The 56,832-nt window shown below is 69.1% G+C and carries 53 protein-coding genes and 1 pseudogene; 40 read left to right on the top strand and 14 right to left on the bottom strand.

The window, feature by feature from the left end; genetic code table 11:
• Positions 1-106 precede the first annotated feature (106 nt).
• Positions 107-916: a 1-acyl-sn-glycerol-3-phosphate acyltransferase gene (locus tag E3T37_RS05820; RefSeq protein ID WP_134365868.1), complete on the top strand. Its 810-nt coding sequence runs from the start codon at positions 107-109 to the stop codon at positions 914-916.
• On the opposite strand, the gene E3T37_RS05815 is transcribed toward E3T37_RS05820, so the two are convergent.
• On the bottom strand, positions 913-1,494 hold the full coding sequence (locus E3T37_RS05815) for a flavin reductase family protein (protein ID WP_134365867.1): 582 nt from the start codon (positions 1,492-1,494) through the stop codon (positions 913-915). The genes E3T37_RS05820 and E3T37_RS05815 overlap by 4 nt on opposite strands.
• Positions 1,495-1,566: 72 nt before the next feature.
• On the opposite strand from E3T37_RS05815, the gene hisD reads away from it, so the two are divergent.
• Genes hisD through E3T37_RS05800 form a run of 3 tightly spaced genes read left to right on the top strand, consistent with a single transcriptional unit; the run spans position 1,567 to position 4,464 of the window.
• Positions 1,567-2,892 (top strand): histidinol dehydrogenase, encoded by a 1,326-nt coding sequence (hisD, locus tag E3T37_RS05810; protein ID WP_134365866.1) that lies wholly within the window; start codon positions 1,567-1,569, stop codon positions 2,890-2,892.
• A gap of 12 nt (positions 2,893-2,904) precedes the next feature.
• Positions 2,905-3,399, top strand: a complete 495-nt coding sequence (nrdR, locus tag E3T37_RS05805; RefSeq protein ID WP_134365865.1) for a transcriptional regulator NrdR — start codon at positions 2,905-2,907, stop codon at positions 3,397-3,399.
• Positions 3,400-3,432: 33 nt separating this feature from the next.
• Positions 3,433-4,464, top strand: coding sequence for a quinone-dependent dihydroorotate dehydrogenase (locus tag E3T37_RS05800; protein ID WP_134365864.1), 1,032 nt, complete (start codon positions 3,433-3,435; stop codon positions 4,462-4,464).
• Between the two features lie 41 nt (positions 4,465-4,505).
• On the opposite strand, the gene E3T37_RS05795 is transcribed toward E3T37_RS05800, so the two are convergent.
• Positions 4,506-5,558, bottom strand: coding sequence for an App1 family protein (locus E3T37_RS05795; protein WP_134365872.1), 1,053 nt, complete (start codon positions 5,556-5,558; stop codon positions 4,506-4,508).
• 233 nt (positions 5,559-5,791) lie between these two features.
• On the opposite strand from E3T37_RS05795, the gene E3T37_RS05790 reads away from it, so the two are divergent.
• Genes E3T37_RS05790 through E3T37_RS05770 form a run of 5 tightly spaced genes read left to right on the top strand, consistent with a single transcriptional unit; the run spans position 5,792 to position 9,691 of the window.
• On the top strand, positions 5,792-6,445 hold the full coding sequence (locus E3T37_RS05790; protein ID WP_134365863.1) for a TetR/AcrR family transcriptional regulator: 654 nt from the start codon (positions 5,792-5,794) through the stop codon (positions 6,443-6,445).
• A gap of 12 nt (positions 6,446-6,457) precedes the next feature.
• Positions 6,458-7,345, top strand: a complete 888-nt coding sequence (locus tag E3T37_RS05785) for an ABC transporter ATP-binding protein (protein WP_134365862.1) — start codon at positions 6,458-6,460, stop codon at positions 7,343-7,345.
• Positions 7,342-8,028: an ABC transporter permease gene (locus tag E3T37_RS05780; protein WP_134365861.1), complete on the top strand. Its 687-nt coding sequence runs from the start codon at positions 7,342-7,344 to the stop codon at positions 8,026-8,028. The genes E3T37_RS05785 and E3T37_RS05780 overlap by 4 nt, the downstream gene beginning before the upstream one ends.
• On the top strand, positions 8,025-8,765 hold the full coding sequence (locus tag E3T37_RS05775; RefSeq protein WP_134365860.1) for an ABC transporter permease: 741 nt from the start codon (positions 8,025-8,027) through the stop codon (positions 8,763-8,765). Before E3T37_RS05780 ends, E3T37_RS05775 begins: the two co-directional genes overlap by 4 nt.
• Positions 8,765-9,691: an ABC transporter substrate-binding protein gene (locus E3T37_RS05770; protein WP_134365859.1), complete on the top strand. Its 927-nt coding sequence runs from the start codon at positions 8,765-8,767 to the stop codon at positions 9,689-9,691. The genes E3T37_RS05775 and E3T37_RS05770 overlap by 1 nt, the downstream gene beginning before the upstream one ends.
• Before the next feature lie 131 nt (positions 9,692-9,822).
• On the opposite strand, the gene E3T37_RS05765 is transcribed toward E3T37_RS05770, so the two are convergent.
• Complete coding sequence (locus tag E3T37_RS05765) at positions 9,823-10,761, bottom strand: M56 family metallopeptidase (RefSeq protein ID WP_134365858.1); 939 nt, start codon at positions 10,759-10,761, stop codon at positions 9,823-9,825.
• 118 nt (positions 10,762-10,879) lie between these two features.
• Positions 10,880-11,242: pseudogene (locus E3T37_RS05760) on the bottom strand (BlaI/MecI/CopY family transcriptional regulator); the annotation flags it as partial.
• Between the two features lie 97 nt (positions 11,243-11,339).
• On the opposite strand from E3T37_RS05760, the gene E3T37_RS05755 reads away from it, so the two are divergent.
• Genes E3T37_RS05755 through cydC form a run of 4 tightly spaced genes read left to right on the top strand, consistent with a single transcriptional unit; the run spans position 11,340 to position 17,396 of the window.
• Complete coding sequence (locus E3T37_RS05755; protein ID WP_134365856.1) at positions 11,340-12,752, top strand: cytochrome ubiquinol oxidase subunit I; 1,413 nt, start codon at positions 11,340-11,342, stop codon at positions 12,750-12,752.
• 9 nt (positions 12,753-12,761) lie between these two features.
• A complete protein-coding gene (gene cydB, locus E3T37_RS05750; RefSeq protein WP_134365855.1) occupies positions 12,762-13,778 on the top strand; it encodes a cytochrome d ubiquinol oxidase subunit II in 1,017 nt (338 codons plus the stop codon).
• Between the two features lie 53 nt (positions 13,779-13,831).
• Entirely contained in the window at positions 13,832-15,493 is a 1,662-nt protein-coding gene (gene cydD, locus E3T37_RS05745; protein ID WP_134365854.1) for a thiol reductant ABC exporter subunit CydD, read from the top strand.
• Positions 15,486-17,396: a thiol reductant ABC exporter subunit CydC gene (cydC, locus tag E3T37_RS05740; protein ID WP_134365853.1), complete on the top strand. Its 1,911-nt coding sequence runs from the start codon at positions 15,486-15,488 to the stop codon at positions 17,394-17,396. The genes cydD and cydC overlap by 8 nt, the downstream gene beginning before the upstream one ends.
• A gap of 40 nt (positions 17,397-17,436) precedes the next feature.
• On the opposite strand, the gene E3T37_RS05735 is transcribed toward cydC, so the two are convergent.
• A complete protein-coding gene (locus tag E3T37_RS05735) occupies positions 17,437-18,105 on the bottom strand; it encodes a DedA family protein (protein WP_134365852.1) in 669 nt (222 codons plus the stop codon).
• A 98-nt stretch (positions 18,106-18,203) separates the two neighbouring features.
• Here E3T37_RS05735 and E3T37_RS05730 point away from each other — a divergent pair, with 98 nt between their 5' ends.
• The 7 genes from E3T37_RS05730 (at position 18,204) to E3T37_RS05700 (ending at position 27,951) form a co-directional block, all read left to right on the top strand.
• Positions 18,204-19,667, top strand: a complete 1,464-nt coding sequence (locus E3T37_RS05730) for an anthranilate synthase component I family protein (RefSeq protein ID WP_134365851.1) — start codon at positions 18,204-18,206, stop codon at positions 19,665-19,667.
• A gap of 77 nt (positions 19,668-19,744) precedes the next feature.
• On the top strand, positions 19,745-22,327 hold the full coding sequence (leuS, locus tag E3T37_RS05725) for a leucine--tRNA ligase (RefSeq protein ID WP_134365850.1): 2,583 nt from the start codon (positions 19,745-19,747) through the stop codon (positions 22,325-22,327).
• Positions 22,328-22,419: 92 nt separating this feature from the next.
• Positions 22,420-23,190 carry a helix-hairpin-helix domain-containing protein gene (locus E3T37_RS05720; RefSeq protein WP_134365849.1) on the top strand — a complete coding sequence of 257 codons (771 nt, stop codon included), beginning with the start codon at positions 22,420-22,422 and terminating at the stop codon, positions 23,188-23,190.
• Positions 23,191-23,505: 315 nt separating this feature from the next.
• Positions 23,506-23,862, top strand: a complete 357-nt coding sequence (locus E3T37_RS05715) for a VOC family protein (RefSeq protein WP_134365848.1) — start codon at positions 23,506-23,508, stop codon at positions 23,860-23,862.
• Positions 23,863-24,045: 183 nt separating this feature from the next.
• Positions 24,046-26,412, top strand: coding sequence for an excinuclease ABC subunit UvrA (locus tag E3T37_RS05710; protein WP_134365847.1), 2,367 nt, complete (start codon positions 24,046-24,048; stop codon positions 26,410-26,412).
• Positions 26,413-26,470: 58 nt separating this feature from the next.
• The gene (locus tag E3T37_RS05705; RefSeq protein WP_134365846.1) at positions 26,471-27,349 is read left to right on the top strand and encodes an endonuclease/exonuclease/phosphatase family protein; all 879 of its coding nucleotides are present in this window, start codon (positions 26,471-26,473) and stop codon (positions 27,347-27,349) included.
• Positions 27,346-27,951 (top strand): hypothetical protein, encoded by a 606-nt coding sequence (locus E3T37_RS05700; RefSeq protein WP_134365845.1) that lies wholly within the window; start codon positions 27,346-27,348, stop codon positions 27,949-27,951. The genes E3T37_RS05705 and E3T37_RS05700 overlap by 4 nt, the downstream gene beginning before the upstream one ends.
• Before the next feature lie 10 nt (positions 27,952-27,961).
• Here the strand turns inward: E3T37_RS05700 and E3T37_RS05695 are convergent, their stop codons facing one another.
• The gene (locus tag E3T37_RS05695; RefSeq protein WP_134365844.1) at positions 27,962-28,531 is read right to left on the bottom strand and encodes a hypothetical protein; all 570 of its coding nucleotides are present in this window, start codon (positions 28,529-28,531) and stop codon (positions 27,962-27,964) included.
• A 249-nt stretch (positions 28,532-28,780) separates the two neighbouring features.
• Between E3T37_RS05695 and E3T37_RS05690 the strand changes: the two genes are divergently transcribed.
• Both E3T37_RS05690 and holA read left to right on the top strand, forming a co-directional pair.
• Positions 28,781-31,168, top strand: a complete 2,388-nt coding sequence (locus tag E3T37_RS05690; protein WP_134365843.1) for a ComEC/Rec2 family competence protein — start codon at positions 28,781-28,783, stop codon at positions 31,166-31,168.
• A gap of 94 nt (positions 31,169-31,262) precedes the next feature.
• Complete coding sequence (gene holA / locus E3T37_RS05685; protein WP_134365842.1) at positions 31,263-32,318, top strand: DNA polymerase III subunit delta; 1,056 nt, start codon at positions 31,263-31,265, stop codon at positions 32,316-32,318.
• A 155-nt stretch (positions 32,319-32,473) separates the two neighbouring features.
• Here holA and rpsT read toward each other — a convergent pair whose 3' ends face one another.
• From rpsT to E3T37_RS05670, 3 genes are all read right to left on the bottom strand, one after another.
• On the bottom strand, positions 32,474-32,737 hold the full coding sequence (gene rpsT, locus E3T37_RS05680; protein WP_134365841.1) for a 30S ribosomal protein S20: 264 nt from the start codon (positions 32,735-32,737) through the stop codon (positions 32,474-32,476).
• Positions 32,738-32,855: 118 nt separating this feature from the next.
• Positions 32,856-33,602: an alpha/beta fold hydrolase gene (locus E3T37_RS05675; RefSeq protein WP_134365840.1), complete on the bottom strand. Its 747-nt coding sequence runs from the start codon at positions 33,600-33,602 to the stop codon at positions 32,856-32,858.
• An 86-nt stretch (positions 33,603-33,688) separates the two neighbouring features.
• The gene (locus E3T37_RS05670; RefSeq protein WP_134365839.1) at positions 33,689-34,960 is read right to left on the bottom strand and encodes an HNH endonuclease signature motif containing protein; all 1,272 of its coding nucleotides are present in this window, start codon (positions 34,958-34,960) and stop codon (positions 33,689-33,691) included.
• A gap of 215 nt (positions 34,961-35,175) precedes the next feature.
• On the opposite strand from E3T37_RS05670, the gene lepA reads away from it, so the two are divergent.
• From lepA to hemW, 3 genes are read left to right on the top strand one after another with little or no spacing between them, the layout of a single operon-like run.
• Positions 35,176-37,029, top strand: a complete 1,854-nt coding sequence (gene lepA / locus E3T37_RS05665) for a translation elongation factor 4 (protein WP_134365838.1) — start codon at positions 35,176-35,178, stop codon at positions 37,027-37,029.
• 4 nt (positions 37,030-37,033) lie between these two features.
• The gene (locus E3T37_RS05660; RefSeq protein WP_134365837.1) at positions 37,034-37,681 is read left to right on the top strand and encodes a DUF1990 family protein; all 648 of its coding nucleotides are present in this window, start codon (positions 37,034-37,036) and stop codon (positions 37,679-37,681) included.
• Between the two features lie 4 nt (positions 37,682-37,685).
• Positions 37,686-38,912 (top strand): radical SAM family heme chaperone HemW, encoded by a 1,227-nt coding sequence (gene hemW / locus E3T37_RS05655; RefSeq protein WP_134365836.1) that lies wholly within the window; start codon positions 37,686-37,688, stop codon positions 38,910-38,912.
• Positions 38,913-39,087: 175 nt separating this feature from the next.
• On the opposite strand, the gene E3T37_RS05650 is transcribed toward hemW, so the two are convergent.
• Genes E3T37_RS05650 through E3T37_RS05640 form a run of 3 tightly spaced genes read right to left on the bottom strand, consistent with a single transcriptional unit; the run spans position 39,088 to position 40,071 of the window.
• The gene (locus E3T37_RS05650) at positions 39,088-39,468 is read right to left on the bottom strand and encodes a DUF4870 domain-containing protein (RefSeq protein WP_241975864.1); all 381 of its coding nucleotides are present in this window, start codon (positions 39,466-39,468) and stop codon (positions 39,088-39,090) included.
• A gap of 35 nt (positions 39,469-39,503) precedes the next feature.
• The gene (locus E3T37_RS17800) at positions 39,504-39,605 is read right to left on the bottom strand and encodes a pentapeptide repeat-containing protein (protein ID WP_370292322.1); all 102 of its coding nucleotides are present in this window, start codon (positions 39,603-39,605) and stop codon (positions 39,504-39,506) included.
• A gap of 19 nt (positions 39,606-39,624) precedes the next feature.
• Positions 39,625-40,071: a DUF4870 domain-containing protein gene (locus E3T37_RS05640; RefSeq protein ID WP_134365834.1), complete on the bottom strand. Its 447-nt coding sequence runs from the start codon at positions 40,069-40,071 to the stop codon at positions 39,625-39,627.
• Between the two features lie 166 nt (positions 40,072-40,237).
• On the opposite strand from E3T37_RS05640, the gene hrcA reads away from it, so the two are divergent.
• The 13 genes from hrcA to leuA all read left to right on the top strand — a co-directional run bounded on the left by hrcA (position 40,238) and on the right by leuA (position 53,422).
• Positions 40,238-41,260, top strand: coding sequence for a heat-inducible transcriptional repressor HrcA (gene hrcA / locus E3T37_RS05635; RefSeq protein WP_134365833.1), 1,023 nt, complete (start codon positions 40,238-40,240; stop codon positions 41,258-41,260).
• Positions 41,261-41,325: 65 nt separating this feature from the next.
• Complete coding sequence (gene dnaJ / locus E3T37_RS05630) at positions 41,326-42,447, top strand: molecular chaperone DnaJ (protein ID WP_134365832.1); 1,122 nt, start codon at positions 41,326-41,328, stop codon at positions 42,445-42,447.
• 6 nt (positions 42,448-42,453) lie between these two features.
• A complete protein-coding gene (locus tag E3T37_RS05625) occupies positions 42,454-43,194 on the top strand; it encodes a 16S rRNA (uracil(1498)-N(3))-methyltransferase (protein WP_134365831.1) in 741 nt (246 codons plus the stop codon).
• A 22-nt stretch (positions 43,195-43,216) separates the two neighbouring features.
• Positions 43,217-43,594 carry an HIT domain-containing protein gene (locus E3T37_RS05620; RefSeq protein WP_134365830.1) on the top strand — a complete coding sequence of 126 codons (378 nt, stop codon included), beginning with the start codon at positions 43,217-43,219 and terminating at the stop codon, positions 43,592-43,594.
• 52 nt (positions 43,595-43,646) lie between these two features.
• Positions 43,647-44,663, top strand: a complete 1,017-nt coding sequence (locus tag E3T37_RS05615) for a PhoH family protein (RefSeq protein WP_134365870.1) — start codon at positions 43,647-43,649, stop codon at positions 44,661-44,663.
• Positions 44,660-45,127: an rRNA maturation RNase YbeY gene (ybeY, locus tag E3T37_RS05610; protein ID WP_134365829.1), complete on the top strand. Its 468-nt coding sequence runs from the start codon at positions 44,660-44,662 to the stop codon at positions 45,125-45,127. The genes E3T37_RS05615 and ybeY overlap by 4 nt, the downstream gene beginning before the upstream one ends.
• A complete protein-coding gene (locus E3T37_RS05605; protein ID WP_134365828.1) occupies positions 45,124-46,443 on the top strand; it encodes a hemolysin family protein in 1,320 nt (439 codons plus the stop codon). The genes ybeY and E3T37_RS05605 overlap by 4 nt, the downstream gene beginning before the upstream one ends.
• A complete protein-coding gene (gene era / locus E3T37_RS05600; protein WP_134365827.1) occupies positions 46,436-47,338 on the top strand; it encodes a GTPase Era in 903 nt (300 codons plus the stop codon). The genes E3T37_RS05605 and era overlap by 8 nt, the downstream gene beginning before the upstream one ends.
• 53 nt (positions 47,339-47,391) lie before the next feature.
• Positions 47,392-47,517 carry a hypothetical protein gene (locus tag E3T37_RS17615; protein WP_255572673.1) on the top strand — a complete coding sequence of 42 codons (126 nt, stop codon included), beginning with the start codon at positions 47,392-47,394 and terminating at the stop codon, positions 47,515-47,517.
• A complete protein-coding gene (locus E3T37_RS17795; protein WP_160140980.1) occupies positions 47,514-47,642 on the top strand; it encodes a hypothetical protein in 129 nt (42 codons plus the stop codon). Before E3T37_RS17615 ends, E3T37_RS17795 begins: the two co-directional genes overlap by 4 nt.
• A gap of 107 nt (positions 47,643-47,749) precedes the next feature.
• The gene (locus E3T37_RS05590; RefSeq protein WP_134365825.1) at positions 47,750-49,003 is read left to right on the top strand and encodes an esterase family protein; all 1,254 of its coding nucleotides are present in this window, start codon (positions 47,750-47,752) and stop codon (positions 49,001-49,003) included.
• The gene (locus E3T37_RS05585; RefSeq protein WP_241981004.1) at positions 49,000-51,480 is read left to right on the top strand and encodes a bifunctional lysylphosphatidylglycerol flippase/synthetase MprF; all 2,481 of its coding nucleotides are present in this window, start codon (positions 49,000-49,002) and stop codon (positions 51,478-51,480) included. The genes E3T37_RS05590 and E3T37_RS05585 overlap by 4 nt, the downstream gene beginning before the upstream one ends.
• A gap of 169 nt (positions 51,481-51,649) precedes the next feature.
• Positions 51,650-53,422 (top strand): 2-isopropylmalate synthase, encoded by a 1,773-nt coding sequence (gene leuA / locus E3T37_RS05580; RefSeq protein ID WP_134365824.1) that lies wholly within the window; start codon positions 51,650-51,652, stop codon positions 53,420-53,422.
• 144 nt (positions 53,423-53,566) lie between these two features.
• On the opposite strand, the gene E3T37_RS05575 is transcribed toward leuA, so the two are convergent.
• Together E3T37_RS05575 and E3T37_RS05570 are read right to left on the bottom strand one after the other, a co-directional pair.
• Positions 53,567-54,310 carry a hypothetical protein gene (locus E3T37_RS05575; protein WP_174776185.1) on the bottom strand — a complete coding sequence of 248 codons (744 nt, stop codon included), beginning with the start codon at positions 54,308-54,310 and terminating at the stop codon, positions 53,567-53,569.
• Between the two features lie 91 nt (positions 54,311-54,401).
• On the bottom strand, positions 54,402-55,103 hold the full coding sequence (locus tag E3T37_RS05570) for a trimeric intracellular cation channel family protein (RefSeq protein WP_241975862.1): 702 nt from the start codon (positions 55,101-55,103) through the stop codon (positions 54,402-54,404).
• Between the two features lie 87 nt (positions 55,104-55,190).
• Here E3T37_RS05570 and recO point away from each other — a divergent pair, with 87 nt between their 5' ends.
• Together recO and E3T37_RS05560 are read left to right on the top strand one after the other, a co-directional pair.
• Complete coding sequence (gene recO, locus E3T37_RS05565; RefSeq protein WP_134365823.1) at positions 55,191-55,913, top strand: DNA repair protein RecO; 723 nt, start codon at positions 55,191-55,193, stop codon at positions 55,911-55,913.
• Positions 55,910-56,728, top strand: coding sequence for an isoprenyl transferase (locus tag E3T37_RS05560; RefSeq protein ID WP_134365822.1), 819 nt, complete (start codon positions 55,910-55,912; stop codon positions 56,726-56,728). The genes recO and E3T37_RS05560 overlap by 4 nt, the downstream gene beginning before the upstream one ends.
• The last annotated feature ends 104 nt before the right edge of the window (positions 56,729-56,832 follow it).

The following is a 56,832-nucleotide window of genomic DNA, read 5'->3' as shown; positions in this document are numbered from 1 at the left end:
CGAGAGCGGCCCGCGTCGATGGCGAAAGACCACGAAATCGCGAATCCAGATGGCCGACGCCATCGAACATAAGAACATCACCCGCGACGACCAGTAGCCTTGGATCATGACACGGCGCGAGAGTGAACCCCTGTACACGACGGCGATCACGGCCGGCCGGGCCGTTTTCGGCCTGCTGCGCCTGAAGCCGTCCGTCACGGGCCTGAAGAACCTGCCGGACACCGGGGGAGCCGTGCTGGCGATCACCCACTTCGGCTACATGGACTTCGCCCTGGTCGAGTGGATGCTGTGGCACAAGAACCGGCGTCACATCCGTTTCATGGCCAAAAAGGGCGCGTTCGACCAGAAGCTCGTCGGGGTGCTGCTACGCGGAATGCGGCACATCTCGGTCGATATGAAGGCGGGTGCGGAAGCCTACGGCCAGGCCGTGAAGGCGCTGAAGGAGGGAGAACTGCTCGGAGTGTTTCCGGAGGGCGGCGTGAACGCGTCCTTCACCGTGCGGGAACTCAAGAGCGGCGCCGTCCGGATGGCCGCCGAGGCCGGAGTCCCGATCATCCCGATCGCCGTCTGGGGCGGCCACCGCCTGCTCACCAAGAATCACAAGCCATCGCTGCGCGAGGCATCCGGCGTTCCGGTCAGCTTCGCCGTCGGTGAGGCGTTCACGGTCGCCGAATTATCGGCGGCTGCGGGGGAGGACGCCCAATCGTTGACGCAGGCGCTCCACGGCACCCTCCAGGGTCTCGTCGACGGACTGCAGGCCGCCTACCCGGTCGACGGTGCGGGGCAATGGTGGCAGCCGCGGCACCTCGGGGGCACCGCGCCCACGCCCGAGGTGGCCGCCGTGGCCGAGGCCGAACGCCGCCGCCTGAGGGACGCGAAGGCCCAGGCCGGGTCGAGTAAGACCAGTCGGGGCTAGACCCGTCGGGGCTGGACATCGGCCCCCGGCACGCGGTAGGTGCGCTCGTGATAGAGCAGGGCCTGGTCGTTCTCGCCCATGCCGCCGGACTCGATCTTCACGACCACCACGGCGCTGTTGTGCACCAGGACGCGCTCGATGATCCGGCCCACCATCCATGAGGTGACGTCCTTCAGCACGGGCAGGCCGTGCGGTCCGGGTTGCCAGTGGTCGCCGTCGAAGCGTTTGTCGGCCGGACCGGACATCACCTCGGCGACGCCGCGGTTGCGCGCCCCGAGAATGTGGATGACGACCCGGTCGCTCTCGGCGATCGCAGGCCAGGTGCTGGCCGACCGGGCCATGTTGAAGGTGGCCAGGGGCGGGACCGACGAGAGGGAGGCCAGTGATGTGGCCGTGAACCCCACCGGGGTGCCGTCGGGCCGCAACGCGGTGACCACGGCGACGCCGGCGGCGTGACGCCGGAAGGCGTGCTTGAACGCGGCCAGGTCCAGCGGCGCATTGGGGTCCTCGGCCAGGGGAACGGCGGCTGGCACGGCGGCTGGTGCGGCGGCGTTCTGGGGCGTTTTGGTGTCGTTCATCTCAGTGACTCAATCTCCTCGGCGTTCAGACTATTCCCGGTGGGCGGGAGTTGATCGCTAGGCTGGAAGGCGATGATCCAGACTATTGACCTCAGAGGGACCCGGCCCACTCCGGCGGAATTGCTTGCGGCCGTCCCGCGCGCGCTCACCGACGTGACCGCGGCAAGCGATATCGCAGCCGAACTGATCGACGATGTACGGGCCAGGGGCGAGGATGCCCTCCTCGGCCAGGCGGAACGTCTCGACCGGGTGCGACCGGCCCACGTGCGGGTCCCCGCCTCCCACGTCGCCGAGGCGCTGGTCGGGCTGGAGCCCGCCGTGCGCACGGCCATCGAGGAGACCATCCGCCGGGTGCGCATCGCCAGCGCGGCCCAGGTCCCGCCGACCGTGACCACCACCATTGCCGACGGCGCCACCATCGTGCAGCGCTGGCAGCCGGTCAACCGGGTCGGCCTGTATGTGCCGGGCGGCAAGGCCGTCTACCCGTCCAGCGTCGTGATGAACGTGGTGCCCGCCCAGATCGCCGGCGTGTCCTCGATCGCGCTGGCCTCACCGCCGCAGAGCCACTTCGACGGCCGCGTGCACCCCACCATCCTCGCGGTCGCCGGTTTGCTCGGCATCGACGAGATCTACGCCATGGGCGGAGCCGGCGCCATCGGCGCATTCGCCTACGGCGTTCCCGGCCTCGGGCTCGACCCGGTGCAGCTCGTCACCGGACCCGGCAACGTGTACGTGGCCGCCGCGAAGCGCCTCGTCCGCGGGGTGACCGGCATCGATTCCGAGGCCGGCCCCACCGACATCCTCGTCATTGCGGATGCCTCCGCCGACCCGCGACTCGTCGCGGCAGACCTGGTCAGCCAGGCCGAGCACGACGAACTGGCCGCAGCCATGCTCGTCACCGACTCGGCCGTGCTCGCGGACGCCGTCGCCGAGCACCTCGTCGGGCTGATGGAGACCACCACCCACAGTGCCCGCGTCACCGCGTCGCTGAACGGGCGGCAGTCCGGGATCGTGCTCGTGGACGACGTGGCCGCGGCGGCCGCGTTCAGCAACGCCTTCGGACCGGAACACCTCGAGATCCAGACCCGGGACCCGGAAGCCGTCCTCGCCCTGATCGAGAACGCCGGCGCCATCTTCCTCGGCCCGCACTCCCCGGTCAGCCTCGGCGACTACGCGGCCGGCTCGAACCACGTGCTGCCCACGGGCGGGCAGGCCCGGTTCTCCTCCGGGCTCGGCGCCTACACCTTCCTCCGCCCGCAGCAGGTGGTCACGTACACCCGGGAGGCCCTGCGTGAGGTCGCCGGGCACATCGCGGCCCTGTCCGCCGCCGAGGCACTGCCGGCCCACGGGGACGCCGTCACCGCGCGTTTCGCCACCGCGCAATTCGGCACCGAGTAGGCTGGCAGCACAATGTTCTGCCCGTTCTGTCGCCACCCCGACTCCCGAGTCATCGACTCGCGCACGAGCGACGACGGACTCTCGATCCGCAGGCGCCGGCAGTGCCCGGAGTGCGGCCGCCGGTTCAGCACCACCGAGACGGCCAGCCTGAACATCGTCAAGCGCAGCGGGGTGGTCGAACCGTTCAGCCGGGACAAGATCGTCGCCGGCGTGCGCAAGGCCTGCCAGGGCCGCCCGGTGACCGATTCCGACCTGGCCATGCTGGCCCAGCGGGTCGAGGAGACCATCCGTCAGACGGGCTCGTCGCAGGTCGACGCGAACGACGTCGGCCTGGCGATCCTGCTCCCGCTGCGCGAACTCGACGAGGTGGCCTACCTGCGCTTCGCCAGCGTCTACCAGGCCTTCGACTCGCTCGAGGATTTCGAGGCCGCCATCTCCCAGCTCCGCATCGAGCACGGCGTCACCGCCGCAGCCCCGGCGGCCGCTGCCGGCCCGACCGAGCCCTAGAACCGAACCGCAGAACCGAACCTTAGAGGTCCCGTGTACCCGCTCGTCTTCTCGCTCTTCTTTGCCCGGCTCGACCCCGAACGCGCGCACCACCTGGCCTTCTCGGTGATCCGGGCCGTGCCCGCGCTGGGCTTCGGCCGCCTCGTGCACCGCTTCACCCGGCCCCGGACGGACCTCGGCGTCGACACCCTCGGGCTGCATTTCGCGTCGCCGTTCGGCCTCGCCGCCGGATTCGACAAAGACGGAAAGGCCGTCATCGGGCTCGGTCAGCTCGGCTTCGGCCATGTGGAGGTCGGCACGATCACGGCCGTCCCGCAGCCCGGAAACCCGACGCCGCGACTGTTCCGCCTGATCCCCGACCGTGCGGTGATCAACCGGATGGGGTTCAACAACGACGGCGCCCGCGCGGCCCGCGTACGCCTGTCCCGGGTGCGCGCCGTGCGTGGACGCCCGGTCCTCGGCATCAACATCGGCAAGAGCCGGGTCACGCCGGTGGAGGACGCCACGGCCGACTACCTGGCCAGTGCCGCCCTGCTGGCGCCCCTGGCCGACTACCTCGTGGTCAACGTCAGTTCGCCCAACACTCCCGGCCTGCGCGGTCTGCAGGAACTCGACCAGCTCGCCCCGCTGCTGCGCGCGGTCAAAGCCGAGGCCGGTGCCACCCCGCTGCTGGTCAAGATCGCCCCCGACCTCAGCGACGACGAGGTCACCCGCATCGCCGAACTGTCCGTGTCGCTTGGCCTCGACGGCATCATCGCCACCAACACCACGCTGTCCCGGGACGGGCTGAAAACGGATGCGGCCGTCGTCCTGGCCGCCGGCGCCGGCGGCCTCTCCGGCGCGCCGCTGCACGCCCGGTCCCTGGCCGTGCTCCGCCTGATCCGGGCGTCGGTGCCGGCCAGCCTCTGCGTGATCTCCGTCGGGGGCGTGGAAACGGCCGAACAGGTCGCCGAACGGCTCGCTGCCGGGGCCACCCTCGTGCAGGGGTACACCGGTTTCCTCTACCGCGGGCCGCTCTGGGCGCGCCAGATCAACCGGGGGCTGGATCGTATCCTGGCGGCCTGACGTCCGTTCCGAGGCCATCCAGGGTCCACGGGCGGGACCGGCTAGAGCAGGCCGCGCTCCGCGAGCTGGCGAGCCAGGCTCGCGCCGTCCGGGCCGTAGACCCAGCGCGGGTCGTGCGGCTCCTCCACGGTGTCTGTGACGACTTTGGCAGCCTTGGCCGGGCGTCCGGCCAGTACGGCCTCACCCGGCGACAGCTGGCGGATCGCGACCGTCTCCACGCTGCCGGGGAAGTCCCGCTGGAACTCGCCGTAGATGGCCTCATCGTGCTGGCCGTCGTCGCCGATCAGAATCCAGCGGATCTCCGGGAACTCCTGGGCCAGGCGCCGCAGATTCGCCCGCTTGTGATCCTGACCGCTGCGGAACCAGCGGTCGTGGGTCGGGCCCCAGTCGGTGAGGAGGAGCGCCCCGGAGGGGTACAGGTTGCGAGACAGGAATCGGGTCAGCGTCGGAGCGACGTTCCAGGCGCCGGTCGAGAGGTAGATCATCGGGGCGCCCTCCGCGGTGGCGGCCAGCCGGTCCAGCAGAACCGCCATGCCCGGGGTCGGAACGCGGGCATGCTCGTCGAGCACGAAGGTGTTCCAGGCGGCGAGCAGCGGCCGGGGGAGGGTGGTGACCATGACCGTGTCGTCGATATCGGAGATGATGCCGTGGCTCACGGAGGGCGCAACGATGAAGATGGGGGCGTCGACCGGCTGGAACGCGTCATCCGTGTGCAGCTGGGCCACGTGCCAGCCGGGCGTGAGCTTCACCTGGACGACCGTGTCGACCACGCCGCCGCGGTCGGCGCGCACGCGATGGGTGCTGCCGTTGATCTCGATGGTCACGGTCACGTCGTTGACCGGCACGCTGGTGAAACTGCGCCAGCCACGAATGCCCGCGTCCCGCCGCTCGGCCCGCCAACGATGGTGAACCGTTCTGGCCGGCTTCTCCGGCTTTTCCGGCTTGGCCAGGAGCACGCGGCAGAGGATGCGCACCCACTCGGTCGAGCCGTAGCCGGCATAGGGGATGACGGTCGGCAGGTAGCCGCGTTTGCGGGCCGAGCGTTCCCGCTTGAAATGCAGCCAATCCTCGACGCGGGCCGCGCGATGCATCATCTTCGCGGGTGCGCCCGTGGGCAGGATTCGAGGAGACGTCGACACAGTCCCTAGTCTCGCACGCGCCGGCCGCGGTCAAACCCGCGCCCGCGGCGGAAACCGCATCGGCAGCGCGCGGCGGCATCCGTGGAAAAAACGCGGGTTTCTCACATTCACCGGCGGGGCGCGCCGTTCCTGGCATCCGGAGCGTGTTTTGCACCGTAGGCTGATGACTTATCTTTCAAGGAGGACAAGTGTCACTCAGTGACCTTTTCGGTGGGGATCCTTTCGTACCGGGCCAGACGGTTCGGACCGAGCCAATTCAGCAGCGCAGCACGGCACGCCTGTCCGGCCTGCTCGACGCCGCTGCCGTCGTCGTCGACGAGGTGGGCTTCGACCGCATCACCACGGCGATGGTGGCCGAGCGCGCCGGGGCGTCGATCGGTACCGTGTACCGCTACTACCCCGACCGGGTGGCCGTGCTGCAGGCGCTGCGGGAGCGAGCGGTGCAGCGGTACCGGCAGCGGGTGGCGGATGAGCTCAAGCAGAGCTCCCCGCAGACCTGGTGGGACGCCGTCGACTGCTCCATCACGGCCTTCGTCGACCTGTATCGTTCCGAGCCGGGTTTTCGCATCATGCACTTCTCGGACCGTGAACTGTCCCCGATCACCGCCGATCTCGACTCCGGATTCTTCGCCCGGCAGCTGGCCGTGGTCCTCGCGGAGGAGTTCGGCCTCGCTGGCGGCGCCGAGCTGACTTTCCGCCTCGAAGTTGCGGTCGAGATGGCCGATTCGATCCTGTCCCGCGCGTTCCGGGCGAACCCCCAGGGCGACGAGCGTTTCATCGCGGAATGCCGACGTGTCATGCAGGATTACCTCCTCGGCTACTACGGGCCGGGCACCGCCTAGAAAGCGACTTCCATGATCGAGTTCCGCTCGGTGAGCAAACAGTTCCCGGACGGCACCCTGGCCGTTGAGGACTTCAGCCTGACCCTCCCGTCACACCAGACGACGGTGCTGGTCGGGTCGTCGGGTTCCGGCAAGACCACCCTGTTGCGCATGATCAACCGGATGGTCGACCCGTCGTCCGGCGCGATCGAGATCGACGGCGTCGGCATCCACACCCTCGAGCCCGTGCAGCTCCGCCGCCGCATCGGCTATGTGATGCAGAATTCCGGCCTGCTGCCGCACCGCACCGTGATCGACAATGTGGCCACCGTGCCCCTCCTGCGCGGGACGCCGAAGAAGAATGCCAGGCAGGACGCCCTGGCCCTGCTCGACACCGTCGGCCTGGACCGCTCCCTCGCGGACCGGTACCCGAGCCAGCTGTCCGGCGGACAGCAGCAGAGGGTGGGCGTCGCCCGTGGACTCGCGGTCAACCCCAACATCCTGCTGATGGACGAGCCTTTCGGGGCCGTCGACCCGATCGTTCGGGCGGAGCTGCAGCAGGAACTGATCCGGCTGCAGAGCGAGCTCGGAAAGACCGTCGTTTTCGTCACGCACGACATCGAGGAGGCGTTTCTCCTGGGCGACCAGGTCGTGATCCTGCGCGAGGGCGGCCGGATCGCGCAGATTGGCTCGCCGGCCGAGATCCTGGCCAACCCGGCCGACGATTTCGTGGCCAGCTTCGTCGGAGCCGACCGCGGCAAGCGCGCCCTGCATCTGGAGCGCCGGGGCGACGGTGACGTCCTCGTTGACAGCGAGGGGCGTCTGGCCGGAGTACTAGTGCCCGGCGGCCGGCCCCACGAGACAAAGGCCGGCCCGTTCCCGGGGCCGGGTGCTCCGGCGCAGGGTGGGGAGCCGCAGTGACCTGGATCTGGTCGAATCTGGACCTCATCTGGGATCGCACCCTCGATCACCTCGTCCTCAGCGTGCCGCCGATCGTCTTCAGCTTCCTGATCGCGCTGCCGCTCGGCTGGCTCGCGAACCGGTACCGGCTCAGCCGGGGCGTCATCCTGACCGTCAGCGGGCTACTCTACGCCATCCCGTCCCTGCCGCTCTTCTTCGTGCTCCCGGCCATCGTGGGCACCAGCCTCCGATCGCCCCTGAACCTGGTCATCGCCCTGACCCTCTACGGCGTGGCGCTGATGGTGCGCGTGGTGGCCGACGGCCTGGCATCCGTGGACGCGGACGTGCGCCAGTCGGCCGTCGCGCTCGGCTACTCCGGCTGGAGCATCTTCTGGCAGGTGGAACTGCCGCTCTCCGGCCCCGTTCTCCTCGCCGGCCTCCGGGTCGTGGCGGTCAGCACGGTCAGCCTCGCCACGGTGGGGGCTGTGATCGGCGCCCAGAGCCTCGGCAGTCTCTTCACGGATGGCTTCCAGCGCGGCATCGAGGCCGAAATCATCGCCGGCATTGTGGCGACCGTGCTGGTCGCGCTCCTGCTCGACGGGGCGCTCGTCGTTCTCGGCCGGGTCGCCCTGCCGTGGACGCGCCCGGCCGGCTCGAACGGGGCCGCCGCGCGCGAGGCCCGGATCGTCGAGGTCACCACATGAACCTCTTTGTCGACGCACTGAACTGGATCCTCGACCCGGCCAACTACACCGGGCCGGGCGGCATCTCCGTGCGCCTGGTCGAGCACCTCGGCTTCACCGTCGTGGCGCTGCTGATGGCCTCCGCCATCGCCATCCCGTGCGGGTTCGTCATCGGCCACACCGGCCGTGGCCGCGGCCTGGCCGTGGCCACGTCCGGCGGGCTCAGGGCCATCCCGACCCTCGGGCTGCTCACCCTGGTGGCGCTCTGGATCGGGATCGGGCTCGGCGCCCCGTACGTGGCGCTCACCGTGCTGGCGATCCCGCCGATCCTCGCGGGCGCCTACACGGGCTTCGAAGCGATCGACCGGGCCGTCATCGACTCCGCGCGGTCCGTGGGCATGTCCGAGGCCCAGATCGTGCGCACGGTCGAGATCCCGCTGGGCCTGCCGCTGCTGATCGCCGGGTTGCGGTCCGCCACCCTCCAGGTCGTCGCCACAGCGACCCTGGCCGCGTATGTGGCGGATTTCGGACTCGGCCGGTTCCTGTTCGCCGGCCTCAAGACGAGAGACTATGGGGAGATGCTCGGCGGATCCATCCTCGTCATCCTGCTCGCTTTCGCGCTCGAGGGAATATTCACCGTTGTGCAGAGACTTGTCGTCCCTAGAGGTGTTGCGTCCGGACGCCTCCCAGTCGACCGGGCCAGGTCAGCCAGACCCAGCCCGGGGATGGAACCCGCCATCACGGAAGGAAACCACTAATGTTCACAGTGAATAAAGGCCGGCTCGCGGCAGTCGCCGCGGTCGCGGTTGGGGCCGTCGTAGCCCTTGCAGGGTGTGCGTCCGGTGACCCGCTGGACTCCGGAAGTTCCGGCTCCGGTGATTCCGGGACCCTGGTCGTCGGTTCCCAGGACTACTACTCCAACGAAATCGTCGCCGAAATCTATGCCCAGGCGCTCGAGGCGAACGGCGTGACGGTCGACCGCCAGTTCAAAATCGGCCAGCGCGAGGTCTACCTGCCCGAGATCAAGGGCGGGGCCATCGACGTCTTCCCCGAATACACCGGAAGCCTGCTGCAGGCTCTCGACTCGAAGGCCGCCGGCGGCACCGCCGCCGAGACCTACGCCGAACTGCAGGATGCGCTACCGGAGGGCCTGAGCGTGCTGGACATGGCGGCCGCGACGGACCAGAACTCCTGGACCGTGACGCAGGCCTTCGCCGACAAGTACAAGCTGACGGACATCGCGTCGCTCAAGAACGTGACCGAGCCGATCACGGTGGGCGGCAACTCCGAGCTGGAGACCCGGCCCTACGGGCCGACGGCGCTCAAGGAGAAGTACGGCATCGAGACCGCCGGGTTCAAGCCGGTCGAGGATGGCGGCGGCCCGCTCACCGTCAAGGCCCTGGTCGACAACGACATCCAGCTGGCTAACATCTACACGGCCAGCCCCAACATCAAGTCGGACAACCTCGTGGCCCTGCAAGACCCCGACGGGCTGTTCTTCCCGGACAACGTCGTGCCCGTCGTGTCCAAGAAGGTCGACGACAGGGCCGCCGCGGTGCTGAACAAGGTCAGTGCCGCCCTGAGCGCCGAAGACCTGGTCAGCCTCAACTCCGAGAGCGTGAACGACCAGCTCTCGGCCGAGAAGATCGCGGCCGCCTGGCTCAAGCAGGCGAACCTCTTCTAGGCATCCCTCACCAATTCGACGGAGATTCTGCGCCCACGGGCCGGTTTTCGGCCCAAAACGGTCCGGAAGCCGAGAATCTCCGTCGAATTGGTTCGCGCGGCGGTCAGGCAGCGACGCTCAGGCAGCGACGCTCAGGCAGCGAAGAGGAGGAGCGTCGGCAGCACCAGGAGCGACGCCGAACACGTCACTGCGGCCACGACGACGGGGAGCGGCAGGGCCGGCGGAGGCGTGAGCAGCCGGCGCACCCGCGGGGTGACGAGGTCGAACGGATGGTCGGGGCCGCCGCCCGGGACGACGTCCCCGCCCAGCGGGTCCACCTGGTGCGCCGACCCGACCAGCGCGATGGCGGTCGCCAGCGTGCGGTCGGGCACCACGCGCCTGGCCCGGTCGTCGGCGAGCATCTCCACCAGCAGGGCGACCGCGTTCTCGGCGCGATTGGCGATGGGAAACCACGGCAGGGAGCTGTGCCAGGACTTGAACGCGAGCAGCACGAGATGGTGCTGCTGCAGCAGGTGGGCGCGCTCATGCTCGATCACCCCGCGCAACTGGTCCTCGTCGAGCAGCCGGAGCAGGCCCATCGACAGGACGGTCGCCGACCGGGCCGCGCCGGGCAGGCAGTAGGCCACGGGCGCGTCATGGTCGATGACGTGCATCCCCGGTCTGTCCGGCACCGGATGGCTGAGCAGACCGATCAGATGATGGTGCCGCCGGTGCTGCCGTTCCGCGCGAAAGAAGGTCGCCGCGAGGTTCAGCAGCAGGTGACCGCCGAGGATCAGGGCCCCGCACAGCATCAGCACCGACGTGAGCGTCGTGCCGGCCGGAAGGGTACCGGCCCCGAGATGCCCGGCCAGCGAACGGATGCCGCCCGGCAGGTCGCTGCCGAAGGGGAGGAGCCCGAAGGCGAGGAGCGAGCCGATCATGGACAGGCCGCCGGCCAGGGCGATGGACTGCCACAGCGTCAGGGCGAGAACGGGGGAGCCCACCGGCCAGCGCGCACCGGCCAGGAGGATCGGGATCGGGCCGGCGAGGGCGACGGCCACGACCATCAGGCCTATCGCGGTGACGAGCACGCGGATCCCGGCTGCACGCGACTCACTCGCGGCGGATGGTGCTGGTGCTGGTGCTGGTGCTGGTGCTGCTGGTGCTCGCGCTGCTGGTGTTCGTCGCGGGGGTGCTCGTTCTGATGGTGCCGAGGAGGTGCCGCAGCGCCTCGGCCTCCGCGGGGCTGACGTTGCCGATGAACCGGGCCAGGGCCGCCTGGCGGTCGGGAGCCGACCCGAGCACCTCGTGCATCAACTCGGCGGTGTGTTCGGCCCGGGTCGTGACCGCCCGGTACCGGTGCGGGCGCGCGTCCCGGTCGCGGGTCACGAAGCCCTTCGTTTCCAGCCGGGACAGCACGGTCAGCACCGTCGTGGTGGCCAGGGGCTTCTTGCTGGCCGCCACGGCCGCCGGGGTGAGCAGCCGGTCGCGCAGGTCCGTGGCGGGCAGGGACTCCCCGGAGTCCCAGAGCACATCCATCAGCAGTCTCTCGAGCACGCCCAAATTCCCCATAAGGGGGAGTGTAACAAGGATGAATACCGCAGTTCTACGGCGGGTAGAAGGGTAATGTCTTCTACGTATTGTAGAAACCGAAGTCGCTGGAGGGCGCATGAACGAGTGGCTGGATCCCTTACTCCTGTCGAGATGGCAGTTCGGTCTGACCACCGTCTACCATTTCCTGTTCGTCCCGCTGACGATCGGCCTCGCGCTGACCGTGGCGATCTTCCAGTCCGCCTGGGTGCGCACGGACAAGGCCAAGTACCTGCAGCTCACCCACTTCTTCGGCAAGATCTTCCTGATCAACTTCGCCATGGGCGTCGTCACCGGAATCGTGCAGGAATTCCAGTTCGGGATGAACTGGTCCGATTACTCCCGCTTCGTCGGTGACGTCTTCGGCGCCCCGCTCGCGTTCGAGGGGATCACCGCGTTCTTCCTTGAAGCCACCTTCATCGGGCTGTGGATCTTCGGCTGGGACAAGCTGCCGCGCGGCCTTCACCTGGCGACGATCTGGCTGACCGTCGCCGGCAGCATCGCCTCCGCCTACTTCATCCTGGCCGCGAACGCGTTCATGCAGAACCCGATCGCCTTCCGCATCAACGAGACGCGCGGGCGAGCGGAGCTGACGGATATCGGCGAGTTGCTGACGAATCCGATCGCCCTGGCCTCGTTCCCGCACACGATCTTCGCCTGCTTCATGGTGTCATCCGGCCTCGTCATCTCGGTGGCCGCCTGGCACCTGGCCCGCAAGCAGAACGAGGACACCATGCGTCCCGCTCTCAAATTCGGGATGTGGATGATGGTCATCTCCGGCGCGCTGACGACCTTCTTCGGCGACTCGCTGAGCCTGGCGATGACCGCGGCGCAGCCCATGAAGATGGCGGCCGCCGAGGCCATGTACAAGACGGCGACCGGGGCCAACGCCTCCTTCTCCATCTTCACCCTCGGCACCCCGGACGGTGTCAGCGAGCTGTTCTCCGTGCGCATCCCCTACCTCCTGTCATTCCTGTCGACGCACACCCTGGACGGCACCGTCGAGGGCATCGACAACCTGCAGGCGCAGTACGTGACCCTGTACGGCCCGGGCGATTACACGCCCACGATCTGGATCACCTACTGGGCGTTCCGCTGGATGATCGGTCTCGGCATCGCGCACATCCTGGTCGCCGTCGTCGGGCTCTGGCTGACCCGCAACGGGCGCACCCCGAAGGCCGCGTGGATCTGGAAGGTCGCCATCTGGAGCTTCCCGTTCTCGCTGCTCGCCATGAGCGTCGGCTGGGTCTTCACCGAGATGGGCCGCCAGCCCTGGCTCGTGTTCGGGCTGCTGCGCACCCAGGACGGGGTGTCGCCCAATGTCAGCGGTCTCGAGATCCTGATCTCGCTGGTCGCGTTCACACTGATCTACGGCATCCTCGCCGTCGTCGAATTCAAACTGATCCTCCAGGCTGTGAAGAAGGGACCCGCCCCCGCGCCGGTTCCCGACCCGGTTTCGGGCCAGGTCAAGCCACAGGTCACGGTGTACTAGGAGCTCATGATGGAACTCAACATTCTCTGGTTCTGGATCATCGCCGCGATGTTCATCGGCTACTTCGTGCTCGACGGCTTCGACTTCGGCGTCGGGATGTCCCTGCCCTTCCTCGGCAAGGACGACCTCGACCGTCGCGTCATCATCAACACCATCGGCCCGGTCTGGGACCTGAACGAAACCTGGGTCATCGTCGCCGGGGCCTCGCTCTTCGCGGCATTCCCGGAATGGTACGCGACGATGTTCAGCGGGTTCTACCTGGCCCTGCTCGTGATCCTGCTCGCGCTGATCGTGCGCGGCGTGTCGTTCGAATACCGCCACCAGCGGCCCGAATCCGTATGGAAGGCGCGCTTCGACCTCATGATCGTCGTGGGGTCCGCGGTCCCCGCCCTGCTCTGGGGCGTGGCCTTCGCCAACGTCGTCCAGGGCGTGCAGCTGGATGCCGGGCACAACTACATCGGCACCTTCTTCGACCTGCTGAACCCGTACGCCCTGCTCGGCGGGCTGACCACGCTCCTGCTCTTCTTCACCCACGGCGTGGTGTTCATCTCCCTGAAGACGGAGGGCGACATCCGTCAGCGGGCCCAGAAGCTGGCCGTGAAGGCCGGCCTCGTGACGATCCTGGTCGCCGCGTCCTTCCTGCTCTGGACCACGCTGGTCTTCGGCAGCGTCGCGACGGCCGTCTTCGCGGGCGTCGCGGCGGCCGCGCTGATCGCGTCGTTCCTCGCAAATCTGCGCGGGTCGGAGGGCTGGGCGTTCACGCTGATGGCGGCGACGATCGCCTTCGCCGTGCTGACGCTCTTCGCCTCCCTGTTCCCCGACGTGATGCCGGCGAGCAACGACGCGGCCAACAGCCTGACCATCGACAACGCCTCGTCGACGCCGTACACACTCCAGGTGATGAGCTGGACGGCCCTGTTCGCGATGCCGGTCATCCTGCTCTACCAGGGCTGGACCTACTGGGTGCTGCGCAAGCGGGTCAGCCGGAAGACCGTGACGGCGGCGGTAGACTCCGCCGTCCACTGAGTCCGCCCTTCGCTGAGTCCGCCGCACATTGAATCCGCCGTAAACTGAAACGGATGCGCCCTCTCGATCCCCGGCTTCTCCGCTACGCGACCGCCGCCCGGTGGTTCCTGGCAGCCGGAGCCGTGCTCGGGCTGGCGCAGACCGTCACGGTGATCGCGTTCTCCTGGCTGCTCAGCCAGAGCATCACGCTCGCGGTGGCCGGCGCGCAGAGGAGCGAACTGGCCGGCACGATCGGCGCCCTCGCCGGCGTCGTCGTCGTGCGCGCGGTGCTGGTCTGGCTGCTCGAGGTCGCCGCCACCCGCGGGGCGGCCTCGGTCAAGAGCCAGCTGCGGCGCCAGGTGCTCGACCGGCTCGCCGAACGGGGCCCCGACTGGCTGGCCGGCCGGCAGAGCGCGAGCGTGGCCACCCTGGTGACGCAGGGCCTTGACGCGCTGGACAACTACTTCGCCCGTTACCTGCCCCAGCTGCTGCTCGCCGGCATCGCCACGCCCCTGCTGATCCTGGTCATGCTCTGGCAGGACCTGCCCAGCGGGATCACCGTGATCGTGGTGCTGCCGTTCATCCCGGTCTTCATGATTCTGATCGGCCAGGCCACCCTGGCCGTACAGCGTCAGCAATGGGACTCCCTGCACCGGCTGTCCACCGGGTTCCTCGACCTGGTCGGGGGCCTCGGCACACTGAAGATCTACGGCCGGCAGGCCCGCCAGTTCGAGCGGGTGCGCACCATCACCGACGACTACCGCACGCGCACCATGAAGGTGCTGCGGGTCTCCTTCCTCAGCGGCTTCGTGCTGGAACTGGCGGCCAGCCTGTCGGTGGCCCTCGTCGCCGTGTCGATCGGCCTGCGTCTGGTGGATGGCAGCCTCTCCCTCGGGGTCGGGCTCTTCGTGCTGCTGCTGGCCCCGGAGGCGTTCCTGCCCGTGCGCCAGGTCGGCGCCCAGTTCCACGCCGCGGCCGACGGGCTCGCGGCCTCCGAAGAGGTCTTCGCCCTCCTCGACGAGGGCCGGCCGGACTCCGCGCCGGCCCCGGTCTCCGCGTCCGTCCCGGTCCCGTCGCCGAGCCCGGTGCTGCCGAAGCCGGGCGGCCCGCTCCGGTTCGAACAGGTCACGATCCGGCGGGGCACGGATGCCACGGTGTCCGATTTCAGCGCCGTCTTCCGCCCGGGGCAGCTGGCCGTGGTCGTCGGCCCGAGCGGAGCCGGAAAATCCACCCTGGTGGCGGCCCTGCAGGGTTTCGTCCCGTTCGAGGGCCGCATCAGCCTCGGCGACCGCGCCCTGACCCCGGGCACCGGCCGGCCCCAGCTGGCCTGGGCCGGGCAGCGACCCGGACTCTTCCAGGGAACGATCGCCGACAATCTTGCCCTCGGCGACGCATCCGTCGACCCGGCCGCGGTGACGACCGCACTGGCCTGGGCCGGGGCGGCCGACCTGGCCCCGGACACGCTGCTCGGCGTCGCCGGGGCGGGGCTGTCCGGCGGGCAGTCCCAGCGGGTCGCCGCGGCGCGGGCGATCTACCGTGCCCGCACCCACGGCTGCTCCATCGTGGTGCTCGACGAACCCAGTTCGGCCCTCGACGCCGCGGCGGAGACGCTACTCGCCGCAGGGCTGCGCCGACTGGCCGACGAGGGGCGGATCGTGATCGTGGTCAGCCACCGCCCCGCCCTGCGCGCCGCCGCCGACCAGATCGTGCAGCTGAGTGAGGTGGCCCATGTCTGAGCAAACCGTGCCCGAAGACACCGTGCCGGAAGACACCGTGCCGGAAGACACCGTGCCGGAAAACACAGTGCCGGAAAACACCGTGCCGGAAAACACCGTGCCGGAAAACACCGTGCCTGAAAAACCCGCGCCGGAGACCTGTGGGTCTGGGAACGCGGACCCGTCGGCGGTGCGGACGGTGCTCCGGCTCGCCCAGCCGCGCGCGCGCCGGTTCGCCCCCGGCCTGGCCGCCGGCGTGGCGAGCGCGATCTTCGCGGTGGCCCTGCTGGCCTCCTCAGCCTGGCTGATCACCCGCGCCGCCGAACAGCCGCCGATCATGTTCCTCTCGATGGCCGTCGTCGGCGTGCGGGCCTTCGCCCTGGGCCGGTCCGCCTTCCGGTACCTGCAACGGCTGGCCAGCCACGACGCCGCCTTCCGCCAGCTCGCCGACCTGCGCCTGGGCGTGTTCGCCCGGCTCGTGCCCCTCGCCCCGGCCGGGCTCTCGAACACCGGCCGCGGGGACCTGCTCACCCGCCTCGTCCGCGACGTCGACGACCTGCAGGACCTGCCGTTGCGGGTCGTGCAGCCGCTCGCGACCGCCGGCATCCTCGCGGCCCTGAGCGTGTTCGGGGTCTGGCTGGTGCTCCCGGCGGCCGCCCTGACGCTGGCCCTGGCCCTCCTCCTCGCCGGCGTCGTCGCGACGCTTGCCTCCAGCGCCCTGTCCGCCCGGTCGGAGCGGGAACTCGCCCCCCTGCGTGGAGCCCTCGCGGGCGAGGTGCTCGAGGTCGTCGAGAACCTCGACGTGCTCACCGCCTTCGGCGCCCTCCCCGGGCGGCTGGACACCCTGGCGGCGGCCGACGACCGGTTGCGCCGGGCCTCCCTGCGTCGCTCACTGGGCGTGGGCGTGCAGGGCGCCGTGCTGTCCCTGTTCGCGGGCGCCGCGACCGTCGGGGCCCTGTGGGTCGGCATCCCGGAGCTCCTCAACTCCGGGCCCGACGGTGCGGGCCTGGTCACCGGGGCCGGCGCACTGACCGGGCCGGGCTTCGCCGTCGTCGTCCTCGTGCCGATGGCGGTCTTCGAGGTGTTCGGCCTGATCCCCCTGGCGCTCGGCGTGTGGCGGCAGGTGCGCTCCAGCGCCCGCCGGGTGACCTCGGCCGTCCCGGCGGAGGTCCCGCCGGAGATCCCGCTCGATGCCTCGCTCGATGCGCTGCTGGACACCCCGCTCGACACCCCACCCGGCGTCGGCGTCACCGTGGGCGCGCGGCCGGTCCTCGAACTGGCCGGCCTGGGCGCGAGCTGGCCCGGCACGGATGCCCCGGCGCTCACCGACGTCACCCTGCGCCTGGCGCCCGGCGACCGGGTGCACCTCTTCGGCCCGAGCGGCGCCGGAAAGAGCACCCTCACCCTGGTCCTGGTGCGCTTCCTCGACTACACGGGCTCCTACCGGCTCGACGGCGTCGAGGCGCGCACGCTGCCCCAGGACGCGGTGCGGGCGCGCGTCGGACTGTGCGAGCAGCGCCCCTGGCTCTTCGACGACAGCATCCGTCAGAACCTGCTCTTCGCCCGCGACACCGCCACCGACGACGACCTTCTGGCCGTTCTCGGCCGGGTGGGCCTGGGCGCCTGGACCCGTCAGCGCGGCGGCCTCGACGCTCGGGTGGGGGAGCAGGGCGCCCTGGTCTCGGGCGGCCAGGCCCAGCGGATCGCGCTGGCCCGCGCACTGCTCGCGGATTTCCCGGTGCTCATCGTCGACGAACCGACCGCGAACGTCGACGAAGCCCAGGGCGAGCAGCTGGTCCGCGACATCCTGGAGACGGCCGCCGAAGACGGACGCGCCGTGCTGCTGATCTCGCACACCCCGGTGCCCGACGAGCTGATCACCGCGCGCGTCACCGTGCCCGGCCCGGCACGCCCGCGGCGATAGACGCGACGCTCGCGACAGCAGGCACCCGGAACCGGTCCCGTTACTCCTCGTGCAGGGTCGCCGGCCCGTCCGGCTGCTCCATGTGCCGGGCCTCCCGACGGTTCAACCACTTCTTGATCAGGAGCACGAGCAGCACGAAGGCCGCGATCGCGGCCACGAAGAGGTATCCGGCGAAGTGGAGCCGGTCGGCGAGCTCCCGGTAACCGTCGGCGGCGGCCCACCCGACCGAGACGTAGGCCAGCGACCACAGCACACAGGCCGGCACGGTCCACGCCATGAACGTGCGGTAGCGCATCGGGCTCATCCCCACGGTCAGCGGGATCAGGGAGTGCAGCACCGGCAGGAACCGGGACAGGAACACGGCGATCCCGCCGCGACGGGCCAGGTAGATCTCCGCCCGGGCCCAGTTGCGCTCGCCCAGACGGCGTCCGAGCCGGCTCAACCGGATCCACGGGCCGAAGTGCCGCCCCAGCGCGAACCCGATGCTCTCGCCGACCAGGGCGCCGACGATCACGGTGACGACCAGTCCCACGAACTCGACCGTGTTCCCCACCGCCGTGCTCGCGACGATCACGATGGAATCGCCCGGAACCACGAGTCCGACCAGCACGGATGTCTCCAGCACCATGCCGAGACCGGCCAGCAGGGTGCGCACGACCGGGTCGACACTGGCGACGGTGTCGAGGATCGAGCTGAGGATGTCGTTCACCCGGCCCAGCCTAGGCCGGATGCCGGATGCCGGATCCCGGAACCCGGCCCGGACCGGCCTGGCACGACGGCCGGGAACCGGGCACCTAGGCTGAGACCGTGACCGGGTCGATTCTTCGCGTTCCCCTGCCCGAGTGGCGGGATCCGGCGAGCGTTTTCCATGCCCTGTACCGCGACAGTCCCTACGCATTCTGGCTGGATGGCGGGGAGAGCTCCCGCACCGGACACAGCTATCTCGGTGCCGCCTCGCCCGCATCCCGCTTCGTGACGGCCTCGGTGCCGAATGCCACCGTGACGGTGGCCACCGCCGGGTGCACGGCGACGCCCGCGGAGATCCGGCCGAGCACCGTGTTCGAGTTCCTCCAGGAGGACCTCGCCCCGGCGCAGGACGATGGCGCCGACGACGGTGCCGGCGAGGACGACGACGCAGGCTTCCGGCTCGGCTGGGTGGGCTGGCTCGGCTACGAACTCGGTGCCCAGACCGTCGGCACGCCGGCGCACGATTCGCGCTATCCGGACGCCGCCCTGCTCGAGGTGCACCGCATGCTCGTGTTCGATCACGCTGCGGGCACCGTCACGGCGGTGGCCCGCCAGTGCCCCGGCGAACCAGTCGGCGCCGCCCGGGCATGGGCGGAACGGATGCCACGCACCCTCGCCGACCTGCCTGCCGGGGCATCCGTGGCCCCTGAACCGCTCCCGGGCGGGGCGGTGGCCCGCTGGCGGCACGACGACGACCGCTACGCGGAACTCGTGCACCGGTGCCAGACCTCGATCCGGGCGGGGGACGCCTATCAGCTCTGCCTCACCAATGAGATCCTGGTCGACGTCCGCCCCGACCCGGTGCGGGCCTACCTGCTGCTCCGCGCCGGCAGCCCCAGCCACCACGGCGGGCTCCTGCGCTTCGGCGACACCGCCCTGCTCAGCGCCTCGCCGGAACAGTTCCTCGCCGTGACCCCCGGCGGGCGGGTCACGACCAAACCGATCAAGGGCACCCGGCCCCGCTCCAGTCGGCCCGCGGAGGACCGGGCGCTCCGGGCGGAGCTCGAGGCCAGCGTCAAGGAACGCGCCGAGAACCTGATGATCGTCGACCTGATGCGCAACGATCTCGGCCGGATCGCCGAGGTCGGGTCGGTCAGCGTGCCGAGCCTGCTGGCGGTGGAGAGCTACGCCCATGTGCACCAGCTGGTCAGCACCGTCGAGGCGCGCCTCGCGCCCGGGGTCAGCGTCGTGGACGCCGTGGCCTCCTGCTTCCCCGCCGGATCCATGACGGGCGCACCCAAGATCAGCGCGATGACCCTCCTCGACGCCCTCGAGGACGGCCCGCGCGGCATCTATGCCGGCGCCTTCGGCTACCTCGGGCGGGACGGATCCGTGGACCTGGCCATGGTCATCCGCAGCATCGTGCTCGGCCCCACCGGGGCGTCCATCGGCACCGGCGGCGGCATCACGGCCCTGTCCGACGCCGGCGAGGAGATCGAGGAAACCCGGATCAAGGCGGCGGCGCTCCTGGCCGTCCTCGGCACCCGCCCGTCCGGGCCAGCAACGGGCCAGGGCCAGGTTTAGTAACCTAGACGTTGGACGACGCCTCCGGGCGGCCCTGTGCCTGCTGGCGCAATCCCCACTGCAACGAAGAGAGTCACGTGGCACACGAGTACGACCACACCCGCACCGGCCAGGGAAGCGACGAAGAAGTCTACGATTTCGCCGCCATCCAGGCGAAGTGGCAGCCGATCTGGGAGGAACTCGAGCCCTTCCGCACCAACGACCCGGGCGACACCCGCCCGCGCAAGTACGTTCTCGACATGTTCCCGTACCCGTCCGGCGACCTGCACATGGGGCACGCCGAGGTCTACGCGCTCGGCGACATCGTCGCTCGCTACTGGCGCCAGCAGGGCTTCAACGTGCTGCACCCCATCGGCTGGGACTCGTTCGGCCTGCCCGCCGAGAACGCGGCGATCAAGCGCGGCATCGACCCGCGCGGCTGGACCTACGACAACATCGCGCAGCAGAAGAAGAGCATGAAGCTCTACGCGGCATCCTTCGACTGGTCCCGTGAACTGCACACCAGCGACCCCGAGTACTACAAATGGAACCAGTGGCTGTTCCTGCAGCTGTACAAGAAGGGCCTCGCCTACCGCAAGGACAGCTGGGTCAACTGGGACCCGGTAGACCAGACCGTCCTCGCCAACGAGCAGGTCCTGGCCGACGGCACCTCCGAACGCAGCGGCGCCGTGGTGGTGAAGAAGAAGCTCACCCAGTGGTACTTCAAGATCACCGACTACGCCGACCGGCTGCTCGACGACCTGAACCAGCTCGAGGGCACCTGGCCGGCCAAGGTCCTGAACATGCAGCGCAACTGGATCGGCCGCTCCATCGGCGCCGACGTCGACTTCGTGATCGAGGGCCGTGAGGAGCGCGTCAGCGTGTTCACGACCCGCCCGGACACCCTCTTCGGGGCGACCTTCATGGTGGTCGCCCCCGACGCCGACCTCGCCGCCGAGCTGGTCGCGGATGCCTCGCCGGCCGTCCGGGAACGGTTCCAGGAATACCTGGTGCAGGTCCAGAACAGCACCGAGATCGAACGCCAGGCCACCGACCGGGAGAAGACCGGAGTCTTCCTCGAGCGGTACGCGATCAACCCCGCCAACGGCGAACGCCTGCCGATCTGGGCCGCCGACTACGTGCTCGCCGACTACGGCCATGGCGCCGTGATGGCGGTGCCGGCCCACGACCAGCGCGACCTCGACTTCGCCCGCAAATTCGACCTGCCCGTGATCGTCGTGGTCGACACCAGCGCCCCCGCCACCGGCATGATCCCCGTGATCACGCAGGGGATGCTCGACGGCACCGAAGAGCTCCCCGCCCTCGACCCGGCCGCCACGGGCGTCGCCCTGGCCGGTGAGGGCCGCCTGATCAATTCCGGGTCCCTGAACGGTCTCAGCAAGAACAACGCGATCAAGCGCATGATCGAGCAGCTGACCGCCGACGGGACCGGCCGCGCGGCCAAGAACTACCGCCTGCGGGACTGGCTCATCTCCCGTCAGCGCTACTGGGGCACCCCGATCCCGATCATCCACGGCGAGGACGGCACCGAGATCCCGGTTCCGGAGGACCAGCTGCCCGTGCTGCTGCCGCCCACCGACGGACTCGACCTCAAGCCCAAGGGCACCTCTCCGCTCGGCGGCGCGACGGATTGGGTGAATGTGCCCAACCCGATCGACGGCACGCCGGCCCGCCGCGACGCGGACACCATGGACACGTTCGTGGACAGCTCCTGGTACTTCCTCCGCTTCCTCAACCCCACCGACGACACGAAAGCGTTCGACCCGAAGGAAGCCGACAAGTGGGCTCCGGTCGACCAGTACGTCGGCGGCGTCGAGCACGCCATCCTGCACCTGCTCTACGCCCGGTTCATGACCAAGGTGCTGTTCGACCTCGGCTACGTCACGTTCACCGAACCGTTCACCGCTCTCCTGAACCAGGGGATGGTCATCCTCGATGGCGCCAAGATGTCCAAGAGCAAGGGCAACCTGGTGTACTTCACGGAGGAGGTCGACCAGTTCGGCGTCGACGCCGTGCGCCTCACCATGGCCTTCGCCGGCCCGCCGGAAGACGACATCGACTGGGCGGATGTCTCGCCGGTCGGCTCGGCCAAGTTCCTGGCCCGCGCCTGGCGCGTCGCCCGGGACGTGACCAGCACACCCGACGTCGAGTGGAAGTCGGGTGATGCGGCACTCCGCCGGGTCACGCACCGTTTCCTGGCCGACGCGCCCGGCCTGGTCGAGTCGTTCAAGTTCAACGTCGTCGTCGCCCGCCTGATGGAACTGGTCAACGCCACCCGCAAGGTGATCGACACGGGCGCGGGCCCCGCGGATGGCGCGGTGCGCGAAGCCGCGGAGGTCACCGCCATGGCGTTGAACCTGTTCGCCCCCTACGCGGCCGAAGACATGTGGCAGCACCTGGGCTACGACCCCTGTGTCGCCCTGGTGCAGTGGCGCAAGGCGGACCCCACCCTGCTCGTCGAGGAATCGGTGACGGCGGTCGTCCAGGTGGACGGCAAGGTTCGCGATCGGATCGAGGTGTCGCCCAAGATCTCGGGCGAGGACCTAGAACGCCTGGCCCGCGCGTCCGCCGAGGTCATCCGGCGGATCGGCGACCGGGAGGTGCAGCACGTGATCGTGCGGGAGCCGCGGCTGGTGAGCATCGTCACCCGCAGAAATTAGCCTCGCCTCCACAGGGCCGCGTCCAGGGCGCGGGAGCACAGTTCGGCGCTGGCCGCCCGGGGGAGTACCCCCGGGCGGCCTAGCCTGCCGGGATGGCTCATGATCCGGTCGTATCCGCGCTCGATCGCCTGGCCCCGGCCGCGCATGCGCGCGCGGCCCCCCGGCTCCGCATCGGGGTGGGCGCCGCCGTCGTGCTGTTGATCGCCGCGCTGGCGACGGCCGTGGTCGTCTCGGCCGTGGGCCAGCAGTCCGGACACCAGGTGGTGGCCGCGGCCGGCGCCGCCGGCGGCACGGCTCCGGGCACACTGCCGTCTGCAACTCAGGCGCCGGGAACTGTTCCCTCGGGCGCTGTTCCCTCGGGCGCCCAGCCGTTGGGCGCCACGCCCTCGACCGCGGGGGCCACCACCGCGGGCGCCGTCCTCTTCGTGCACGTCCTCGGCGCGGTGCAGCGTCCCGGCCTCTACGAGCTGTCCGTCGGGGCCCGGGTGATGGATGCCGTGGCCGCCGCCGGCGGCCTCACCGAGACTGCCGATCCCGCGGGCGCGAATCTCGCCCGCCGAGTTGCCGACGGCGAACAGCTCTACCTGCCCCAACTCGGCGAGACGCCGCCGCGGTCGCCCGCCGGCGGGGCGGCCGGGGGCGGGGCCGGCGGGGGCACCGGCGCCGCCACGGTTCCCGTCAACCTGAACACGGCGACCCTGGCCGAACTCGACACCCTGCCCCGGATCGGGCCGGCGATGGCGCAGCGCATCCTCGACTACCGGGATGCCAACGGCCCGTTCGCCAGCGTCGACGACCTGCGCAATGTCACCGGCATCGGCGACAAGACCTTCGAGGGCCTGGCCGCCCTGATCACGGTCTGATCCTCCCCCTCCCCTCCCCCCCGTCCCCGTCCCCGTCCCGAGCGTCCCCGTCCCCCGTCGTTGAACCAATTCGACGGAGATATTCATCTAAAAATGTCTATCCGGCCTGTTTCGGGCACTTTCGGGCAAAATCTCCGTCGAATTGGTTCGGGCACCCCGCGGGAGCAACCGCTCGGAACCGCGGATCCGCGCCCCGCGTCGACCGTTCCGCGAGGACTCATTTGCCTAGCGGGAGTCACCGGGCCGCGGCTACAGTGATCGCCGTGGACATCTCCACGACCAGATGACCGCGCCACACCGACGTCAGGAGGCACCATGACCACCTCTTCCACCCAGGGGATCAAGACCGTGCTGCATCCCGTTTCCGACCTGGCGCGGGCCAAGGCGGTGTACGCCGCCCTGCTCGGCGTCGAACCGCAGACCGACGGGCCCTACTACGTCGGGTTCGAGGCGGAGGGGCAGCAGATCGGGCTGGTCCCGGGCGGGGGACCGCAGGGCCTGACCTCACCCGTCGCCTACTGGCACGTGCCCGACATCGAGGTGAAGCTGGCCGAGGTGACCAAAGCGGGCGCCACCGTCACAGAACCCGCGCACGACGTGGGCGCCGGCCGCCTGGTAGCCACGTTCTCCGACCCCGACGGCAACGTGCTCGGGCTCATCCAGGACCATTGATCCAGGACCACTGACAGCCGGCGGATACCCAGATCACCGGATCAGGGGCGGCAACCGTTGTCGCGCCCGCGCCGATACGGGAGAATCGGGTGAACCGCTGGTAGCCGGCCAGATTGCCCGGCAGAACCGCCCGGTAGCACAGCGCCCGGCAGGTGACCCTCCGGCAGAACACAGGGAGAACCGATGAGCGCCGCCGACAGCCACGATGTCATCCGCGTGCAGGGCGCACGCGTGAACAACCTCAAGGACGTCAGCGTCGAGATCCCGAAGCGCCGCCTGACGGTGTTCACCGGCGTCTCCGGCTCGGGCAAGAGCTCGCTGGTGTTCGGCACGATCGCCGCGGAGTCGCAGCGCTTGATCAACGAGACCTACAGCGCCTTCGTGCAGGGGTTCATGCCGACCCTGGCGCGGCCCGATGTCGACGTGCTCGACGGGCTGACCACGGCGATCATCGTCGACCAGGAGCGGATGGGCGCCAACCCCCGTTCCACCGTCGGCACCGCCACCGACGCCAACGCGATGCTGCGAATCGCCTTCAGCCGGATCGGGCAACCCCACATCGGCTCACCCCAGGCGTTCTCCTTCAATGTGGCCTCCATCAGCGGAGCGGGTGCCGTCTCCATCGAACGCGGCGGGCAGACCGTCAAGGAACAGCGCAGCTTCAGCATCACCGGCGGGATGTGTCCGCGCTGCGAGGGCATGGGCAAGGTGAGCGACATCGACCTGACGGCGCTCTACGACGACGCCAGGTCCCTGAACGAGGGCGCGCTCACGATCCCCGGCTACTCGATGGAGGGCTGGTACGGGCGAATTTTCCGCGGCTGCGGCTGGTTCGACCCCGACAAGCCGATCCGCAACTACACGAAAAAGGAGCTGAACGACCTGCTCCATAAGGAGTCGACCAAGATCAAGGTCGACGGGATCAACCTGACCTACCTGGGCCTGATCCCGCAGATGCGGAAGTCATTCCTGTCCAAGGACGTCGACGCGTTGCAGCCGCACATTCGCGCCTTCGTCGACCGGGCGGTCACCTTCGCGACCTGCCCCGAGTGCGGCGGCACCCGGCTCAACGAGGGCGCTCGATCCTCGAAGATCCAGGGCCTGAACATCGCCGACACCGCCGTGATGCAGATCAGCGACCTCGTCGACTGGGTCCGGGGCATCGACGAGCCGTCCGTGGCTCCGTTGCTCGGAGCACTGCAGCGCATCCTCGAGTCGTTCGTGGAGATCGGTCTGGGCTACCTTTCGTTGGATCGCCCGACGGGCACCTTGTCCGGCGGCGAGTCCCAGCGGGTCAAGATGATCCGGCACCTCGGTTCCTCACTGACGGATGTCACCTACGTCTTCGACGAGCCCACGATCGGTTTGCATCCCCATGACATCCAGCGAATGAACGACCTGCTGCGGCGCCTGCGTGACAAGGGCAACACCGTGCTCGTCGTGGAGCACAAGCCGGAGATGATCGCGATCGCTGACCACGTGGTCGACCTCGGCCCAGGCGCGGGAGCCGCGGGCGGTACCGTCTGCTTCGAAGGCACCCTCGAGGGGCTGCGGGCCAGCGACACCCTCACCGGGCGCCATCTCGACGACCGCGCCACCCTCAAGGAGACGGTGCGCACGCCCACCGGCGCGCTGGAGATCCGCGGCGCGACGGCGCACAACCTGCGGGACGTCGACGTCGACGTCCCGCTCGGGGTGCTGGTCGTCGTCACCGGCGTCGCCGGATCGGGCAAGAGCTCGCTCGTGCACGGTTCGATCCCCGCCGGTTCGATCCCCGCCGGCAAAGGAGTGGTGTCCATCGACCAGGGCGCGATCCGCGGCTCCCGCCGGAGCAACCCGGCGACCTACACCGGGCTGCTCGACCCGATCCGCAAGGCCTTCGCGAAAGCCAACGGCGTGAAGGCGGCGCTGTTCAGCGCCAACTCCGAAGGGGCCTGCCCCACCTGCAACGGCGCCGGAGTGATCTACACCGACCTGGGCGTGATGGCCGGCGTCGCCACCACCTGCGAGGAGTGTGAGGGGAAGCGGTTTCTGGCCTCGGTGCTGGAATACCACCTCGGCGGCCGCGACATCAGCGAGGTGCTCGCAATGTCTGTGGCCGAGGCCGAGGAATTCTTCGGCGCCGGCGAGGCCCGCACACCGGCCGCGCACGCCATCCTGAACCGGCTCGCCGAGGTCGGGCTCGGCTATCTGACCATCGGCCAGCCGCTCCCCACCCTGTCCGGCGGTGAACGGCAGCGGCTCAAGCTCGCCACCCACATGGCGGAGAAGGGCGGCGTCTACGTGCTCGACGAGCCGACCGCCGGGCTGCACCTCGCTGACGTCGAACGGCTGCTCCGCCTCCTCGACCGGCTCGTCGACTCGGGCAAGTCGGTCATCGTCGTCGAGCACCACCAGGCGGTGATGGCGCACGCCGACTGGATCATCGACCTCGGCCCCGGCGCCGGGCACGACGGCGGCCGGATCGTCTTCGAGGGCACACCCGCCGAGCTCGTCGGCGCCCGCTCCACCCTCACCGGGCAGCACCTCGCGGCCTACGTTCGCAGCTGAGACGAGACGCCCACGCACCGGGTTCTGGATTGCGCGTGGCGAGCGTACTCTGGGTCCGATGACGGATGTTTCGCTCATCGGTCCGGTGACCGCCCCCGACCTGCACGTGATGACTTACAACATCCGTCGACGCATGCCCCGGATGCAGCCGGGCAGTCCCGACCGGTGGGTGACACGGAAGCCTCTGCTACGACGTATCCTGCGCGCCGAGCAGCCCACGCTCCTCGGCGTGCAGGAAGCCCTGGCCGATCAGGTCGAATTCGTCGCGGATTCCCTCGGAGAGGACTACGGCTGGGTCGGCCGCGGCCGCAATGCCGCCGGAGCTGACGAGCACTGCGCGGTGTTCTACGACTCGCGGCGGCTGGAACTGACGGGTTGGCGGCAACAGGCCCTGTCCGCGACTCCGGAGACGCCGGGCTCCCGGTCGTGGGGAAACCTGGTGCGGCGCATCGTCGTGTCGGCCGAATTCACCGATACGGCGACCGGAGCACGGTTGCTCGCCTTCAACACCCATCTCGACTTCCTCTCCTGGCGCTCGAGACTGGAGTCGGCGAAGTACATCCTGGACCTCGTGCGGTCCGCGCGCGCCGCGGAGCCCGGCGCCGCGATCGTGCTGACCGGCGACTTCAACGCCGACGAGGGCTCGGCCGTGTACCGCAGGCTGATAGCCGACGGGGCGCTCCTGGACTCCTGGGAGGTCGCAGTCGAGCGGCTGACGCCGCAGTGGGGGACCTTTTCGAACTACCGACGCCGTCGCCCCGGCGGCAAGCGCATCGACCTCATCCTGGTGGGGCACGGAGTCGACGTGCTCAGTGTGGGCATCAACGCGGCCCGGTTCGACGGCCGGGCGGCATCCGACCATGAACCCGTGCAGGCCGTTGTGCGGTGCGGGGGCCGCTCGGCCGGGACATCCGAACCCTTTGAGGTGCTGCCATGATCCGTTCACTCCTGCGCACACCGTCGGGAGCGGCCGAGACGGTCGCCGACGGGCTGCGGGTGCTGGCCCTGATCGGCATCGTTATCGCAGCCCTCGGCTGGGGCACGATCGCGGGGCTGAGCCTCGCGGTCGTGTTCGTCGGAATGTTCTTTCCCCGGGTGATCGGCGTCCGGCCGAGCGTCGACATCGCCTTCGGCACGGTGGTTCTCATCGCCGTGTGGAGCAGCGTGCTACAGATCTACATCTCGACTCGGTGGTGGGACCTCCCGGTTCACCTTGTCACCAACGGGCTCAGCGCCGCACTGTGCTACCTCCTGTTCGTGAGGTTGGGAGTCCTGGCCGACACCGGGACGCTGCGGCGACCGACGATTTCGGCCATCGTGATGACCACCGCACTGGGGCTGTCGCTCGGAGTGCTGTGGGAGGTCTTCGAGTGGTTCGGGCACACGTTCATCGACAGTGAGATCTTCGTCGGCTACGTCGATACCATTGGGGACCTGGTCTGGGGCGGCATCGGCGCCCTGCTCGCGGGGTGCTGCATGCCGTTCCTGACCGGTCGATCCGCCGACCTGGACCGTTCGCCCAGGTCGGTGCGCGGCTGAGCCGTCAGGGCTATATCCCCCCGGCACCGATCGCGCGTCGCAGATCTTCGGCCAGCCGCGCGATATCGGCATCCGGCACCGCGCGCAGCCAGTTGCCGCGGCTCCTCATCGGGGTGACCGGCAGCACCAAGGTTCGCTCGGATGAGGCCACCTCGACCTCGATGGTGGCCATGATGCGCATCCCGATCTGCACGGATCCGACAGTGAAGCTCCGAACCAGGTTCGAGGGGAAGGCCGCCGCAGGGCTCCCGGTGGCACGGCCCGACAGGAATTGCACGCTCTGGTCGTCGACGACAAGGGTCGCGTATCTGGTCGGATTCACCCGCGACGGTGCGAGCCCCAGGGCGGTCGTCAGCGCCGACAGCTCCTGAGCCAGGAGCGGTGCCACGAGGACCGGGACGATCCAAGCCGAAGGAAACGCTCGTTGTGCTCGATCGATCCGGCGCGCATTCGAGACACCGAAGTAGAGCAGCAAAGCACCGACCATCCCACCGGCGATGACCAGGGCCAGGACGATCGGCCCGCTGCCGCCGTTGTCGTACGAACGGATGCCGCGGATCGCCAACAACACGACGGCCACGACCGCAACGGCGATTCTCAGCCAAAAACCCGGGCCCCGCAGTCTCTTTCCGTCCGTCTGCTCCGCGGATTCCGCAATCGAACTCTCATCGTGAATTGGCATAAGCCCCCCCAGTCTCATCGGCTGGGCCCAGCGTAGTCGGTGGATCGTGAGCCAACCACCGGACCTCCACAGCCGTGGACCTGGGTAAACGGGCCACAGATGCAGTGGGCCCTGGGGTGACGGCGCCGCCGCACCTAACCTCCACAGATGGAGTCCACGACAGGGATCGACCTGCGCCTGGTCGTGCCGGCGGCGACGGCGTGGCTGGCCGCCGGCGTCCTCGTGGGAGCACCCGGCGGCGTTCCCGCTTCTGCCGCCGTTGGGCTCTGGTTGGGGGCGGGCCTGTTCGTCGTGGCCGCGGTGTTCGACCGACGTGCCCGGTGGCGTCCACTCTGGGCCACCGTCGGGGTGAGCCTCGCGGTCTCCGCCCTGGTCGCTTCGGTCGTATTGGTCTCGGGGCCGGCCCGGCTGCCGGCGGACGTGCGTGCCGCGGCGAGTCGTCATGCGAACGCCTCTGCGCTCATCACGGTGTGGTCCGTGCCGGTGGAGACCGCGTCTCCGGGCGGATTCGGCACCGGGGGAACGGGAGCCCGGGTCAGATTCCGCGGCACGGTCACCGAGCTGACCGAGGGCAAGCGCTCGTCGCGAGTCTCCGTGCCCGTGCTGGTCTTCGCCGAGTCCTCCGGCCGGGGAACCGCGAGCCTGCAGATCGGCTCGGTCGTGCGTTTGGACGGATCCCTTCGGGCCACGGACCCGGGGGATTCCGCTGCGGCGCTGTTCTTCGGTCGGAGCCGGGCAGAGTCCGTGGCGGCACCCCCATGGTGGTTGGCCTGGGCGAACGCACTCAGAACCCGTTTCGTCGAGGCGGCCCGGGAATTGCCGGGCGACGGGGGTGACTTGCTGCCCGGACTCGCGATCGGTGACACCAGCCAGGTGAGCGCGGATCTGGACCTATCGATGAAGGCGAGTTCGCTCAGTCACCTCACCGCGGTGTCCGGCGCGAATTGCGCGGTGGTGATCGCGGGGATCATGCTGCTCGGCGGGTACCTGCGGCTCGGACGCGGGATGCGCATCACGTTGTCCCTCGCCACGCTGCTGGGCTTCGTGGTGCTCGTGACACCGGAGCCCAGCGTGCTTCGCGCGGCGCTGATGGCCACGATCCTGATGCTCTCCGTCGCGTCCGGCCGGCCGGGCCGGGGTGTGCCGCTGCTGGCCCTGGTCGTCGTGGTTCTGCTGGTGGCAGATCCGTGGCTGGCGCGCAGTTACGGCTTCGCGCTCTCGGCGCTGGCCACGGGCGGGCTCCTGGTGCTCGCCGGTCCGTTGACCCGGGTGCTGAGCCGCTGGATGCCGACCGCGCTGTCAGCGGTGATCGCAATCCCGCTCGCCGCGCAGCTGGCCTGCCAGCCCGTTCTGGTGCTGCTGACCCCGACGCTTCCGCTGTACGGGGTGCCGGCGAACCTGTTGGCGGGCCCGGCGGCCCCGTTCGCGACCGTGGTCGGCCTGGTGGCCTGCCTGCTCCTGCCCTGGTTGCCGGGGATCGCCGGGGGAGTCCTGTACCTGGCCTGGCTGCCCGCGGCCTGGATCGCGGCGATTGCGCGCACGAGCGCGCTCCTGCCGGGGAGTCGGCTGCCGTGGCTCGGGGGAGTCGTCGGGGTGGCTGCCACGGGCATCCTGACCGTCGCGTTCGTGGCGCTCGTTCTCCGCCGTCCGGGGGCGGTCCGGGGCTGGTGGCCGCCGACCGCCGTCGCCGTGCTCGTCCTGGCGGGCGGCGCCTACACCGGGACCCTGATCGGGTCGGGCGTGGGACGTGCCGTGGCCTTCCCGGCGGACTGGCAGATCGCGGCCTGCGACATCGGGCAGGGTGACGCGGTCGTGGTGCGGGATCAGGACCTCTACGCACTGGTCGACGTGGGGCCTGATCCGGCGCTCCTGACGGAATGCCTCGACACCCTCGGAATCGACCGGATCGATCTGCTCGTGCTCACCCACTACGACCTCGACCACATCGGGGGCGTCGAGGCCGTGATCGGCCGGGTCGGAACGGCCCTGGTCGGCGTCCCCGAGAACGCAGAGGACGAGCGCCTCCACCTGCGCCTTGCGCGGGGCGGCGCGGACGTGCGTCAGGCCGCGCGCGGCGACACCGGAACGCTCGGCGCACTGCGCTGGGAGATCTTCTGGCCCGTTCGGGGTTCCCCGGCGATGCAGACCGGCAACGCCGGGAGCGTGACCATCGGGTTTGACGGGCGCGGAATCCGTTCGATCTTCCTCGGCGACCTCGGCCAGGAACCGCAGGACGCCCTCCGCCGGGTCGCCCCACTCGCCACCGTGGACGTGGTCAAGGTGGCCCACCACGGGTCGAGGGACCAGAGCCCTCAACTCTATGCCGACCTGCGAGCCACCGTCGGGCTCATCTCGGTGGGCCGAGATAACGGCTACGGGCACCCGACCGACGCCCTCCTCGGCATGCTGGCATCCGCGGGCACGCTCGCCCTGCGCACGGACCTCGGCGGGATGATCGTGGTCGCGCCCGCCCCGGACGGCGGCGGTGCCCTCACCGTGTGGACGGAGACCGTGCCGGTCGGCGGCCCCGACTAGGCTTGAATCGCGCCACCGGTGTGAGCTCCTCCACGGGTGTGAACCAGCACGCTGTCGACCAGTTGGCTGTGGAACCAGCAACGAAGGGAACCGAGTGGCCGCACGCACCGCCTCAGCCGGCCGCACCGCACCCCGCAGCGCGCCCAAGGCCGCACCGAAATCGGCTGCGATCCCGCAGCTGGCCTGGCATCAGGTGCGTCCGGCGCCGATCGTGCTGGTCTCCGGAACCGAGGTGTTCCTGGCCGAGCGAGCGATCCGCCAGCTGCGGGATTTCCTCAAACTGGAAGACCCCAGCCTCGAGATCAGCGATGTGCAGGCCGACAGCTACTCGCCCGGCGAGCTGCTCACCGTGGCCAGCCCGTCCCTGTTCGGCGAACCGCGGCTGATCCGCGTGAGCTCGGTCGAGAAGTGCAGCGACACCTTCCTCGCCGAAGCCATCGACTACCTGCAGAACCCGGCGGAAGACACCTACCTGGTGCTCCGGCACGGCGGCGGGGTGCGCGGCAAGAAGCTGCTCGACCTGATCCGGGCCGGAACCGGCGGCGGCATCGAGGTCGTCTGCGCCGAGCTGAAAAAGGACACCGACCGGCACGACTTCGCATCCTCTGAATTCAAGGCCGCCGGCAAACGGGTCACGCCCAGCGCGCTCCGCTCCCTCGTCGGGGCGTTCTCGGGAGACCTCGCCGAACTGTCCGCCGCCTGCCAGCAGCTGATCGCCGACACCGGCGCCGAGGTGACCGAAACGACCGTTGACCGGTACTACGGCGGACGGGTCGAGGCGAACGCCTTCAAGGTGGCCGACGCCGCGATCGCGGGGCACCGCGGCGAGGCCCTCGTCATCCTGCGGCACGCGCTGGCCTCCGGCGCGGATCCGGTGCCCGTGGTCGCGGCGTTCGCGATGAAGATCCGCACCATGGCGAAACTCTGCGGGGTGCGAGGCGGCTCGGCCCAGCTGGCCTCCCAGTACGGTCTGGCACCGTGGCAGGTGGAGCGGGCCCAGCGCGACCTGCGCGGCTGGTCGGACGAGGGACTCGCGCGCTGCGTCGTGGCCCTGGCCGAAACGGATGCCGCGGTCAAGGGCGCCGAGCGCGACCCGGTGTTCGCCCTCGAGCGGTTGATCGGCGTGATCGCTCGCAAGGGCGAGAGCTGACCGCGCCGCCGCTGACCGGGCTTGACCTGGCCGCCGAGCGCTGACTCGCCCAACTGGGTAGCCCCGGACACACGAAAGCCCCCGCCGAATCGGCGGGGGCTTTTCGAGCACGAGGTCGGGACCGTCAGACGGCCCGGATCCAGGTCAGTTGGAGACTAGACGAGTGCGCCGACCGACTTCGCGATGGCGGACTTCTTGTTCGCAGCCTGGTTCTTGTGGATGACGCCCTTGCTGACGGCCTTGTCGAGCTTCTTCGAGGCCAGGGCGAGGCCGGCGACGGCCTTGTCCTTGTCACCAGCGGTGACGGCGAGGCGCGTCGCGCGGATCGCGCGCTTGAACTCGCTCTTGACGGCCTTGTTGCGCTCCTGGGCCTTCTTGTTGGTGCCGATACGCTTGATCTGCGACTTGATATTTGCCACGTTTATACGCTTTCGTTAGGTTCTTGTTCGGATGGGCCGCTTGGCGGTAGAGGGCGCCGAACGGCAATAATCGTGTGGGGTGGGACCCAACACGCAAGCCAACAGGAAACGATACCAGTTATTCGCCCGGCCCGACACTCGGCCGGGCCCGGCCGGCGGCGACCTCCCGGAGGATCTCGCCGAGCACCGCCGTGAACCGTTCCGGTTGGGCCAGGCTGACCAGGTGCGAGGCCCGGGGAACGATCACGAGACGACCGTCCCGGCAGGCGGCAAGGAAGCGGCGTTCGTGCAGCCGAAACTGATCGAAAAAGCCGTTGACCAGCCACACCGGTCCGGGGTAGCGAGAGAGGCTGTCGAGCGGGCGGAGCGTGCCGGTGGCGCCGAGGCCGGCATCCATCACATTCAGCGGAACCCCGCCGGCGAGCGTGTCTGCGGCCCCGTCTCGCGGCAGGAGGGCCCGCACGAGTGCGGTGTGGAGCCACAATCCGTGGTCGGGCAGCCGGCGGACGAGCCGGGCCAGGCTCCGGTAGGCGTCCAGGGGCCACCCGGCCGGAATCGCGCAGCTTCCCGCGGCGACCAACCCGATCACCTTCTGCGGGTGCCGCGCGGCGTACTCGATGGCGTAATAGCCGCCCAGGGAGAGCCCGACCAGCAACACCCGGCCGCCCAGGGCCTCGACGCCCTGATCGATGGCTGTCAGGGCGCCCGCCACGGTGAATGGTTCGTCGATGCGCGAGCCGTGCCCGGGCAGATCGATCGCCAGGGCCGGATGCCCGGTCTCGCCCAGGGCGGACAACTGGCGCCGCCACATCGTGGCCGAGGTGCGGATCCCGTGGACGAAGAGGACCGGGGTGGCTGGGGTCATCTCCCCATTTAGGCAGGGATCTCGACAGATTGTGCTGAATTTCCGCACATCCACGTTCCGCACATGCACAAACGGTGCCTGTCCGCTCAGAACGGCGCGTCCTCCGGCAGTAGCGGCGGTGCGGTTCCCGGTGGCCCGGTGGGGAGCACCCTGGCCGGCGCGGTGACGAAGTCCCGGCCCGTCGGTGACGTCCAGGTCAGGATGCCGCCCGGCGTCTGGGCCACCTGCCATCGGGTCTCGGATTTCAGGGCGTGGTTGGCCTTGCAGAGGTGGGCGAGGTTGTCGTGCGCGGTCTGGCCGAGAAGATGCCAGTCGTGGGTGTGGTCGAGTTCGGCTCGCCGCGCCGACTTGTTGCAGCCGGGGAAGCGGCAGGTCTCGTCTCGGAGCCGCAGGAAGCGGCGCATCCGTTTGGGAACCTTGTATCTGTCCCGCCCGACCGACAGGACGACGCCCGTCTCCGGGTGGGTGAGCAGCCGGGTGAAGCTCGGCGCCCGCGAGGCCAGGTCCCGGGCCGTGTCCGGATCGATCGGCCCGTAGCCCTCGAGGTGACCGGGTTCCTCGCTGTGTCCGAGGAGCGTCATCACGGAAACGGAAACGGTGACATGGACGGTGGCCCGGACTCCGTCGCCGACCCCGGTCGGGGTGACACCGTTGATGAGCAGGTCGCTGAGTACATCGGTGCGCACCTGGGTGAGGGTGCGCTGCTCGCCCGGACCCAGAAGGCTGACGGCGATGTCGTTGGCCCGGGTGAAGATCGACTGCACGAGCTCGGCCCCGGTGTTCAGATGAAGGGTGGCCATGCCATCGGGTTCGGCCTGCAGCCAGGAGGTGCGTTCCAGGATGGACCGGGCGCGGCGGCTGGTGATGGTCTCGGGGTGCAGGCGTTCCCGCAGCACCCGGGCCGTGTGCTTGAGCTTGGCCACGGTCTGGTTCTGGGCGGCCGGCAGCAGGGCCTGTTCGAAGGCGGGCAGGCCGGGGAGAGGGATCGAGCAGGCCTGCCCGATCAGAGTCTGGGCGTGCCGGTAGCTGATCAGCCCGTCCTCCAGCGCCGCCCGGGTGCCGGGAAGGTTTTCGGTCAGGGCGCGGCTCTCGGCGATCAGGTTGTCCGCGGTGGGCTCGGGCAGGTGCAGCGTCGCGGCGAGCTCGCTGGAGAACTCGCGGCGGGCGATCTCGTCGCGGTCCCAGCGGGAGTGCGGGCCGAGCGGGATCTCCGCGGCGTGGGCTTCGCTGAACCGGCGGGCCTCATCGACGGCGGCGGCTCGCACCGCGTGGTTCCGGGCGATCACCCGGTCGGCCGCCGCGACGGCGTCGAAGAGGAGACCGAGTTGCTTCTGGGTGGTGCCGACCGAAGTGGACATGACAGCAGGCTAGGTGCAGCCACCGACAGTCCTGACTAAAGCGCACGCCTGACGGGGCGGATGGCGCTCCTTCCTGAACGAATTCGACGGAGATTCTGACCGAAACCGCTCGGAACGCACCGAAAAAGGTTTGCGACAAGAGAATCTCCGTCGAATTGGTTCGCCGGTGCCGGGCGAAACCGGGAACCAGCCAGCTATGGGAGAATTGCCAGACCATGTCACCGAGACCCCTCACGGCGCTTGAACCGGCCGCCACCCCGCCCGAGTTCATCCGTAACTTCTGCATCATTGCCCACATCGACCACGGCAAGTCCACCCTGGCCGACCGGATGCTGCAGATCACCGGCGTCGTCGACGACCGGTCGATGCGCGCCCAATACCTGGACCGGATGGATATCGAGCGCGAGCGCGGCATCACCATCAAGAGCCAGGCCGTGCGCATGCCGTGGGAGCTCGACGGCCAGACCTACGCCCTGAACATGATCGACACCCCCGGCCACGTGGACTTCACCTACGAGGTGTCCCGCAGCCTGGCCGCGTGCGAGGGAGCCATCCTCCTCGTCGACGCCGCGCAGGGGATCGAGGCCCAGACCCTGGCCAACCTGTACCTGGCGCTGGAGAACGACCTCACGATCATCCCGGTGCTGAACAAGATCGACCTGCCGGCCGCCGACCCCGACAAGTACGCGAAGGAGCTCGCCAGCCTGATCGGCGGCAGCCCCGACGACGTGCTCCGGGTCTCCGGCAAGACCGGCGTGGGCGTCGCGGAACTGCTCGACCGGGCCACCAGCCTCATCCCCGCCCCGGTCGGCGACCCCAACGCCGCGGCCCGCGCGATGATCTTCGACTCGGTCTACGACAGCTACCGCGGCGTCGTCACCTACGTGCGCATGATCGACGGCAAGCTCAATCCGCGCGAGAAGATCCAGATGATGTCGACCCGTGCGACGCACGAGATCCTCGAGATCGGCGTCACCTCGCCCGAACCGACGGTCAGCAAGGGACTCGGCGTCGGCGAGGTCGGCTACCTGATCACCGGCGTGAAGGACGTGCGCCAGTCGAAGGTCGGCGATACGGTCACCACGGCCCTCCGGCCCGCCACGGTGGCTCTGCCCGGCTACACCGAGCCCAAGCCCATGGTGTACTCGGGCCTGTACCCGATCGACGGCAGCGACTACCCGGCCCTGCGGGAGGCCCTCGACAAGCTCAAGCTTTCCGACGCGTCCCTGGTCTACGAGCCCGAGACATCCGTCGCCCTCGGTTTTGGGTTTCGTTGCGGTTTCCTCGGCCTGCTGCACCTTGAAATCATCACCGAGCGGCTCGACCGCGAATTCGGGCTCGACCTGATCACCACCGCGCCCAGCGTGATCTACGAGGTCACCACCGACGACAAGAAGACCGTCACGGTCACCAATCCGAGCGAGTTCCCGAACGGCAAGATCGCCAAGGTCGAGGAACCGATCGTGAAGGCCGCCATCCTCGCCCCCAAGGACTACGTCGGCGTGATCATGGAACTCTGCCAGAGCCGCCGCGGCACCCTCCTCGGCATGGACTACCTCGGTGAGGACCGGGTCGAGATCCGTTACACGATGCCCCTCGGCGAGATCGTGTTCGACTTCTTCGACAACCTCAAGAGCCGCACCGCCGGCTACGGATCCCTCGACTACGAGCCGATCGGCTCGCAGGAGGCCGACCTGGTCAAGGTCGACATCCTGCTGCAGGGCGAACAGGTCGACGCGTTCAGCGCGATCGTGCACCGCGACAAGGCCTACGACTACGGGGTCCTGATGACCGGACGCCTCCGGAAGCTCATCCCCAGGCAGCAGTTCGACGTGCCCATCCAGGCCGCGATCGGCGCCCGCATCATCGCCCGCGAATCCATCAGCGCCATCCGCAAGGACGTTCTCGCCAAGTGCTACGGCGGCGATATCTCCCGCAAGCGCAAGCTGCTCGAGAAGCAGAAAGAGGGCAAGAAGCGCATGAAGATGGTCGGCCGGGTCGAGGTGCCGCAGGAGGCCTTCATCGCCGCACTGTCCGGCGACGAGCCCGCCAAGAAAGAGAAGAAGTAAACGGATGCGCCGCGCCACCTTCACCGACACCGCCGTCACCTACGCGTCCATCGGCGGCACCCTCGCGCCCGACCTTCTCCGGTACCCGCCCAAGGGCTACCGGCCGATCGTGCGCAGCGTTCGTCTCGGCAGCGGCGCGGACCGCTTCCAGCTGGCCTCGAAGTCACTGATGACCTGGGGCCTGCAGCGGGGCAGCGGCATGACCGTGACCGATCTGCAGGGCGGCACGGGCGAGCAGTACACCGGGTTGGTCTTCGGCGCCGACGGGCAGGCCGTCCGCGACCAGAAGCAGCCCGCCGACGAGGCCACGTTCGCTGAGGACGGCACCCCGTACATCGTCAACGGCATGTCCGCGCACCTCTCGGTCAAGGTCGGCCCGTTCACCATCGACGCCCCGGTGCGCGTGGTCTACGTGGTCGACGAGCCCGACCAGGTCGGCTTCGCCTACGGCACCATGGCCGGGCACCCGGAGAGCGGCGAGGAGTCCTTCATCGTCGACCACCGGGAGGACGACTCCGTCTGGCTCACCATCCGGGCTTTTTCCCGCCCCAGCACCTGGTTCTACCGCTTGGGCGCGCCGGTGCTGCGGCTGCAGCAGGCGAAGTTCACGAAGCGCTACCTGCGGGCGCTGCACCCGATCGGCGGGGCATAGGCCCGTGGGCAGTGCCCTTCCCCTCGGCGACCCCGCACCCCGCGACGGCCTGCTGCCGGCCACTGCCGCGCACCGGGCCGCGGACCGCGACTTCGGCGTCTACCTGCACGTGCCCTTCTGCCGGGTGCGCTGCGGCTACTGCGACTTCAACACCTACACCGCCACCGAGCTGAGGGGCGCGTCCCAAAATGACTACGCCGGCCAGGCGATCAGCGAGGTCGAGGCGGCCGGCGGCATCCTCGAGGCATCCGGCGTGCCCGCGCGCCCGGCGGCGACCGTCTTCTTCGGCGGAGGCACCCCGACCCTGCTCCCGGCCGCCGACCTGATCCGGATGCTGCAGGCCGTGCGTTCCACCTGGGGCCTGGCCCCGGGGGCCGAGGTGACCACGGAGGCGAACCCCGACTCCGTTGATGCCGCCTACCTCGCCACCCTCGCCGACGCCGGCTTCACCCGGGTGTCCTTCGGCATGCAGTCCGCCGTGCCGAGCGTGCTCGCCACCCTGGAACGCACCCATGATCCCGAGCGGGTGCCGCTCGTCGTGCAGTGGGCCCGCGACGCCGACCTCGACGTGTCCCTGGACCTGATCTACGGCACACCGGGGGAGACCCTGCTCGACTGGCGCACCAGCCTCGAACACGCCATCGCGCTGGCCCCCACCCACATCAGCGCCTACTCCCTGATCGTCGAGGAAGGCACCAAACTGGCCCGCCAGATCAAACGCGGCGAGCTGGTGCCGGTCGACGAGGACATGCAGGCCGAGTTCTACGAACTGGCCGACGAACTACTCGCCGCCGCCGGGTACGGCTGGTACGAGGTCAGCAACTGGGCCACGGATGACGCGGACCGCTCCCGGCACAACCTCGCCTACTGGCGCAGCCAGGACTGGTGGGGCGTCGGGCCGGGCGCCCACAGCCACATCGGCGGGGTGCGCTGGTGGAACGTCAAGCATCCGTCGGCGTACGCCGACCGCATCCGGGCCGGGGATTCACCGGCGGCCGGGCGCGAAACCCTGGACGCGGCGACCCGCGAAGTGGAACGGGTGCTGCTGCGCACCCGCATCCGTGAGGGCATCCGGATCGACACGCTCACCCCGCTCGGGCGCCGGGAGGTTGCCGGACTGATCGCCGACGAACTGATCGACGCCCGGGCCGCCCTCGGCGGAACGGTCGAGTTGACCCTGCGGGGACGCCTGCTGGCGGATGCGGTCGTGCGCCGCCTCCTCGCCGACTGACGGGCGCACCCACTGCCGCGCTGACGGGCGCACCCACTGCCCTCAGCCCGTCCTGGAACCAATTCGACGGAGATTTTGCCGGAATCGGGGCCGAACAGCCCGCATCCGTGTTTTTAAATCAAAATCTCCGTCGAATTGGCTCGGGGAGACCAGTGTCTGCCGCTAGTGACTGGCCCTAGTTGACGAACTTGATCGTCAACGGGTAGGTGTAGTACTCGCCCTTGTTGGCGGCGAGGGCGGCCATGATGCCGAACACGATGTTCAGGATGCCCGCTGCGGCGAGAATGAGGAACCCGACCAGGATGATGGTCAGGAGCCCCCCGACGGTGTACGCGATCAACAACGTGATCTGGAAGTTCAGCGCCGTGGCCGTGTGCGCCCGGATGAACGGGCCGCGATCCTTGAGCACGATGTAGCCGATCAGGGCGGGCAGGAAATTGAACAGGATCCCGCCGATGTGGATCAGGGTGGCCCACAGTTTCTCGTCGGCGGGGTTCATCTGGCTCGCGGCCTGGTACTGGCCGGCGGGCGGTTGCGGTGGGGTGGACTCGGACATTCGTGCTCCTTCTGACTGTTCTGGCTGGTGCCGGGCTACGGGATCAAGCGGCTACCGATCAAGCGGCTACCGATCAAGCGGCTACCGATCAAGCGGCTACCGATCAAGCGGCTACCGATCAAGCGGCTACCGATCAAGCGGTTACCGATCAAGCGGCTACTTGATCAAGTGAAGGGCGTAGGGGTACTGGTAGTGCGTTCCCTCCCTGGCCTTCTGGAATCCGAGGATGGAGAGGACGACCCCGACGATGTAGAGCGCCCAGGCGAGGATGCCGATGACGCCCCCGAGGCCGAAGGTGAGGAAGCCGATCACGTTGGCGACCAAGTTGATGGCGAAATAACCGATCAGGAGCGTGATCTGAAAGTTGAGCGCTTCCTTCGCCTCGACGTTGGTGAAGCGGCCGCGGTCCTTGAAGACCAGCCAGATAATGAGTGACGGCGCAAAGCTCAGGATGCCGCCGAGGTGCGCGAGGGACGCCCACTGCCGGTCTTCCGCCTCCGTCAGGGGTGCCGCAGCGGTCGGAGCAGCGGGCTGGTACGGAGGCTGCGGCGGCCGCTGTCCCCAGTTCGAATCGTCGGGTGTTGGCTCAGTGGAATTGCTCATGATCGTGCCTTTCGATGCACAGGGGGGACGCTTGTTACATGCCTAAGGTACTGCCGTCAATCATGCGGGAGCAATGGGGAACCACAGCCGGTCGCGGTATGATTGGCAGTCTCATACGAAGAGTGCCAGTGCACTGCGCTCAGGATGAACGGGAGGAGGCGACAACATGGTGTCTGACCGCGGCCTCGAAGTTCTGCGCGTGATCGTTCAAGACTACGTCGCCTCCCGCGAGCCGGTCGGCTCCAAATCGATCGTCGACCGGCACTCTTTCGGAGTTTCGGCGGCCACGATCCGCAACGACATGGCCCTCCTCGAAGAGGAAGAGTTGATCGCGGCCCCGCACACCTCGTCCGGCCGCATCCCGACCGACAAGGGCTACCGCCTCTTCGTCGACCACCTGGCCGACCTGCGTCCGCTGTCCGCGGCGCAGCGCCAGGCGATCGAGACCTTCCTCGGCCAGTCCGCTGACCTCGACGAGGTTCTGGCGCGAAGCGTGCGCCTGCTCTCCCACCTGACCCACCAGGTGGCCCTGGTGCAGTATCCCTCGCTGTCCCGCGCGAAGGTGCGCCACGTCGAATTGGTGCCCCTGTCCGAGACGCGCCTGCTCTCGGTGCTGATCACGGATGCCGGCCGGGTCGAGCAACGCATCGTGGACCTGCCCCGGCAGCTCGACGAGCCCGTTCTGGCCGAACTCCGCACCCGCCTGAACCACGCCCTGGTCGGACTCAGCATGAGCGAGGCCGCCGCCGCCCTGACCGGAGCCGGCGTGCTCGGACCGTTCGAGCAGCAGGAAGCCGTCGACCTGATCACCGGAACCCTGCACGACCAGGTCGGGGCCAACCGGCAGGACCGGCTGGTGATGGCCGGGGCGGCCAACCTCGTCCGCACCGAGGAAGACTTCACCGGCAGCATCTACCCGGTGCTCGAGGCCATCGAGGAGCAGGTCGTGCTGCTGCGCCTGTTCGGTGAGATGGCCACCGACCAGCACGGTGTGTCCGTCAGCATCGGCCGGGAGAACGCGCCGTTCGGGCTGGCCGAGACATCCGTTCTCACCAGCGGCTACTCGTCGCAGGGTGGCAACCTGGCCCGCCTCGGCGTGCTCGGCCCGACCCGGATGGACTACTCCAACAACATGGCGGCCGTGCGCGCGGTCGCCCGCTACCTTTCACGCCTACTCGGCGAGAATTGACCAGTTCCCCGGGCCGAGAAGCCGGGGGAGCACCACGTATCAGAACATATCGAGGAGAGCCAGCTTTGGCTGACCATTACGAAGTACTCGGCGTTGCACGCGACGCCACCACCGACGAGATCAAGAAGGCGTACCGCAAGCTCGCCCGGCAGCTGCACCCCGACGTGAACCCGGGCGCGGACGCGTCGGAGCGGTTCAAATCCGTGACGCACGCCTACGACGTGCTGAGCGACGCGAAGCAGCGCGACAACTACGACCGCGGCGGGAACGGCCGCTCCGGCGGCGGCAACGGGTACGCCGACGCCAACTTCGGCAACTTCGGGGACATCTTCGAGACCTTCTTCGGCGGAGGCGGAGGCGGCGGCACCCGCGGCCCGAGGTCCCGCCGGGAGCGCGGCCAGGATGCACTGGTCCGGGTCGAACTCGACCTCGACGAGGTCATCTTCGGCACCCACCGTGAGCTCGAGGTGGACACCGCCATCGTCTGCACCAGCTGCAGCGGCACCTGCTGCCAGCCGGGCACGTCGCCCGTCACCTGCGACATCTGCCACGGCACCGGCAACATCCAGCGTGCCGTCCGGTCGCTGCTGGGCAACGTCATGACCAACAGCCCCTGCGGTTCCTGCCGCGGCTACGGCACGATCATCGCGACCCCCTGCGTCACCTGCCAGGGCCAGGGCCGCGTGCGCGCGCGCCGCACGGTGCCCGTCGACATCCCGGCCGGCGTCGACACCGGGCTGCGCCTGCAGATGCCCGGCAGCGGCGAGGCCGGCCCGGCCGGCGGCCCCAACGGCGACCTGTACCTCGAGATGAAGGTGCGCCACCACGACGTCTTCAGCCGCGACGGCGACGACCTGCTCGCCACCCTCGAGGTGCCGATGACGGATGCGATCCTGGGCACCACCGCCACGGTGAAGGCCCTCGACGGGGACATCGAGGTCGAGATCAAGCCCGGTATGCAGAGCGCGGAGGTCATCACGATCAAGGAGCGCGGGGTGACTCGCCTGCGCGGGAACGGGCGCGGCGACCTGAAGATCGGCGTGCACGTGACCACCCCGACGCGCCTGGACCACAAGGAACGCGAACTGATCGAAGCGTTCGCGGCCCGGCACAAGGCCCCCGCGCCGGCGCTCAGCGCCTTCCAGCAGGGCTTGTTCGCCAAGCTCCGCGATCGGTTCCGCGGCTAGGCGTCCATGGCACACTTCTTCATCGATGAGGCCCTCCGGGCCTCGGACTGCACGGTCGGGGGCGTCGTCGGCATCGGCGGCGCCGAGGCGCGGCACGCGGTCACCGTCAGCCGGGTTCGCCCGGGAGAGCACCTGCAGATCGGAAACGGCGCGGGGCTGATGCTCGGCGCCACCGTGGTCGGCGCTGAGGCGTCCCTGCTCACCCTGCGGGTGGACACGGTGACCGTCAGCGCGCCGCCGACCCCGCGCATCCGCCTGGTCCAGGCTCTCGCCAAGGGTGACCGGGACGAGTTGGCCGTGCAAGCGGCCACGGAACTCGGCATCGACGGGGTGATCCCGTGGGCCGCCTCGCGCTCGGTGACCCGCTGGGAGGGCGCCAAGATCGCCAAGGGCCGGGACCGCTGGTCGAGCATCGTGCGTGAGGCGTCCAAGCAGTCGATCCGGGCCTGGCTGCCCGCGGTCGGTGACCTGGCGAGCACGAAGACGCTGGCGACCCTGGCCGGCTCCACCCGCATGCTGCTGCTGGAGCCCACCGCGACCGAACGCCTCACCTCGCAGGCCGCACCGACCGACGACCGCGACATCCTGCTCGTGGTCGGCCCCGAAGGCGGCATCTCGCCCGCGGAACTCACCCTGCTCGAGCAGGCCGGGGCCACCCGGGTGCGACTCGGCGACAACGTGCTGCGCACATCCACCGCCGGGCCGGCCGCCCTGGCGATCCTGAACGCGACGCTCGGCCGCTGGTAGCCGGGAAGCTTAAGATAGAGACATGTCTTCCACCGGTGCAGAACCGTCCATTTTCAGCCGCATCGCCGCGCGCGAGATCCCGGCGACGATCGTCGCGGAAACCGACCGGATCATCGCCTTCAACGACATCGCGCCCCAGGCCCCGGTGCACATCGTCATCACGCCCAAGACCGGCGAATACCGCAACGTGGTCGAACTGGCGGCCGGCGACCCCGGACTGCTGGCCGAACTCGTGGCCGTGGCCGACGCACTCGCGGCCGACCTCGCCGACGGGCAGTTCCGTCTCGTCTTCAACACCGGGGCGGCGGCCGGTCAGACCGTCTTCCACGTCCACGCCCATCTCCTGGCCCAGCAGCCCGGGGATCCAGCACTCGGGGAGGGATCGCTTGGGTTCCGCTGACTCCCACGAGCCCGGCCGGGCCGAGGTCCGCGTCCAGGTCGACGGCATCGCTATGGTGCGTTTGCTGGGTGCGCAGGATCGCCTTCTCGCCACCATCGAGAAGGAGCACCCGGGCGTCACCGTGCACGTGCGCGGCAACGAGATCACCCTCTCCGGTGAGGCGGGCCCGGTCGAGGCGGCGCGCTTGCTGATCGAGGAACTCCTGGTCATGATCCGCTCGGGCCGGGACCTGGCCGAGTCCGAGGTGAGCACGTCGGCACGGATGCTCGGAGAAGACAGCAGCACGAGTCCGTCCGAGCGCCTCGGCCCGGCACTCCTGACCTCCCGGGGCCGCAGCATCCGTGCCAAGACGATCGGGCAGAAACGCTACGTCGACGCCATCGACACCGACACGATCGTGTTCGGCATCGGGCCGGCCGGGACCGGCAAGACCTACCTCGCGATGGCCAAGGCCGTGCAGGCGCTGCAGCGCAAGGAGGTCGACCGGATCATCCTCACCCGCCCCGCCGTCGAGGCCGGGGAACGCCTCGGCTTCCTGCCCGGCAGCCTGACCGAGAAGATCGACCCGTACCTGCGGCCCCTCTACGACGCCCTCAACGAGATGATGGACCCGGAGCTCGTCCCCAAACTGCTGGCCGCCGGAACCATCGAGGTGGCCCCGCTGGCGTACATGCGCGGGCGCACGCTCAACTCCTCCTTCGTCGTCCTCGACGAGGCGCAGAACACCACGCCGGAGCAGATGAAGATGTTCCTGACCCGGCTGGGCTTCGGTTCCAAGATGGTCGTCACCGGCGACATCACCCAGATCGACCTGCCGGCCGGATCGAGCGGGCTCCGGCTCGTCAGCCGCGTGCTCGAAGGCGTCGACGAGATCGCCTTCGTGCGCCTGACCAGCGACGACGTGGTGCGCCACTCTCTGGTCGGCCGCATCGTCGACGCGTGGACCGAATACGACGCCCAGAAGCAGGCCCTGCGCTACGAGACCGAGCAGGCGCACGAATTCGCCAACCGCGGGCCGGGCCGCCCCAACACCCCCCGTGACCGCCTTCCGAAACGGAGACCTTCTTGAGCATCGAAATCAACAACGAATCGGCCATCCCGGTCGATGAGGCCGCCATCCTCCGCCTGGCGGCGTACGCGCTGGACTCCATGCACGTGCACCCGGATGCCGAGCTGGCGATCGTGCTCGTCGACGAGGGCGCCATGGAACAGCTGCACGTGCAGTGGATGGACGAGCCGGGGCCGACCGACGTGCTCAGCTTCCCGATGGACGAACTGCGCCCGGGCACCGAAGACGCCGAAACGCCGCCTGGACTGCTCGGCGACATCGTGCTCTGCCCGCAGGTCGCGCAGGCCCAGGCCGAGACCGCCGGCCACAGCACCCTCGAAGAACTGTTCCTGCTGACCACCCACGGCACCCTGCACCTCCTCGGGTTCGACCACGCCGAGCCGGCCGAAGAGAAGGAGATGTTCGGCATCCAGCGGGACATCCTGATCGGCTTCGCCCTGCAGGAACGCCTCCGCAACCGATGATCGTCGGGTGGTTTCTCGCGGCAGCCATCGTGCTGGTCGCCTTCGGCGGCCTGATGGCCGCCGTGGACGCCGCCGTCACGGTGCAGTCCAGGGCCGACATCGCCGAGCTGGCCGAGAAATCACGGGCGAAGAGGTCCCTGACGGCGATCGCCGCCGACACCGGGGCGCACCTGAACACGATCAGCTTCGTGCGGATCATCGCCGAGACCACGGCGGCCGTGCTCGTGACCCTCGTGTTCGCGACCACCATCGAGCAGCTGTGGCTCGCCCTGCTCCTCTCGTCCCTGCTGATGACCGCGGTGTCCTTCGTGCTGGTCGGGGCGAGCCCGCGCAGCGTCGGGCGGGCGCACCCCACCGGGCTGCTCCGGGCGACGGCGCCGCTGGTGCACTTCCTCCGCGTGCTGCTCGGGCCGATCGCGAACGCGCTCGTGGCGCTCGGCAACCGGGTCACCCCCGGCCGCACCCGGCTCGCCACGTTCACCTCGGAGGACCAGCTGCTGAGCATGGTCGACGAGGCCACCGAGCTCGACGTGCTCGAGGAGGAAGACCGCGAGCTGATCCACTCAATCTTCGAGTTCAACGAGACCGTGGTGCGTGAGGTGATGATTCCGCGCACCGACATGGTCACCATCGAGGCGGATTCCTCGCTCGGCGCGGCCATGGGCCTGTTCCTGAGCAAGGGGTTCTCGCGCGTGCCCGTCATCGACGGTGAGGTCGACGACGTCACGGGCATCCTCTATCTTCGCGATGTGGCCCGGCTCGTCTACGAACGCCCCCCGAACGTGGAGAGCCTGACCGTCCGTGAACTGGAACGGCCCGCGGTGTTCGTACCGGAATCGAAAAAGGCCGACGCCCTGCTGCGGCAGATGCAGTTGGAGTCGAACCACCTCGCGATGGTCGTCGACGAGTATGGTGGGATCGCCGGACTGGTCACCCTCGAAGACCTGATCGAGGAACTCGTCGGGGACATCTCCGACGAATACGACCGTGACGTCGTCGAGGTCGAAGACCTCGGCCACGGCCGGTTCCGGGTGAGCGCCCGGCTGCCGGTCGATGAGCTCGGCGAGCTGTTCGACCTGGAGCTCGACGACGACGAGGTCGACTCGGTGGGCGGACTTCTGGCCAAGGCGCTCGGACGGTTGCCGGTGGCCGGGTCGGTCGCCTCCACCAGCGGGCTGGTCCTCACCGCGGAACGCACAGAGGGCCGCCGCAAGCGCATCAGCACCGTGCTGGTGGAACGAGACCAAGCGTTGATTGATGCACAGACCGCATTCCTCGGGGTGTCGGACGATGAGAGAGTGAATGGTCATGACTAAAGAAGATGGATTCCGCGCGGGCTTCGTGTCGTTTGTGGGACGCCCCAACGTGGGAAAGTCCACCCTGACGAATGCGCTGGTGGGGGAGAAGGTCGCCATCACGTCCTCGAAGCCGCAGACCACCAGGCGAGCAATCCGCGGGATCGTGCACCAGAAGAACGGTCAGCTGATCCTGGTCGACACCCCCGGCATCCACAAGCCGCGCACCCTGCTCGGGGAGCGTCTGAACAGCCTGGTGCAGTCCACCCTCGCCGGCGTGGACGTGGTGGGCCTGTGCATCCCGGCGAACGAGCCGATCGGCCCGGGCGACCGTTTCATCAACGAGCAGCTCGACAACTTCCCCCGGGCCCGCAAGGTGGCCATCGTGACCAAGATCGACACGTCCTCCAAGACGAGTGTCGCCAACCAGCTCCTCGCCGTCTCCGAGCTGCGCGACTGGGAAGCGATCGTGCCGATCTCGGCCACCAGCCGCATCCAGCTCGACATCCTCAGCGCCGAGCTGCTGCGGCTGCTTCCGCTTTCGGATGCGCCGCTCTACCCGGCCGACGCGGTCACCGACGAGAGCCTCGAGTCGCGCATCTCCGAGTACATCCGCGAGGCGGCGCTCGAGGGCGTCACCGACGAGCTGCCGCACTCGATCGCCGTGACCATCGACGACATCATCGAGCGCGACGACCAGGAACTGGTCGAGGTCTACGCGAACCTGTTTGTCGAACGGGACAGCCAGAAGGGCATCATCATCGGCAAGTCGGGCAGCCGGTTGAAGGATGTCGGCATGCGCGCCCGCAAGCAGATCGAGCCCCTCGTCGGCAAACGGGTCTTCCTGTCGCTGCGGGTCAAGGTCGCTAAGGAATGGCAGCGCGACCCGAAACAGCTGGGCCGCCTCGGCTTCTAGCCGGCCCGTCCGCCGCGGGCTGATGCTCGTGCTCGCGCCCGCACCGCGGCGGGATGCTGGTGCCGGTCACCATCTACGCCTCCATGACCACGGCCATGGCGATCACCGTGACCCCGTGCTCCGCCCCGGTCGCGGTCGGTGCCGCCCTGTCCTGGTCTCCGATTCCCTGCTGGCGTTGAACAAATTCGTACCGGACGCGGGAATCTGGGAGAGCGGCTTCCTAGTCATGCTCAGCTACATCGCGGCCCAGTGCCTCATCGTCCTCGGCGTCGCCCGGGCTGGCGAGTCTGAATGCCAGCCGTAAATTCTCTGTAACGACGGCGGCGGTTCCTGAAGTGTCCTTCAGAACCGGTCTCCCGCGTGCCACTTCGCCGTGGTCGGTGTGAGAGTGGGTGGCGGAGGATTCGCATCATGACCGATCTGCTCGACACCAGTCTCCTGGCCGGCCCGTTCCTCCTCGGGCTGTACGCGCTGACCGGTGTCGTCGTCGTGGTGCTGGCACTGCGCCGCCTGAGCATCCGTCGTGCGCTCGTCTTCCTCGCGGGCGTTGCCGCCGCCGCCGTGTCCGGTTGGGTGCTGGTCTGGCTGCTCAGCGACGTCTGGGATGTCTTCGGAGTGTCCATGTCCCTGCCGACCCGCGTGTGGGTGACCGCCCTCTTCGCCGCGCTCGTGCTCGCCGTCACCAACCTCATCGGCAGCACCCGATGGCGTCGCACGGTCGCCGTCGCCGCCATTCCCCTGATCCTGCTGTGCACGGCCGCGGGAATCAACGCCGAATTCGGCGAGTACCCCACCCTCCGGATTGCCCTGGGGCTCCCGCTCTACGGCTCGCTCGACCTGATGCAGCGGGCGCCGGTCGGGTCCACCGGCGGCGCGATCGGAAAGGTCACCATCCCGGCATCCACCTCCGGCTTCGCAGCGCGGCCCGCATTCGTGTACCTGCCCGCCGCGGCCCTGGTCGACCGGCCGCCGATCCTGCCCGTCGTGGAGATGCTCTCCGGGCAGCCGGGGAGCCCGTCGGACGTTTTCACCTCCGACCGGCTCGCCGAAATCCTCGACGCCTACGCGGCCGCGCACCACGGCCTCACGCCGATCATCGTCGTGCCCGACCAACTGGGCGCCCCGGACAGGAACCCGATGTGTGTCGACTCCCCGCTCGGCAACGCCGCCACCTATTTGACGGTCGACGTGCCGGCCTGGATCCGGTCGCACCTGGCGGTGGCGGCCGCGCCGACCGGCTGGGCCATCGCCGGTTTCTCCCAGGGCGGCACCTGCTCGATCCAGCTCGGAGCCGCGCACCCGGAGCTGTACGGCACGATCTTCGACATATCGGGCGAAATAGCGCCGAAGTCCGGCAGCCCGGACCACACCATCCAGATCGGGTTCGACGGCAGCGCGGCGGCCTACGCCGCCGCGGCGCCGACCGCCATCCTGGCCGCGCACGCCCCCTACGCGGCGCTCCACATCATCTTCGCCGTCGGCGCCGACGACGCCCGCTACCTGGCCTGGGCGCACACCCTCGAGACCGCAGCGCGCCGGGCGGGCGCGACCACGGAACTCATCGTGTCACCGGGCACGGCACACGATTGGCACACGGTCATCTACGCCTGGACACGCGCGCTCCCGGTCATCGCGACAACCACCGGATTACCGGCCTCACCGTGACAGGCCTGCGGCGCCTGGTGGCCGGGCAGCCCCTGGCCATGGGGTACGCGCTGCTGCTGCTGGCGGCCCTCGTCACGGGGCCGCTCACCGGACCGTCGCCCGCCCTGAGGGGGATCCTCGGCACCGGGTACGAATCGGTGGTCGAAAACGGCCACTGGTGGAGCCCCCTCACCTCCGTCTTCTTCGTCGACAACGCCGCAGAAGTCGTCCTGGCGCTCTTCGCCGCGGTCGTCGTGCTCGGCCAGGCCGAACGGCTGATGGGCGGCGTCCGCACCGCGATCGCGTTCGTCGTCACGGCCGTCCTTGGTGCCGGCCTCGGCATCCTCGGGCAGAGTCTCGGCGTCGCCGGCGGCGAGTTCTGGTCCCGACGGGTGAGCGAACTCTGGTCGCTCGACCCCTTCACTCCGATCGTGGGAACCATCATGGCCGCCAGCTTCTACGCCGGACCGCTGTGGCGCCGCCGCATCCGCGTGTTCACAATCTCGGGCGCGCTGGTCCTCCTGCTGTACTCCGGCCAGCCCTCGGATGTCTACCGTCTGATCGCTGCCCTCGTCGGTCTCGGCCTCGGGGCGGCCTTCCGCCCGCGGCCGATCGACCTCACCTGGCGGCGCAGCTCACACCATGAGACCCGCACGCTCCTCGCCGCGGTCGTGGGAGTGCTCGCGGTCGGACCGCTCATCACCATCTTCTCCGGCGCCCGGTTCGGGGTGCTGGCGCCGCTCGGCCTCCTGCTCACTCAGGACGTGCCGGCGGCCGGCGACGTCGTCGACCGGTGCCTGCTGGGCGACATCACCCGGCAGTGCGTGCACGAGCTCACCCTGGAACGGGTCGGCGGCGTCGGGCCCGTCCTGGTCAGCCTGCTCCCTTTGGTCACCCTGCTCGTCGCCGCCTACGGCCTCGCCAGGGGACGGCGCTTCGGCGCCTGGCTCGCGATCGTCGTCAACGCCGCAATGGCTGTGCTCGGCGCCTGGTACTACGGGCTCCTGCCGATCTCCGGCCAGCCGTACGTGTGGCGGTGGCACCCCCTGCGCTACTGGGAAGTCGCACTCGTGCTCGTGGTTTCCGTGCTCGTGCCGGTCGCGACGGCGATCCTGATCGCCGCGAACCTCCGGCGATTCCCCGTGCGCAGCCGTCCGGGCGTGCGTCGGCGCTTCGCGCTCTCGATCGTGGCGGGTTTCCTCGCACTGGCCTCGCTTTACGTCACCGGCGGCTGGCTGTTGCGCGACCGTTTCCGCCCCACGGTGACCCTGCTGGATCTCGTGACGGATGTCCCGGAGCGGTTCATTCCGGTCGGCTTCCTCCGCCTGGAGCGGCTCTCCTTCCTCCCGACGGACTGGGTAACGACCGCGCTCTACCAGTGGGTGGGCCCCGCGTTCTGGATCATCGTGATCGTCGGCGCCATCCAGGGCATCCGCAGCAGCGGGTCCGGGGGCGGGAACGACCAGGCCAGGCTGCGGAAGTTACTCATCCGCGGCGGCGGAGGCGGGTCCCTGGCCTTCATGACCACCTGGGACGGCAACTCGATCTGGTTCAGCCCGTCCGGAACGACGGCCATCGCCTACCGGGTGTTCAACGGCGTTGCGATCACCACGACGGAACCGGTCGGCCCCATCGAAGACGGCGCCCAGGCGATCGCGGACTTCGCCACGATGTGCGACGACAACGGCTGGGTGCCCGTCTTCTACAGCCTCCACGACCACTGGCAGCCCACCTTCGCCGGAATGGGCTGGCGGTCCATGGGCATCGGGGAGGAGACCATCCTGCGGCCGCGCACCTGGGACACGAGGGGCAAGAAGTGGCAAGACATCCGCTCGTCAATCAACCGGGCCGACCGCGCCGGGGTGCGGGCGGAATGGACGGACTATCGCAGCCTGACCCTGCTGCAGGCCGTGCAGATCTCCGAGATCTCGGAACAGTGGGTGCAGGAGAAGGAGCTGCCGGAACTCGATTTCACCCTCGGCGGACTCGATGAGCTCCGTGACCCGGCGGTGCGACTGATGCTGGCGATCGACGCCGATGACCACGTGCACGCCGTGACCAGCTGGCTGCCGAGCTACCGCGACGGGGTCGTCATCGGCTGGACGCTGGACTTCATGCGCCGCCGACCGGACAGCATGAACGGGGTGATGGAATTCCTGATCGCGCAGACGGCACAGACGATGAGCGAACGACCCGAGATCGAGTTCCTCAGCCTGTCCGCGGCCCCGTTGGCCCGCACCGGGGGAGGAGCGGGCGACGAGCGGGACGGCAGCCTGGCGGCACGGGTGGTGAACTTCCTCGGCCGAGCGCTGGAGCCGGTCTACGGCTTCCAGTCCCTGCTGGCGTTCAAACGCAAGTTCCAGCCCGAGTTCCACCCCCTGTTCATGGCCTACCCGGATCCGGTCGCGCTGCCGACCATCGGGCTGGCTCTCGCCCGCGCCTACCTGCCGTCGCTGTCCATGCGGGAGGCCGTTGCCTTCGCCCGCAGCCTCGGCTGAAACCCTCGCTGCCGAGAATGCAATCACGCGAGCCGGGAATCGGTGCTAAATTAACAGAATGCATGCCGGTGTGCTCCTCCTTAGCTGCCGCGACGAGTCCTAATCTGAGGCCTCCCTCGTCGCGGAGTTTGTCGTTGGCTGACCACCATTCGCGAGGAGATGAAGGATCATGAAGAACAATCAGACCGCATCGGCGATGCCGATCCACAAATACCGCCCGTACCACGAGCAGTTCCGGGTCAACCTGCCCGACCGCACCTGGCCGTCCAGGCACATCGAGCAGGCGCCGCGCTGGTGCGCCGTCGACCTGCGCGACGGCAACCAGGCCCTGATCGACCCGATGAGCCCCGAGCGCAAGCGCATCATGTTCGACATGCTCGTGCGCATGGGCTACAAGGAAATCGAGGTCGGGTTCCCCTCGGCGAGCCAGACCGACTTCGATTTCGTGCGCAGCCTGATCGACGAGGACGCCATCCCGGACGACGTCACCATCCAAGTGCTCACCCAGGCGCGTGAACACCTGATCCGTCGCACCTACGAGTCGATCGCGGGCGCGAAGCAGGCCATCGTGCACCTGTACAACTCCACCAGCATCCTGCAGCGCGAGGTGGTGTTCCGTGAAGACAAGCAGGGCATCATCGACATCGCCCTGTTCGGTGCCCGCACCTGCCGCGCGATGGAAGCCACGATCCCGGGCACCACCGTCTACTACGAATACTCCCCGGAGAGCTACACCGGCACCGAGCTCGAGTTCGCCGTCGACGTCTGCAACCAGGTACTCGAAATCCTCGAGCCGACGCCGGAGCGCAAGGTCATCATCAACCTGCCGGCCACGGTGGAGATGGCCACGCCCAACGTCTACGCCGACTCGATCGAGTGGATGGGCCGGCACCTCGCCCACCGCGAGAACGTGCTGATCAGCCTGCACCCGCACAACGACCGCGGCACCGCGATCGCCGCCGCCGAGCTGGGCTACCTGGCCGGCGCCGACCGCATCGAAGGCTGCCTGTTCGGCAACGGGGAGCGCACCGGCAACGTCGACCTGGTCGCCCTCGGCGTGAACCTGTTCACGCAGGGAATCGACCCGCAGATCGACTTCAGCAACATCGACGAAGTCAAGCGCACCGCCGAGTACTGCAACCAGCTGCCGGTGCCCGAGCGCAGCCCCTGGGCCGGCGACCTCGTCTTCACGGCGTTCAGCGGGTCGCACCAGGACGCCATCAAGAAGGGCTTCGAGGCGATGGCCGCGGATGCCGCAGCCACCGGCCGCTCCGTCGACGACCTGGTCTGGGCCGTGCCGTACCTGCCGATCGACCCGAAGGACCTCGGCCGCAGCTACGAGGCCGTCATCCGGGTCAACTCCCAGTCCGGCAAGGGCGGGGTCGCGTACCTGCTGAAGACCGACCACGCCCTCGACCTGCCACGCAAGCTGCAGATCGAATTCTCGGGCGTCGTGCAGTCCAAGACCGACCAGGAAGGCGGCGAGGTCACCAGCGAACAGATCTGGGAGATCTTCAACGACGAGTACCTGCCGGCCAGCCACACCACCCCCGACGCCAAATGGGGCCGCTTCGAGCTGCATTCCACGCGCACGTCGAGCGATCTCTCCGGCACGGTCGACCTGTCGGTGGACCTGCGGGACGACGACACCGTGTCCAGCGCCGTCGGCTCGGGCAACGGCCCGATCGCCGCGTTCCTCGGCGTGATGGCCGAGCGCGGCATCGCGATCACCCTCTACGACTACGTGGAGCACGCCATGTCGGCCGGCGGCGACGCCCTCGCCGCCGCGTACGTCGAACTGGACGTCAACGGCAAACGGTTCTGGGGCGTCGGCATCGACGCGGACATCTCGACCGCGTCGCTCAAGTCCGTCGTGTCCGCAGTGAACCGCGGCATCCGCTCCGAAGCCGCCAACCGCGCCCTGGCCGAGGTCAGCGTCTAGTCCGACCCGGTCCGACCCCGTCCACCCGGGTAGGCCCGAGGCCCGGGCACACCGAAAACGCCGTTCCGTCCGAGAATCGCCGCCAGTCGGCGGCCCTCGGGCGGAACGGCGTTCTTCGTCCGCGGTTGCGCGGTGCGGCGGCTGCTAGACGTGCGCGGTGTGCGTACGCACCGGCTCTGTGCGCACCGGGTTCGCCTGAGCCACCGGCTCCCCGTGGAGCATCTTCTCCGCCGACCGGGTCGGGGCCAGCACGGCCGTGCAATCCTCGATCGCCCCGGACAGAAGCGCGTAGAGCTGGCCGTCCGGATCGGGCGTGCAGGCCTCCGCGATGCCCTGCACCGAGACCCGGATGATGGTCTCCGCGGTGCGGTCCGTGAACTTGCTTCGCGTCCAGGAGCCCATGGAGGAGATGAACTCCCGCGCCCAGCGTTCGGTTTCCGGTGCGGAGTCGAACGCCGTCCGGATCCGGCCGGCGATGTCGTCGCTGAGTTCGCCGTCGGTGTGGGTCAGGTGTCGCTCGCAGTTGAGGATCCCCACCGCCAGCGCGCGCTGGTGGTCGGCGCTCGTGACCGGCAGGGCGGAGGCGGCAGCGCGGAGGGCGATCAGCAGGCGAACCTGCGGATTGTCGCCGTTCAGCCCGATCACCGACGGGATCAGGGGAACCAGGCGTGCCCGGGTGGTGTCCGAGGTGCAGTCGTTCACCATTCTCGCCAGGGAGGCGAGCAGAGGATGGGTGCAGGCCGGATGGTCCGTCCACGACTCGCCCGCGAGATAGGACGCGAACTCCATGAAACAGGCGCCCGAGCGCGGGTTCCGGTGTTTGCCTCGGGACAGCACCGGCATCAGGTCCGGCATCGATTCGGGCGGGTTGCCCTTGAACTTGTTCATGAGGATCCTCCAAACAATGTGAGTTCTTCTCATTAGTCTCACCCCGGATCGGGTGAAAGGCGAGAGCGGAATTCGTCGTGAGGGGGGATTGTCAGATGCCGCGATTGCGGCCCCGGCGGAAGGCGACCACGTTCTCGCGTCGTCTCCACCGGGGCCAACTGCCGATCGCCCGCTGCTGCGGCAGGCTCCAGCCGTAGCGGGCGGCGAGTACCCGGATGACCGTGGTCACGATGACGCAGCTGATCCCGGCGATGGTGATCGGAACCTGCAACAGGAACAGCACCACCAGGAGTCCGCTGCCCGCCCCGGCGGCCACCGCGTAGAACGAGCCGACGTGCATGACTGCGATGGGAACGTTCAGCATCATGTCGCGCAGGGCCGACCCGCCCACGGCCGTGACGACCCCCACGAACAGGGCGGGCACCTCCGGCAAGCCGGCGGCGAGCGCCTTGCTGGTGCCCAGGGCACCGAACAGGCCGATGGTGACGGCGTCCAGGGCGATGATGAACGGGCCGAGGCGGTTGAACAGACTCTGCAGCAGCATTCCGAGCAGGGCGGCTCCGGCGGCCACGGGCAGGTACCAGTTGCTCTGCAGCGCCGCCGGCACCCCGTCGAGGAGGATGTCGCGGAGCAGCCCGCCGCCCAGGCCCACGGTGACTCCGATCAGGGCGATCCCGAGCAGGTCGAAACGCCGATCCGTGAAACGCCCCGCGAACATGGCGCCCTGAATGGCGCCGATGGCGACGGCGGCGAGGTCGAGCCAGAGCGGGATGAAGAAAGACGTGGAGGGCACCCCTAATGAAACCACTGAAAGCCCCCGCCCGGCGCGGCGGCCGGCCGCTCGGCCGCGCGCGTGGCTTCCAGGTGGGAGAATCGACGGGTGCCTGTATATCGTGATGAAGCCGTCGTGCTGCGCACCCAGAAGCTGGGTGAAGCCGACCGGATCGTCACCATGCTCACGAGGCAGCACGGCAAGGTGCGCGCGGTCGCCAAGGGCGTGCGTCGCACCGCCTCCAAATTCGGGGCCAGGCTCGAACCGTTCATGGTCGCCGACGTGCAGCTTTACGAGGGTCGAACCCTCGACATCATCACCCAGGCCGAATCGCTGGGTTCCTACGGCGCCCTGATCGCCGACGACTACCCGAGCTACACCGCCGCCAGCGCCATGGTCGAGACGGCCGACAAACTGACCGAGGCGGAGGGGTCCCTGCAGCAGTACCTGCTGCTCGTCGGCGCTCTCCGATCCCTCTCCCGCCGGGAGCACGGGGCCGGCCTCACCCTCGACTCCTACCTGCTGCGCGCCCTGTCGATGGCCGGCTGGGCGCCCAGCTTCGAGGACTGCTCCCGGTGCGGCGCCAAGGGCAGCCACTCTGCCGTGGTCGTGCAGGTCGGCGGGATCGTCTGCGACGACTGCGCCGCCCCCGGCTCGCCGAGGCTCGACCCGGCCACGATCGCACTGCTCGCCTCCCTTCTCACGGGCGACTGGGAGCACGCACAATCAACCCCGGACCAGACCAGAGCCCAGGCCACCGGAATCGTCGCCGCGTATACGCAGTGGCATCTCGGGCGCGGCCTCCGATCCTTGGAGCACGTCAGTCGATGATCCCCAACCCCTTCGGCCAGAAGCCGTTCACCCACAAGGACGCGGTGGCTTACAAGCCCCTCGACTGGACCGGCCTGTATCCGCCGGCGCTGCCCGCGAAGGCCGTGCCCGAGCATGTGGCCGTCGTCATGGACGGCAACGGCCGGTGGGCCAACGCCCGCGGACTCCCGCGAGTGGAGGGACACAAGGCGGGGGAGGGAGCGCTGCTCGACGTCGTCGCCGGCGCCATCCAGATCGGGGTCAAGCACCTGAGCGTCTACGCCTTCTCCACCGAGAACTGGAAACGTTCACCCGATGAGGTGCGCTTCCTGATGGGGTTCAACCGGGACGTTCTGCACCGCCGGCGGGACCAGCTCAATGAGTGGGGCGTGCGGGTGCGGTGGGCCGGGCGCAAGCCCCGGCTCTGGGCATCCGTCATCACCGAACTGCAGTACGCCGAGCGTCTCACCGCCGGCAACGACGTGCTCACCCTGACCATGTGCGTGAACTACGGCGGGCGCACCGAGATTGCGGATGCTGTGCGCGCGCTGGCCGAGGACGTCGCCGCGGGCAGGCTGAAGCCCTCCGGCATCACCGAGAAGGCCATTCAGAGGCACCTGTACACCGCCGACCTGCCCGACGTCGACCTGTTCGTGCGCAGCTCGGGGGAGCAGCGCACCAGCAACTTCATGCTCTGGCAGAGCGCCTACGCGGAGATGGTCTTCCTGGACACGCTCTGGCCGGACTTCAGCCGCGTCGACCTGTGGCGGGCGGTGGAACTCTACGCGTCCCGAAACCGCCGGTACGGTGGCGCCGTGGACGCCCCCACCCCCTAGTAGTTCTTAGTTAGGTTGGGCGTGTCGGCTGTTAATCGTCGCTGGAATCTGTTAATTTTCAGGCGTGAATCCTGATGAACTCACCGAGACCAAAGCCGAGTTGG

It is taken from the genome of Cryobacterium sp. TMT2-10 (assembly GCF_004403075.1).
Lineage (GTDB): Bacteria > Actinomycetota > Actinomycetes > Actinomycetales > Microbacteriaceae > Cryobacterium > Cryobacterium shii.
The sequence above is the reverse complement of the archived record's forward strand: the minus strand, read 5'-3'. Positions and strand labels throughout refer to the sequence as shown.

Coding starts and splice junctions, on each gene's coding strand:
- E3T37_RS05820 (WP_134365868.1), top strand. CDS start 107: ATGACACGGCGCGAGAGTGAACCCCTGTACACGACGGCGATCACGGCC.
- E3T37_RS05815 (WP_134365867.1), bottom strand. CDS start 1,494: ATGAACGACACCAAAACGCCCCAGAACGCCGCCGCACCAGCCGCCGTG.
- hisD (WP_134365866.1), top strand. CDS start 1,567: ATGATCCAGACTATTGACCTCAGAGGGACCCGGCCCACTCCGGCGGAA.
- nrdR (WP_134365865.1), top strand. CDS start 2,905: ATGTTCTGCCCGTTCTGTCGCCACCCCGACTCCCGAGTCATCGACTCG.
- E3T37_RS05795 (WP_134365872.1), bottom strand. CDS start 5,558: ATGATGCATCGCGCGGCCCGCGTCGAGGATTGGCTGCATTTCAAGCGG.
- E3T37_RS05785 (WP_134365862.1), top strand. CDS start 6,458: ATGATCGAGTTCCGCTCGGTGAGCAAACAGTTCCCGGACGGCACCCTG.
- E3T37_RS05775 (WP_134365860.1), top strand. CDS start 8,025: ATGAACCTCTTTGTCGACGCACTGAACTGGATCCTCGACCCGGCCAAC.
- E3T37_RS05770 (WP_134365859.1), top strand. CDS start 8,765: ATGTTCACAGTGAATAAAGGCCGGCTCGCGGCAGTCGCCGCGGTCGCG.
- E3T37_RS05755 (WP_134365856.1), top strand. CDS start 11,340: ATGAACGAGTGGCTGGATCCCTTACTCCTGTCGAGATGGCAGTTCGGT.
- cydB (WP_134365855.1), top strand. CDS start 12,762: ATGGAACTCAACATTCTCTGGTTCTGGATCATCGCCGCGATGTTCATC.
- cydD (WP_134365854.1), top strand. CDS start 13,832: ATGCGCCCTCTCGATCCCCGGCTTCTCCGCTACGCGACCGCCGCCCGG.
- cydC (WP_134365853.1), top strand. CDS start 15,486: ATGTCTGAGCAAACCGTGCCCGAAGACACCGTGCCGGAAGACACCGTG.
- E3T37_RS05720 (WP_134365849.1), top strand. CDS start 22,420: ATGGCTCATGATCCGGTCGTATCCGCGCTCGATCGCCTGGCCCCGGCC.
- E3T37_RS05715 (WP_134365848.1), top strand. CDS start 23,506: ATGACCACCTCTTCCACCCAGGGGATCAAGACCGTGCTGCATCCCGTT.
- E3T37_RS05710 (WP_134365847.1), top strand. CDS start 24,046: ATGAGCGCCGCCGACAGCCACGATGTCATCCGCGTGCAGGGCGCACGC.
- E3T37_RS05705 (WP_134365846.1), top strand. CDS start 26,471: ATGACGGATGTTTCGCTCATCGGTCCGGTGACCGCCCCCGACCTGCAC.
- E3T37_RS05700 (WP_134365845.1), top strand. CDS start 27,346: ATGATCCGTTCACTCCTGCGCACACCGTCGGGAGCGGCCGAGACGGTC.
- E3T37_RS05690 (WP_134365843.1), top strand. CDS start 28,781: ATGGAGTCCACGACAGGGATCGACCTGCGCCTGGTCGTGCCGGCGGCG.
- E3T37_RS05675 (WP_134365840.1), bottom strand. CDS start 33,602: ATGACCCCAGCCACCCCGGTCCTCTTCGTCCACGGGATCCGCACCTCG.
- E3T37_RS05670 (WP_134365839.1), bottom strand. CDS start 34,960: ATGTCCACTTCGGTCGGCACCACCCAGAAGCAACTCGGTCTCCTCTTC.
- lepA (WP_134365838.1), top strand. CDS start 35,176: ATGTCACCGAGACCCCTCACGGCGCTTGAACCGGCCGCCACCCCGCCC.
- E3T37_RS05660 (WP_134365837.1), top strand. CDS start 37,034: ATGCGCCGCGCCACCTTCACCGACACCGCCGTCACCTACGCGTCCATC.
- E3T37_RS05650 (WP_241975864.1), bottom strand. CDS start 39,468: ATGTCCGAGTCCACCCCACCGCAACCGCCCGCCGGCCAGTACCAGGCC.
- E3T37_RS05640 (WP_134365834.1), bottom strand. CDS start 40,071: ATGAGCAATTCCACTGAGCCAACACCCGACGATTCGAACTGGGGACAG.
- hrcA (WP_134365833.1), top strand. CDS start 40,238: ATGGTGTCTGACCGCGGCCTCGAAGTTCTGCGCGTGATCGTTCAAGAC.
- E3T37_RS05625 (WP_134365831.1), top strand. CDS start 42,454: ATGGCACACTTCTTCATCGATGAGGCCCTCCGGGCCTCGGACTGCACG.
- E3T37_RS05620 (WP_134365830.1), top strand. CDS start 43,217: ATGTCTTCCACCGGTGCAGAACCGTCCATTTTCAGCCGCATCGCCGCG.
- E3T37_RS05615 (WP_134365870.1), top strand. CDS start 43,647: ATGGTGCGTTTGCTGGGTGCGCAGGATCGCCTTCTCGCCACCATCGAG.
- E3T37_RS05605 (WP_134365828.1), top strand. CDS start 45,124: ATGATCGTCGGGTGGTTTCTCGCGGCAGCCATCGTGCTGGTCGCCTTC.
- era (WP_134365827.1), top strand. CDS start 46,436: ATGACTAAAGAAGATGGATTCCGCGCGGGCTTCGTGTCGTTTGTGGGA.
- E3T37_RS17615 (WP_255572673.1), top strand. CDS start 47,392: ATGCTGGTGCCGGTCACCATCTACGCCTCCATGACCACGGCCATGGCG.
- E3T37_RS05590 (WP_134365825.1), top strand. CDS start 47,750: ATGACCGATCTGCTCGACACCAGTCTCCTGGCCGGCCCGTTCCTCCTC.
- leuA (WP_134365824.1), top strand. CDS start 51,650: ATGAAGAACAATCAGACCGCATCGGCGATGCCGATCCACAAATACCGC.
- E3T37_RS05575 (WP_174776185.1), bottom strand. CDS start 54,310: ATGAACAAGTTCAAGGGCAACCCGCCCGAATCGATGCCGGACCTGATG.
- E3T37_RS05560 (WP_134365822.1), top strand. CDS start 55,910: ATGATCCCCAACCCCTTCGGCCAGAAGCCGTTCACCCACAAGGACGCG.